This is a genomic window from Rubritalea tangerina, assembly GCF_042683245.1.
Lineage (GTDB): Bacteria > Verrucomicrobiota > Verrucomicrobiia > Verrucomicrobiales > Akkermansiaceae > Rubritalea > Rubritalea tangerina.
Genome location: NZ_JBHUJB010000009.1, coordinates 1 through 57,671, shown reverse-complemented (window position 1 = coordinate 57,671; position 57,671 = coordinate 1). Strand labels below are relative to the sequence as shown.

General features: G+C 50.5%; 46 protein-coding genes and 1 tRNA gene. 34 read left to right on the top strand and 13 right to left on the bottom strand.

Annotated elements, in window-relative coordinates:
* Positions 1-113 precede the first annotated feature (113 nt).
* Both fabF and ACFSW8_RS01560 read left to right on the top strand, forming a co-directional pair.
* On the top strand, positions 114-1,361 hold the full coding sequence (fabF, locus tag ACFSW8_RS01565; RefSeq protein ID WP_377089989.1) for a beta-ketoacyl-ACP synthase II: 1,248 nt from the start codon (positions 114-116) through the stop codon (positions 1,359-1,361).
* Positions 1,362-1,462: 101 nt separating this feature from the next.
* Complete coding sequence (locus ACFSW8_RS01560) at positions 1,463-1,849, top strand: acyl-CoA thioesterase (RefSeq protein ID WP_377177274.1); 387 nt, start codon at positions 1,463-1,465, stop codon at positions 1,847-1,849.
* A gap of 124 nt (positions 1,850-1,973) precedes the next feature.
* Here ACFSW8_RS01560 and ACFSW8_RS01555 read toward each other — a convergent pair whose 3' ends face one another.
* Both ACFSW8_RS01555 and ACFSW8_RS01550 read right to left on the bottom strand, forming a co-directional pair.
* On the bottom strand, positions 1,974-3,086 hold the full coding sequence (locus tag ACFSW8_RS01555) for a formylglycine-generating enzyme family protein (RefSeq protein WP_377089991.1): 1,113 nt from the start codon (positions 3,084-3,086) through the stop codon (positions 1,974-1,976).
* A 114-nt stretch (positions 3,087-3,200) separates the two neighbouring features.
* Positions 3,201-5,474, bottom strand: coding sequence for an FdhF/YdeP family oxidoreductase (locus ACFSW8_RS01550; protein WP_377089992.1), 2,274 nt, complete (start codon positions 5,472-5,474; stop codon positions 3,201-3,203).
* A gap of 149 nt (positions 5,475-5,623) precedes the next feature.
* Between ACFSW8_RS01550 and ACFSW8_RS01545 the strand changes: the two genes are divergently transcribed.
* From ACFSW8_RS01545 to ACFSW8_RS01525, 5 genes are all read left to right on the top strand, one after another.
* The gene (locus tag ACFSW8_RS01545; protein WP_377091543.1) at positions 5,624-7,294 is read left to right on the top strand and encodes a formate--tetrahydrofolate ligase; all 1,671 of its coding nucleotides are present in this window, start codon (positions 5,624-5,626) and stop codon (positions 7,292-7,294) included.
* 71 nt (positions 7,295-7,365) lie between these two features.
* Positions 7,366-8,229, top strand: coding sequence for a fumarylacetoacetate hydrolase family protein (locus ACFSW8_RS01540; protein WP_377089993.1), 864 nt, complete (start codon positions 7,366-7,368; stop codon positions 8,227-8,229).
* Between the two features lie 237 nt (positions 8,230-8,466).
* Entirely contained in the window at positions 8,467-11,964 is a 3,498-nt protein-coding gene (locus tag ACFSW8_RS01535) for a DEAD/DEAH box helicase (RefSeq protein WP_377089995.1), read from the top strand.
* Positions 11,965-12,176: 212 nt separating this feature from the next.
* On the top strand, positions 12,177-13,757 hold the full coding sequence (locus ACFSW8_RS01530; protein ID WP_377089996.1) for a c-type cytochrome domain-containing protein: 1,581 nt from the start codon (positions 12,177-12,179) through the stop codon (positions 13,755-13,757).
* Positions 13,758-13,805: 48 nt separating this feature from the next.
* The gene (locus tag ACFSW8_RS01525) at positions 13,806-14,006 is read left to right on the top strand and encodes a hypothetical protein (RefSeq protein WP_377177272.1); all 201 of its coding nucleotides are present in this window, start codon (positions 13,806-13,808) and stop codon (positions 14,004-14,006) included.
* A gap of 43 nt (positions 14,007-14,049) precedes the next feature.
* Here ACFSW8_RS01525 and ACFSW8_RS01520 read toward each other — a convergent pair whose 3' ends face one another.
* Both ACFSW8_RS01520 and ACFSW8_RS01515 read right to left on the bottom strand, forming a co-directional pair.
* Complete coding sequence (locus ACFSW8_RS01520; RefSeq protein WP_377089999.1) at positions 14,050-15,507, bottom strand: DUF1501 domain-containing protein; 1,458 nt, start codon at positions 15,505-15,507, stop codon at positions 14,050-14,052.
* Positions 15,508-15,510: 3 nt separating this feature from the next.
* On the bottom strand, positions 15,511-18,378 hold the full coding sequence (locus ACFSW8_RS01515) for a PSD1 and planctomycete cytochrome C domain-containing protein (protein ID WP_377090000.1): 2,868 nt from the start codon (positions 18,376-18,378) through the stop codon (positions 15,511-15,513).
* Positions 18,379-18,501: 123 nt separating this feature from the next.
* On the opposite strand from ACFSW8_RS01515, the gene ACFSW8_RS01510 reads away from it, so the two are divergent.
* From ACFSW8_RS01510 to ACFSW8_RS01475, 8 genes are all read left to right on the top strand, one after another.
* Entirely contained in the window at positions 18,502-19,341 is an 840-nt protein-coding gene (locus tag ACFSW8_RS01510) for a helix-turn-helix domain-containing protein (protein WP_377090001.1), read from the top strand.
* 27 nt (positions 19,342-19,368) lie between these two features.
* Positions 19,369-19,896: a GbsR/MarR family transcriptional regulator gene (locus ACFSW8_RS01505; protein ID WP_377090002.1), complete on the top strand. Its 528-nt coding sequence runs from the start codon at positions 19,369-19,371 to the stop codon at positions 19,894-19,896.
* 56 nt (positions 19,897-19,952) lie between these two features.
* Positions 19,953-20,333 carry a hypothetical protein gene (locus ACFSW8_RS01500; protein ID WP_377085422.1) on the top strand — a complete coding sequence of 127 codons (381 nt, stop codon included), beginning with the start codon at positions 19,953-19,955 and terminating at the stop codon, positions 20,331-20,333.
* 49 nt (positions 20,334-20,382) lie between these two features.
* Positions 20,383-20,817: a thiol-disulfide oxidoreductase DCC family protein gene (locus ACFSW8_RS01495; protein WP_377090003.1), complete on the top strand. Its 435-nt coding sequence runs from the start codon at positions 20,383-20,385 to the stop codon at positions 20,815-20,817.
* 6 nt (positions 20,818-20,823) lie between these two features.
* Positions 20,824-21,255: a hypothetical protein gene (locus ACFSW8_RS01490; protein WP_377090004.1), complete on the top strand. Its 432-nt coding sequence runs from the start codon at positions 20,824-20,826 to the stop codon at positions 21,253-21,255.
* Positions 21,256-21,299: 44 nt separating this feature from the next.
* On the top strand, positions 21,300-22,139 hold the full coding sequence (locus ACFSW8_RS01485; RefSeq protein ID WP_377177270.1) for an MBOAT family protein: 840 nt from the start codon (positions 21,300-21,302) through the stop codon (positions 22,137-22,139).
* 1 nt (position 22,140) lies between these two features.
* Positions 22,141-23,055 carry a TIGR01777 family oxidoreductase gene (locus ACFSW8_RS01480; protein WP_377090006.1) on the top strand — a complete coding sequence of 305 codons (915 nt, stop codon included), beginning with the start codon at positions 22,141-22,143 and terminating at the stop codon, positions 23,053-23,055.
* Positions 23,056-23,359: 304 nt separating this feature from the next.
* On the top strand, positions 23,360-23,812 hold the full coding sequence (locus tag ACFSW8_RS01475) for a PEP-CTERM sorting domain-containing protein (protein ID WP_377177268.1): 453 nt from the start codon (positions 23,360-23,362) through the stop codon (positions 23,810-23,812).
* Positions 23,813-23,881: 69 nt separating this feature from the next.
* Here ACFSW8_RS01475 and lysS read toward each other — a convergent pair whose 3' ends face one another.
* The 3 genes from lysS to ACFSW8_RS01460 all read right to left on the bottom strand — a co-directional run bounded on the left by lysS (position 23,882) and on the right by ACFSW8_RS01460 (position 27,709).
* Positions 23,882-25,354, bottom strand: coding sequence for a lysine--tRNA ligase (gene lysS / locus ACFSW8_RS01470; RefSeq protein WP_377177266.1), 1,473 nt, complete (start codon positions 25,352-25,354; stop codon positions 23,882-23,884).
* 138 nt (positions 25,355-25,492) lie between these two features.
* Entirely contained in the window at positions 25,493-27,163 is a 1,671-nt protein-coding gene (locus ACFSW8_RS01465; protein WP_377090011.1) for a LamG-like jellyroll fold domain-containing protein, read from the bottom strand.
* Between the two features lie 27 nt (positions 27,164-27,190).
* Positions 27,191-27,709 carry a sigma-70 family RNA polymerase sigma factor gene (locus tag ACFSW8_RS01460; protein WP_377090013.1) on the bottom strand — a complete coding sequence of 173 codons (519 nt, stop codon included), beginning with the start codon at positions 27,707-27,709 and terminating at the stop codon, positions 27,191-27,193.
* 678 nt (positions 27,710-28,387) lie between these two features.
* On the opposite strand from ACFSW8_RS01460, the gene ACFSW8_RS01455 reads away from it, so the two are divergent.
* From ACFSW8_RS01455 to ACFSW8_RS01445, 3 genes are all read left to right on the top strand, one after another.
* Positions 28,388-29,932 carry a sulfatase family protein gene (locus tag ACFSW8_RS01455; protein WP_377090015.1) on the top strand — a complete coding sequence of 515 codons (1,545 nt, stop codon included), beginning with the start codon at positions 28,388-28,390 and terminating at the stop codon, positions 29,930-29,932.
* 164 nt (positions 29,933-30,096) lie between these two features.
* A complete protein-coding gene (locus ACFSW8_RS01450) occupies positions 30,097-31,509 on the top strand; it encodes a sulfatase family protein (protein ID WP_377090016.1) in 1,413 nt (470 codons plus the stop codon).
* Positions 31,510-31,773: 264 nt separating this feature from the next.
* A complete protein-coding gene (locus tag ACFSW8_RS01445; RefSeq protein ID WP_377090020.1) occupies positions 31,774-32,943 on the top strand; it encodes a glycosyltransferase family 4 protein in 1,170 nt (389 codons plus the stop codon).
* On the opposite strand, the gene ACFSW8_RS01440 is transcribed toward ACFSW8_RS01445, so the two are convergent.
* Entirely contained in the window at positions 32,921-33,592 is a 672-nt protein-coding gene (locus ACFSW8_RS01440; RefSeq protein ID WP_377090022.1) for a c-type cytochrome, read from the bottom strand. The genes ACFSW8_RS01445 and ACFSW8_RS01440 overlap by 23 nt on opposite strands.
* Positions 33,593-33,946: 354 nt before the next feature.
* On the opposite strand from ACFSW8_RS01440, the gene ACFSW8_RS01435 reads away from it, so the two are divergent.
* The 4 genes from ACFSW8_RS01435 to ACFSW8_RS01420 all read left to right on the top strand — a co-directional run bounded on the left by ACFSW8_RS01435 (position 33,947) and on the right by ACFSW8_RS01420 (position 37,513).
* Positions 33,947-35,089, top strand: coding sequence for a hypothetical protein (locus ACFSW8_RS01435; RefSeq protein WP_377090024.1), 1,143 nt, complete (start codon positions 33,947-33,949; stop codon positions 35,087-35,089).
* 62 nt (positions 35,090-35,151) lie between these two features.
* Positions 35,152-35,709, top strand: a complete 558-nt coding sequence (locus ACFSW8_RS01430; protein ID WP_377090025.1) for an FMN-binding protein — start codon at positions 35,152-35,154, stop codon at positions 35,707-35,709.
* 5 nt (positions 35,710-35,714) lie between these two features.
* Positions 35,715-36,539, top strand: coding sequence for a PepSY domain-containing protein (locus ACFSW8_RS01425; RefSeq protein ID WP_377090027.1), 825 nt, complete (start codon positions 35,715-35,717; stop codon positions 36,537-36,539).
* The gene (locus ACFSW8_RS01420) at positions 36,536-37,513 is read left to right on the top strand and encodes an FAD:protein FMN transferase (protein WP_377090029.1); all 978 of its coding nucleotides are present in this window, start codon (positions 36,536-36,538) and stop codon (positions 37,511-37,513) included. Before ACFSW8_RS01425 ends, ACFSW8_RS01420 begins: the two co-directional genes overlap by 4 nt.
* Here ACFSW8_RS01420 and ligA read toward each other — a convergent pair.
* On the bottom strand, positions 37,497-39,707 hold the full coding sequence (gene ligA, locus ACFSW8_RS01415) for an NAD-dependent DNA ligase LigA (protein WP_377090031.1): 2,211 nt from the start codon (positions 39,705-39,707) through the stop codon (positions 37,497-37,499). The two genes, ACFSW8_RS01420 and ligA, sit on opposite strands and share 17 nt — an antisense overlap.
* Positions 39,708-40,079: 372 nt before the next feature.
* On the opposite strand from ligA, the gene ACFSW8_RS01410 reads away from it, so the two are divergent.
* Complete coding sequence (locus ACFSW8_RS01410) at positions 40,080-42,698, top strand: MFS transporter (protein ID WP_377177264.1); 2,619 nt, start codon at positions 40,080-40,082, stop codon at positions 42,696-42,698.
* On the opposite strand, the gene ACFSW8_RS01405 is transcribed toward ACFSW8_RS01410, so the two are convergent.
* Complete coding sequence (locus ACFSW8_RS01405; RefSeq protein WP_377177262.1) at positions 42,684-43,466, bottom strand: hypothetical protein; 783 nt, start codon at positions 43,464-43,466, stop codon at positions 42,684-42,686. The genes ACFSW8_RS01410 and ACFSW8_RS01405 overlap by 15 nt on opposite strands.
* A gap of 183 nt (positions 43,467-43,649) precedes the next feature.
* Here ACFSW8_RS01405 and ACFSW8_RS01400 point away from each other — a divergent pair, with 183 nt between their 5' ends.
* From ACFSW8_RS01400 to ACFSW8_RS01390, 3 genes are all read left to right on the top strand, one after another.
* Complete coding sequence (locus tag ACFSW8_RS01400; RefSeq protein WP_377177260.1) at positions 43,650-44,867, top strand: mechanosensitive ion channel family protein; 1,218 nt, start codon at positions 43,650-43,652, stop codon at positions 44,865-44,867.
* 239 nt (positions 44,868-45,106) lie between these two features.
* Positions 45,107-45,262, top strand: coding sequence for a hypothetical protein (locus ACFSW8_RS01395; protein WP_377177258.1), 156 nt, complete (start codon positions 45,107-45,109; stop codon positions 45,260-45,262).
* A 13-nt stretch (positions 45,263-45,275) separates the two neighbouring features.
* Positions 45,276-45,992: an SDR family oxidoreductase gene (locus tag ACFSW8_RS01390; RefSeq protein WP_377177256.1), complete on the top strand. Its 717-nt coding sequence runs from the start codon at positions 45,276-45,278 to the stop codon at positions 45,990-45,992.
* On the opposite strand, the gene ACFSW8_RS01385 is transcribed toward ACFSW8_RS01390, so the two are convergent.
* The 3 genes from ACFSW8_RS01385 to ACFSW8_RS01375 are packed head-to-tail and all read right to left on the bottom strand — an operon-like array spanning position 45,989 to position 48,862.
* Complete coding sequence (locus ACFSW8_RS01385; RefSeq protein ID WP_377177254.1) at positions 45,989-46,645, bottom strand: metallophosphoesterase family protein; 657 nt, start codon at positions 46,643-46,645, stop codon at positions 45,989-45,991. The genes ACFSW8_RS01390 and ACFSW8_RS01385 overlap by 4 nt on opposite strands.
* Before the next feature lie 16 nt (positions 46,646-46,661).
* Positions 46,662-48,044, bottom strand: coding sequence for an L-seryl-tRNA(Sec) selenium transferase (gene selA / locus ACFSW8_RS01380; RefSeq protein WP_377090040.1), 1,383 nt, complete (start codon positions 48,042-48,044; stop codon positions 46,662-46,664).
* Between the two features lie 17 nt (positions 48,045-48,061).
* Positions 48,062-48,862 (bottom strand): hypothetical protein, encoded by an 801-nt coding sequence (locus ACFSW8_RS01375; protein WP_377090041.1) that lies wholly within the window; start codon positions 48,860-48,862, stop codon positions 48,062-48,064.
* 202 nt (positions 48,863-49,064) lie between these two features.
* On the opposite strand from ACFSW8_RS01375, the gene gcvT reads away from it, so the two are divergent.
* The 8 genes from gcvT (at position 49,065) to ACFSW8_RS01335 (ending at position 57,625) form a co-directional block, all read left to right on the top strand.
* A complete protein-coding gene (gene gcvT, locus ACFSW8_RS01370; protein WP_377090043.1) occupies positions 49,065-50,150 on the top strand; it encodes a glycine cleavage system aminomethyltransferase GcvT in 1,086 nt (361 codons plus the stop codon).
* A 43-nt stretch (positions 50,151-50,193) separates the two neighbouring features.
* Positions 50,194-50,574, top strand: coding sequence for a glycine cleavage system protein GcvH (gene gcvH / locus ACFSW8_RS01365; protein WP_377090044.1), 381 nt, complete (start codon positions 50,194-50,196; stop codon positions 50,572-50,574).
* Positions 50,575-50,672: 98 nt separating this feature from the next.
* Positions 50,673-53,504 (top strand): aminomethyl-transferring glycine dehydrogenase, encoded by a 2,832-nt coding sequence (gene gcvP / locus ACFSW8_RS01360; RefSeq protein ID WP_377090046.1) that lies wholly within the window; start codon positions 50,673-50,675, stop codon positions 53,502-53,504.
* 735 nt (positions 53,505-54,239) lie between these two features.
* A complete protein-coding gene (locus ACFSW8_RS01355) occupies positions 54,240-54,665 on the top strand; it encodes a DUF5069 domain-containing protein (RefSeq protein WP_377177252.1) in 426 nt (141 codons plus the stop codon).
* A gap of 92 nt (positions 54,666-54,757) precedes the next feature.
* Complete coding sequence (gene pyrC, locus ACFSW8_RS01350) at positions 54,758-55,774, top strand: dihydroorotase (RefSeq protein WP_377090053.1); 1,017 nt, start codon at positions 54,758-54,760, stop codon at positions 55,772-55,774.
* 100 nt (positions 55,775-55,874) lie between these two features.
* On the top strand, positions 55,875-56,777 hold the full coding sequence (locus tag ACFSW8_RS01345) for a hypothetical protein (protein WP_377090054.1): 903 nt from the start codon (positions 55,875-55,877) through the stop codon (positions 56,775-56,777).
* 150 nt (positions 56,778-56,927) lie between these two features.
* A tRNA-Met gene (locus ACFSW8_RS01340) sits at positions 56,928-57,004 on the top strand.
* Between the two features lie 198 nt (positions 57,005-57,202).
* Positions 57,203-57,625: a GNAT family N-acetyltransferase gene (locus ACFSW8_RS01335; RefSeq protein ID WP_377090055.1), complete on the top strand. Its 423-nt coding sequence runs from the start codon at positions 57,203-57,205 to the stop codon at positions 57,623-57,625.
* The last annotated feature ends 46 nt before the right edge of the window (positions 57,626-57,671 follow it).

Sequence of the window (57,671 nt, the reverse complement as noted above, 5' to 3'; positions counted from 1 at the left end):
AATTGTAGAGTGTCCGCAGTGCGGGAGAGCGAATTTACGTGGGCGCGACAAGTCCTTAGGATGAGGCTTGCACATAAGCGAAACGAGTGAATAATCCCCGAAATCAAATTTTTATGAACGAACGCAGAGTAGTTATCACTGGCATCGGAACCGTTAGCCCATTGGGCAACGATCTCAACTCCACTTGGGAAGGCCTCAAGGCTGGTAAGAGTGGTATTGATTACATCACCCAGCTCGACACCACTGATTACCCAGTGAAAATCGGCGGAGAGGTGAAAGGGTTTGATCCTAAGCCATTTTTCAACGACCCAAAGGACGCACGACGTGCGGATCGTTACACTCAGCTCGCAATGGCAGCTTCCAAGATGGCAATGGATGATTCTGGGATGGATCCTGAGGCTGTCGACAAGACACGCGTTGGCGTGATGGTGGGATCTGGCATTGGTGGCTTGGGAACGCTTGAGCGTGAGCACGCGAAGTTGATTGCGCGCGGACCTGGACGCGTTTCACCATTTGTGATTCCGATGATGATTTCCAATATCGCTTCTGGAATGATTTCTATGGAGTATGGATTTGGTGGTCCTAACATGGTGATTGTGACTGCTTGTGCGACATCTAACCACAACATTGGTGAAGCCTGGCGTATGATTAAGTTTGGCGATGCTGATGCCTTTATTGCCGGTGGTGCAGAAGCGACTATGTTGCCTATGGGGCTTAGTGGATTCTCAAACATGAAGGCACTCTCGACACGCAATGATGATCCTCAGGGAGCATCTCGTCCCTTCGATACTGGCCGTGATGGTTTTGTAATGGGAGAAGGTGCTGGTGTGGTGATTCTTGAAGAGCTAGAGCATGCTAAGGCACGTGGCGCTAAGATTTATGGCGAGCTAATTGGTTATGGCGTGAGTGCGGATGCGTACCACCTTTCTGCTCCGTCACCAGATGGATCGGGTCCATGCCGTGCGATGCACATGGCTCTTAAGCATGGTGGTATCAACCCGGAAGATGTTGACTACGTGAATGCTCACGGGACATCGACTCCGTTAGGGGATATTTCTGAGACGACAGCTATCAAGTTAGCGTTTGGTGATCACGCCAAGGAAAAGCTTGTTGTAAGCTCTACGAAGTCCATGACTGGTCACTTACTTGGTGCCGCTGGTGGTGTGGAACTCACTGCTTGTTTGATGGCAATGAGAGATGGCGTAGTAGCTCCGACCATCAACCTTCAGGACCAAGACCCAGAGTGTGACCTTGATTACTGTGCGAATGAGGCACGCGAAATGGAGGTCAATGTGGCACTCTCTAACTCGTTTGGGTTTGGTGGTCACAACGCTACCATTTTGGTGAAGAAGTTTTCCTAGTTGAGAGATAATCTAACTAGTTAAAGATCTAATCCCACAAAGAGGTTTCTTTGTGGGATTTTTGTATGGATGCCAATACTTTGCATGGTACCTTGCGTGGCGTGAGAGCATTTTCAAATTTCGAGAGGCGAGTCAATTTTGCGGATACTGATCTCGCTGGGATTGTGCACTTTAGTAAGATCCTGGGCTATGTTGAAGAGGCTGAGCATGCTGCGATGTTGTCAATTGGGGTGGCGCCGGCGAGTGAGAGTGGTGGGTTTCCCAAGGTGCATGTAGAATGTGATTACCGCAGCCCGTTGAGGTTTGGTGATGTTGCGAGCATAGAAATGGTGATAGAGAAAGTGGGGGAGAGCTCGGTCACTTGGACGTTTTCTATTACTCTTGATGGCAAGTTGGTGGCTACCGGCAAAGTTATCACGGTGTATGTGACCAGTATGGGGGCAGGGAGTGTGATTCCCGATGTGTACAGAGAGGCGCTCAGCGCATGAAGGGCTGAGGAGGGGGAGTGTGTCGAAGGCTGAAGTATGCTAATGCTAGAGCAGATTCAGTCATGTCTATCAACTTTCTAGCAGCACCCTCAGGAGTCGTCAGGTCAGGTGAATTATTGAGAAGTTAGGGTGATAAGCTTTGAGCGTCTTCTCCATCATCGAGGGCTGTGTGTGAGTTCCAGTAATGGTACATCTCTTCTGGTGTCGGGATAGTTGTCGAGCGAACTACCCGAAATCCTAGGAAGGGAGCATCACTGAAGGCCCAGACACTTTTGGGCTCTTGTGGGTCGGTTTTTTTCCATTCGGCTTTTGATGGTATCCTAGAGCTTGCCTTGATTTCACGGAGTGGGCTTTTCCAGGTGCCGCCTTTTGTGACGTGTGGGTATGGTTGTGTTGCCTTCACCCAGGGATTATGGACATTGGCTTTTGCAAAATATTTTCTACGGTCTTGGACAAAGCCATCCAGAGTAAGCTCTAAGACATTACCATGCATATCGTAGAGACCGAAGGCATTCGGTTTTTTGAGTGCAGGTTTGTGGTAATGGGTGTTCTCGGCTTCTCCGAACCATGCGTATTGTTTGGCGTCTGTGTCATTGTCACCCCAGGCATTGCTGTTGTGTGAACCGGCGCGACAGGCGAACTCCCACTCAGCTTCTGTGGGCAAGCGGTAGAAGTGTCCAGTTTGGTAGCTGAGCCATTGGCAGAATTTATTGGCAGCATGGTGGGTGACTCCCACTGCGCTATGGCCTTCTTTGGGCATGTGGTTGGTAACAGGGTAGTACTGTGGTGTGGGGCGAGCGATGAGGTCATAGTCGTCTTTGATGCTCGGCCTCACAAACTGATCAACGCTTCCGTCTTTCTCTCGTTTGTAGGAGCTGGCGTAGAAGTCATCGTAGGCCGCCCACGTGGTTTCAGTACTGGCCATCCAAAAATCATCGAGTGTGACATTGAGGGTGTCTTGAGGGTTTACTCCTTGCCAAGTGAATGGCTGAGTTTTGATGGGTTGCATTTGAATTTCAATGCCTGAACGCAGTGTTGCGACAAATGGCGCAAATTGGGTGTTGCGTTGCTTTTCCTCAGCATGGGTTTGAGTAATTTTTTGATGAATTACTCTGGTGAGTCGCATTTGTTCCGCATTGATCGCTGCGTCAGGTACGGAATGAAGAGGAGGGTTAATATCATCAGCGAGGGTGAGAGAATTCAGACACAAGGGGATGGCACAATGGATGAGACGCATACCTTCATGATACTCACAAATGCTGCGTCTCTTTCACACGGTTTTTAGCCTGAGCTGTATAGACTCTCATCTCAGGATGAGAAGGTATGGTGAGAACATGCTTTCTAACAATACCTACGAAATTGCTTCTATGCTGATCTCAATAGCCTTTGAGGTAGGAGTGTTAGAGATGTCTGCGGTGCTGTCTACGGGGATGAGGACATTGGCTTCTGGGAAATAGGCTGCGGCGGATCCGCGAGGCATTTCATAGGGGATTGCGAGGAAGCCTTCGACATGACGTTTTTGGTCCTTCCAGTGACTGGTGACTTTGAGTTTTTGGACGGGTTTGATACCGCGGTCCTTCATGTCATCTGGGTTGAGGAAGATAACCATCCGTTCATTACCAATACCGCGGTATCGATCATCTAGACCATAGATGGTGGTGTTGTATTGGTCGTGTGAGCGTAGCGTTTGGAGGGTGAGGTTTTTGTGATTTTGTTTCTCAAAGATTGAGAGTGATGGAGCGTGGAAATTGGCTTTTTGGTTCGGCGTGTTCCACTCGCGTTCTTTCGCTGAATTGGGGAGATAGAAGCCACCGGGTTTTCTAACTCTGGAGTTAAAGGAGGTGAACCCTGGGATGGTAGCTTCGATAGCATCGCGGATGCGGTCATAGTTATCGGCGAATTCGAGCCAATTGATAGCTTCAGTGTTACCGACGACTTTGTCTGCGAGTCTGCACACGATAGCAGGCTCTGAGAGCAAGTGTTCGGAGATGGGGGTGAGGCGACCAGTGGACATATGGACGATTCCCATGGAGTTTTCACAGGTGATAAACTGGGGGCCTGCACTTTGGATGTCCTTTTCAGTTCTGCCGAGACAAGGTAGGATGAGGCCGGTTTTGCCAGTAACGAGAAGTGAACGGTTGAGTTTGGTAACCACATGCGCTGTGAGATTGCAGTTACGTAAAGCGTCGGCTGTGTAATCCGTGTCGGGGGCTGCTTGGAGGAAGTTGCCACCCATTGCCATGAAGAACTTCGCATCGCCTTTGTGCATGGCTTGGATGGCTTCGACGACGTCATAGCCATGTTTCCGTGGTGATTGGAATTGGAAGACGCGTTCAAGCGATTGGTGAAAGTCTTCAGGAAGTTTTTCATAGATGCCCATGGTGCGATCGCCTTGGACATTGGAGTGGCCGCGTACTGGGCAGAGTCCTGCACCCTCCCGGCCGATAGCCCCGAGGAGGAGGTGGACGTTGACAACTTCCCTAATCGTGTCGACGGCATTCTTATGCTGGGTGAGCCCCATAGCCCAGCAAGTGATGAGTTTTTTATCTTTTGCGATGATTGAGTCTGTGAGCGCTTCGATTTCTTCTCGGCTGATACCTGAATCACTGACGATTTGTGTCCAATCTGATGCAGCACATGCGGCTTTGTATTGATCGAAGCCAGCGGTATGTTGGTCAATGAAGGTGGAGTCGAGAATCTTGCCTGGAGATTCGAGCTCGCGTGCAAAGAGTGTTTTGGCAATGCCTCGGAAGATGGCCATGTCACCATTGACTTTGACTTGAAGGTATTGGTTAGCGAGTGGTGTCGCCATATTGAGCGCCCCTTTCGGGTGTTGGGGGTGGGCAAATCCGAGCAGGCCAGCTTCTTTGAGAGGATTGATTGCGACAATTTCACCTCCTTGTTGGACGCATTTTTCGAGGGATGCCAGCATGCGGGGGTGGTTGGTCCCTGGGTTTTGGCCGACGCAGATGATGGTGTCAGCGGTATGGAGGTCGTCGAGAGTGACGGTGCCTTTGCCAACGCCAACAGAGGGAGTGAGGGCTGAGCCGCTCGACTCGTGGCACATATTCGAACAGTCGGGTAGGTTGTTCGTGCCAAAGTGACGTGTTAAGAGTTGGTAGAGGAATGCGGCCTCGTTCGATGTGCGACCTGAGGTGTAGAAGATGGCTTGATCTGGATGGTCGAGAGCTCGGAGTTCGTCAGCCATAAGCTCAAAGGCATCCTCCCAAGAGATGGGTTGGTAGTGGGTGTCACCATCTCGCAGGACCATGGGACTCGTGAGGCGCCCTTGTTGGTCGTGCCAGTAATCACTTTTTTGCATCAAGTCGGCAACCGAATGCGTGGAGAAAAAGCGTTCATCGATACGGTGGCTCGTGGCCTCTGAGGCAATAGCTTTGGCACCATTTTCACAAAACTCTGTGATGGCTCTATGGTCATCAGGGTCTGGCCATGCACAGGAGGGGCAATCGAAACCATCCATTTGGTTGAGGTCGAGCAATGCTTTGGTGCCACGTACAGGTCCTGCGGTGGACATAACGTGCTTGAGTGAAGAGATGACAGCGGGTGCACCAGCCGCCCAAGTTTTGGGATCTTTTCTTTTCAGGGGAGCATCTTCGGATTGCATAATGTGAGTATAAGTGAACTTTGAATGATAAACAGCTCATAGATGGAAAGAGAGTGCGAGAACTTTTGGTTTAATTGTATAAATTCGTCTTCGATTTGTATCGAATCATCTGAGTGGACAATTATCAGTGGCTGTACAAGAATTCTAAAATGACAGATATCCAGATCGCGCAGCAGGCGAAGATGCAGAAGGTGATCCCTTTAGCTGAGGAGAAGTTAGGGATACCCAAGGATGCATTGGAGCCATACGGGCACTACAAGGCAAAAGTGGATTTGGATTATTTGGACAGTGTGGAGGGGGCAGCTGATGGGAAGTTGATATTGGTGACAGCGATATCACCGACTCCAGCGGGTGAGGGAAAGACGACAACGAGTGTGGGCTTGACGGACGGTCTGAATCGGATTGGCAAGAAGGCGATGGTGTGTTTACGCGAACCGTCATTGGGTCCGTGCTTTGGTATGAAAGGGGGAGCAGCTGGAGGTGGGTATGCGCAGGTGGTTCCGATGGAGGATATTAACCTTCATTTTACGGGGGATTTCCATGCGATTGGCTTAGCGCACAATCTGTTGTCTGCGATGATTGACAATCACATTCACCAGGGGAATGCGCTGGGGATTGATGTGCGCAAGGTGAGCTGGGGCAGGGTGGTGGATATGAATGACCGTGCATTACGGCAAGTCACTGTTGGTTTGGGAGGGGTGGGGAATGGCTACCCACGTTCGGATGGGTATGACATTGTGGTGGCGAGTGAAGTCATGGCTATTTTTTGTTTAGCCACGAGTTTGAGCGAGCTCAAAGAAAGGCTTGGCAAGATTGTGGTGGCGCACACGCGGGATAACCGGACTATTACTGCGAGTGATCTTGAAGCGCACGGGGCGATGACGGTTCTGCTTAAAGATGCATTCCGGCCAAATGTGGTGCAGACTCTTGAGGGGAATATTGCATTTATTCACGGGGGGCCTTTTGCCAACATTGCGCATGGATGCAATACGGTGGTAGCTACTAAGGCTGCTTTAAAGTTGGCAGATTATGTCGTGACTGAGGCTGGTTTTGGTGTGGACTTAGGAGCTGAGAAATTTGTTGATATCAAGTGCCGGAAGTCAGGCATTCGCCCTGATGCTGCGGTGGTGGTGGCGACGCTTAAGGCTCTCAAATTTCACGGTGGCGTGCCTGTGGGGGAGCTTGAGAATGAGAATTTGGAAGCGCTGGAGCGAGGATTAGCGAATTTGGAGCAACATGTACGCAATGTGCGTGAATGTTTTGGAATCAGCACTTTGGTGGCTATCAATGCCTTTGCTTTTGATACTGAGGCGGAGACTGCTTTGTTGAAACGCAAGTTAGCGCATTTGGATGTTCAAGTGATTGAGTCGAGCCATTGGGCTGATGGGGGAGCTGGGGCGGAGGAGCTAGCTAAGGCCGTGGTGTCGACCGTCGAGAGTAAGCCTTCAGATATGCATTTTTGCTACGATGATGAGGCGAGTTTGGTAGAGAAAATCGAGGCGGTCGCATTCAAGGTCTATGGGGCTGAGAAAGTGACCTACGATACCAAAGTCGGGAAAAAAATTGCACAATTACAGAAGGAATATGGGCACTATCCTATTTGTGTGGCAAAGACTCCTTACAGTTTCTCTACGGATCCTAAGAAGTTAGGAGCCCCTAAAGGGCATCTAGTCAAAGTACGTGAGGTGCGCCTCGCAGCGGGTGCGGAGTTCATTATTTTTGTGTGTGGTGATGTCATGACAATGCCTGGTTTACCGAAAGTACCTGCCGCGACGCGCATTGATCTAGATGAAAATGGGAAAATCGTTGGGTTGTTCTAGTGCATTGTTTTTAAGTGTGTCACAGGGGAAGTGATTGGAATTCTTGGTGATAAGATGATACAAATTAGGTTATGCGATTGATTCGATTTGGCGAGGCGGGCTACGAGGAGCCCGGTGTGTTGTTAGATGATGGTCGAGCTATTGATGCGAGCACGGAATTCCGAGATTACGACGAAGGATTTTTTGCATGTGGTGGCCTAGCTTCATTGGGCAAGTGGGTGGATGACGGATGTCTGGGGGGGATGTTGATTCCTGATGGGACGAGGATGGGACCACCGGTGGCGCGGCCGTCCAAGATTGTATGTGTGGGCAAGAACTATGCTGAGCATGCACGTGAATTCGACAGTGTGGTGCCTGAGGAACCGGTGCTTTTCATGAAGGCAACGAGTGCCTATGTGAGTGGCTCTGACGATGTGGTGATTCCCAAGGGGAGTGAGAAATTAGATTACGAGGTTGAGCTGGCGGTGGTGATGGGAAGGACAGCGAGCAATGTAGCTGAGGAGGATGCGGATGACTATGTTGCTGGTTATTCCGTGCTTTGTGATTATAGCGAGAGGGCGTTTCAAAAAGAGAGAAGTGGTCAATGGGTGAAAGGGAAGAGTGCTGATACCTTTGCTCCTATGGGACCATGTTTGGTTACAGCGGATGAGGTGAGTGACCCTCAGGCATTGCGTCTGTGGAGTAAGGTGAATGGAGAATTGAGGCAGAATGGCTGGACTGGGGATATGCTTTTTCCGGTCAATTATTTGGTGAGTTACATTTCGCAGTTCATGACCTTGTTACCTGGGGACATCATAGCGACAGGAACTCCGGCAGGGGTGGGCATGGGCTACAAACCGCCCAAGTTCCTAGAAGCGGGGGATTGTGTGGCATTTGGGATCGAGGGGGTGGGAGAAAATGTGCAACGAGTTGTCCCCTTTACTAACAGATCTTAATTAAATTAATGGCTCTTGATCAGATGATTAGGCGGGGGGATTGAACCAGCTGCTAGGACTGTGCACATTGTGCACATATTTAGAACGAGCTTTTTCTTGCACGAAGTAAGTTTTCGCTTATAAAGTCGCGTTCCACTGATCGAAGAACTTGCGGGCTGCACTGCGAGGTCTCGGTCTTTTTTGCGCCCAACATAATGGGACAGACCACTCAACAGATCCAAAACATCTCAGATCCAAATGAATCCGGATAGAGCAACACTGAACTTTCTCAATAGTTTCCCCGAAGAAGCTAGAAACCGCGGAGATGACCTTCAGCAAGAGGGTGCCGTCACGCAAATATTTGGTAACCATTTATTTATCCAAGGTCGCGTAGAGGACAAATCTGGCACATACAGGACGAGCTTACGTCTCCAGGGTAACCGTTGGTTTGGCAGTTGTACTGCTGAAGACGACACCATTGCAGGTGCGTGTCTATACGCCACAATGATGGAACGCATGCATCGTGGTGAGGACCTACCCGAGAGTCCTAACGAGTTTGACGACACACCGGTCATTGATTTGATCGAGGAGAAGTTAGACCGTGAGCTTGACGACAAAGAAGCGGACTTTGTGAGCAAAGTTGAAAAGCGCTATCGTCGTTACGTGATTGAGGGGGAGATCCACGATCACGACATGGTGCGTTTGAATCCGCGTTGGGAGATTGTTAGCTACGACCCACTGGAACTCTGGCCGATGCCACCTGGTGACATTTTAGAGTTTTGGAACTACTTAGCGTACGCCTTTTACAAGAAGAAGCTGCCATTCCCAGATTTCATGAATGCTGTCACCGACCTTGAGGCGGTACAGAAGAAGATGAAGGACTGGGAGAAGGAGCGTGAGATTGCAGAGTGGTACGACCGGATTGAGGACGTCAACGAGCGACCACCTCAGGAGAAGCCAATCAAGAGCGAGTTTCGCATTGTGAGTACAATGAACGAAGCGCGCGTGGAGATTCGTGAGAACGAAGGGGAGTGGTTTGCATTACGTGAGAAAAACGACATCGAACGTGTGGCTGGATTATTTTCCTCAGCAGCATTGCGTATGGATGCGCAGAGTCAGGTGATTTGGGAGCATTACCATGCTTTCTACAAGGAAGAGGGAGCTGCGACGATGGATCTGGATACTGAACCAGCCTGTCGTTTCATGAACCGTTTATTCCGTCAACCAGCCTTGAAAGGGTATATCGTCAACTTGGACGAGAAGTACTACAAGGTGGTGAAGGATAAGCTGAGTTGGGTGTGTGAGGATGATCCATACTACCCAGACAATTTTGCCCTCCAGCTAGTGACAAAGGAAGGGGTGAATGTATCTCACTCAGTTCGTTTGTTGCCAGGGCGCGAAGAATTATACCAGTCAGATGAGACTGTATTCCCTGGCCCTCCGCGTTGGTTAGAGGACACAGAGGTAATGCCTCGCTACATGATTCCCAAGCAAGTGATTGATTCGCTTGAAGGGGTTGAGTTCTTACGCAAAGTGGGAGCGAAGTTACCTGAATCGTTGAAGAAGCGTGTGCTTGATTTGGATCTCTACCCACGATTTGAGATGCGTATCGAGCAGGGGCTTACAGCTGCTGAGACCGAGCACTTGGTGATCAATGTGTTGGCGCACGAAAAGAAAGAGCGCCGCACTGAGAAGCTTGTTAAGGAAGGTTGGGAGCTCGTGGAGCAAAAGCCAGTTAAAGGGAAGCAACTCTTACGATTTGCTCGTGAAGACCTCTATCCGGTTCCAGGCCTTCTTCAGGAGATGGGGCTCACCTACGACGAGAAGCTCGAGGAGTTTAAGACACGAGTCACGAAGCAATTCCCTGAGAAGTTTGCTGAGTGGGCACAGAATTTACCGAAGGCCATGGATGTGGAAATGGACTTCAAGCTTAAGACCTTGCTTGCGGACCCAGTGACAGCAGCGATTCGCTTCGAGGTTGTGAATCAAGATATTGACTGGTTCGACCTCAAGATTGTGATCGATGTGGAGGGGGTCAACCTCTCGAAGGCGCAGATTCGCCAGTTGGTTGCAGCACGTGGTGGCTATGTCCGTATGGAAGACGGTGGTTGGATGCGTCTTGAAATCAAGCTAGACGATGACCAGCGTGAAGCTGTGACACGTTTGGGATTGGACCCATTCGATCTATCCGGCGAGACCCACCGCATGCATGCGCTTCAGCTTGCTGATCCGAAGGCTGCAGAGGTATTTGATCCTAAGGCGTGGAAGCGCATCAAGGATTCAGCGCAAGACATTCAGGTCAATGTGGAGACCGAGGTGCCAGATGGTCTCAATGCGACATTGCGTCCGTACCAGGTCGATGGATTCCGATTCCTCACTTATCTTGCGATCAACCGTTTCGGCGGCATTTTGGCGGATGACATGGGTCTTGGTAAGACGATTCAGTCGATTACCTATGTGCTTTGGTTGCGCCAGCAATCGATTGCCAATGGAGAGAAGCGTCCGGCCTTGGTTGTCTGTCCGAAGTCGGTCTTGGATGTCTGGGCGACGGAAGCTGAGAAATTTGCACCTGAATTGAAGGTAAAGGTATTGCGCACCCGTGATGACTTGGATGTGGATGAGGCTCAGAACAAGCTCGACCTTGTGGTTCTCAACTATGCTCAGTTACGTGTCTGTGGTGAGGACTTGAATACGATTAAGTGGCTCACAGTGATTCTTGATGAAGGTCAGCAGATTAAGAACCCAGATTCTAAAGCTGCGAAGTCGGCGCGTGAGCTGAACTCAGCGAACCGCTTGGTATTGACGGGTACACCGATTGAGAACCGTCTGATGGACATGTGGTCCTTGATGGCCTTTGCGATGCCGGGTGTGCTTGGTTCGAGAGCGTACTTCAAGAAGCGATTTGACAAGCGTAAGGATCCGTCTTCGCAGACTCGTTTGGCTGCAAGATTGCGTCCATTCCTGCTACGCCGTACGAAGTTGCAGGTAGCGAAGGATCTTCCGCCGCGTACTGAGGAGGAAGTCTTTGCTGTGATGGAAGGCTTGCAGGCTGATATGTATAAAGCTGAGCTTAAGCGCATTCAGAAGGCATTGCTTGGCTTAGATTCAGATGAGGCTGTGAAGAAGAATTCTTTTGCGATTCTGCAAGGATTGATGCGTTTGCGTCAGATTTGTTGTCACCCAGGATTGATTGATCCGAAGTATCTGAAGGAAGAATCTGCAAAGATGACGGCCTTGTTCTACTTGCTCGACCAGCTGCGTGATGAAGGTCACAAGGTGCTCGTGTTCTCTCAATTTGTATCGATGCTGGATATCATCAAGGCACGCCTTGAGACTGAAAGCCGACCGTACCACTACCTCACTGGCCAGACTAAGGACCGTAAGGGTGTGATTGAGAGCTTCCAGACAACTAAGGACCCATCGGTATTCATGCTTTCACTCAAAGCGGGTGGAGCGGGTCTTAACTTGACCTCAGCATCCTACGTCATTCTTTACGATCCATGGTGGAACCCAGCGGTAGAGAACCAAGCGATTGACCGTACACACCGTATTGGTCAGAAGAATAAGGTGATCGCATACCGCTTGTTGACTCGTGACACGGTGGAAGAGAAGATCCGCGTGCTTCAGCATCAGAAGACAGCTCTTGTTACCAACGTCCTTGGTGATGAAGGCTTCGCCAGCAGCCTAGGAGTGGAAGATCTTCAGTTCATCCTCAATCACGGTGGTGATATGATGGGTGATGAGGACGAGGCATAAACTTTCGTTGTTCTTAACAAACATTCAGCCCGGGCCGCTACTGCGGTCACGGGCTTTTTCTTTTTACGGCAAGCTATTTTGCATTTAGCGTCTAGGCTAGAAAGATGCTACGGAATTACTGGCAAGCGGGTGTGCATGTCGGTGATTTGTCCTATAGCTTGGCGCAAAGCGTGATAGAAGGAGGCTTAGCGCCAGTATAAATGAAGACTACTATGATGGATACCCACACAGACACATCCTTAGCTCAAAAGCTCTACAAACCGGCACTCCTATTCACGGGGGTGAGTTTTCTGATTGTTGCATGCATGCCATTATTTGGCGAAGTCGGCATGGCGAACAAGAACACGGCAGATACGATAGGGCTGTGGATCAATTTCATGGGGAAATTTCACCCCTTATTTTTGCATTTGCCGATTGGGGCATTGATGTTGGTTTTTTTGATGGAGGCGGCGTCATTGGTGACGCGAGGGAAGTATCAGCCTAATACGACGATTGGATTATTTTTTGCGGCATCTACTGGGGTGTTTGCAGCGGTATTTGGCTATTTTCTCTATTTAACTGGTAGTTATGAAGGTCAGTTGATTGAGGACCACAAGCGTGACGGGATTTTGTTTAGTTTGTTACTTCTTGTGGCATTTGCCCTGAAATACACGGCAGACTTGAAGGGTGGGGTGAAGATGGTGAAGCCATTGTATTTCGGCTCATTGGGCGCGACTGGGCTTGTGATGATGAGTGCTGGCCACCACGGTGGTGAAATCAGTCATGGAGATCCGATGAATTCCTTACCAAGCAAGGTACTAGCTGAGCGCAGTAAGAAGCAAAACACACCGGTTGCTACTGACCCTGTGGTTTATACTCAATTTATCCATCCGATCATGGAAGCTAAGTGTATTAGTTGCCATGGAGCGGATAAGCAGAAGGGGGCACTACGACTCGATTCCTTGGCTTTCATGTTAGAAGGGGGTGAAGAGACTGCATGTTTGGTGCCTGGGAATGTGAAAGAAAGCTCATTGGTCACCTACCTTCACTTACCGATGGAGGATGACTTGCACATGCCACCTGAAGGAAAGACTCAGATGACAACTGAGGAGATTGAGGTACTTGAGTGGTGGGTTGCGAGTGGTGCCCCGGAGCATGCTAAGCGTAGTGAAATGGAAGTGACGCCGGCCATTGAGAAAGCATTAGCGACATTGCTCACGCCTGAGCAGCGCGCAAAGATGGAAAAAGCCCAGAAGGAAGAACTCGCAGCAAAGAAGAAGCATGGTGAGATGAAACTCAAAACTTTGACTCCAAAAATGGCGGAAGTGAATGCCGAGTACCCAGGGTCATTGAGTTTTATTTCGCAAGAGAACACGCACTTGAGTTTCACGGCTGTGAGTTATCGCGCAAAGTTTGGAGACAAGGAGCTCGAGGTGCTCAGTGCAGTTGCGGAAGATGTGGTTGATCTCGACCTATCCTCCACTCAGGTGACGGATGCTGCAGCAAGTCAGTTGAAGAACTTTGTCCACTTAGAGAAGTTGAAACTCAATGGGACGCAGGTCACTGACGTCATGGTACAAGCATTGGCTAGCTTGCCGCATTTAGAAGTCATCAATCTTTATGGAACTGGGGTGACTGACGAGGGCATCAAGGCTTTAGCTGGGATGAAACATCTGCAGCGAGTCTATGTTTGGGATACAGAAGTCAGCTCAGAAGGTGCACAAAGCCTTCAGCAAGAGCTGCAAAAGCACCACGATGAAGAACAAGCCAAGTTGGTGCAAGTTATTCTCGGCCTAGATACAACGATGCACTAGTCCGCATTCGATAAACCATTTATTAAAGAAAACACCACCTTAGAAAGGGTGGTGTTTTTTTGTGCCTTGCGTGGTGACCATAGAGGGGCGATGTGGCTTACGCGTCAGTTCTTGACTGGGGTTGGTAGTCCACAAGCTGCTGTGGACGGTGTATTCAAGAGCGCTGAGCTCTTCCTCCTCGCCATAGAGGGGGGGGGAGACAAAAAATTGCCGCAAGGCTTTACGGCGATGCGGCAGATGGGGGGCTGAACTCAGCATTTCACATGAACGCTGAGCTCTATGGGGCTGAGGCTTAGCTGAAGATCTCGTGGACGACGCGTGCTGGCTCGGTGACACCGGGGAGGGTTTGGTCTAGCCCTTGGAAGGGGTAGGTGAGTTTGTTATGTTTGAGTCCGAGTGTGTGAAGGATCGTGGCTTGAAGGTCTTGGGTAGAGACACGGTCGGTCATAGCCTTGTAGCCGATTGGGTCAGACTCGCCGAAACTGAAGCCGGGCTTGATGCCGGCACCGGCAAGCCACATGGTGAAGGCGCCGGGGTTGTGGTCGCGTCCAATAAATTTCATGTCTTGGCCGCCACGGTTTTCTCGCATTGGGGTGCGCCCGAATTCACCTCCCCAAACGACGAGAGTGTCTTCAAGGAGTCCCCTTTGTTTGAGGTCTGTGAGCAGAGCGTACATGGGTTTGTCGACCTGTTGGCATTTGCGTTTGAAGCCGGTGTTGAGGGCTTCGTTTTCACCTGCACCGTGGGAGTCCCAGCCCCAGTCAAAGAGTTGGATGTAGCGAACTCCGCGCTCGGCAAGTCGGCGCGCTAGCAGACAGTTGTTAGCAAACGACTCTTTTCCAGGTTCTGTACCATAGAGTTCATGGATGTGCTGAGGCTCATCCTTGAGCTCGAAGGCTTCATTGGCGTGGATTTGCATGCGGAAAGCCATTTCGTACTGGGAAATGCGTGTGAGAGTCTCTGGATCATTTGTCTCAGCGTAGGCTTGTTGATTGATGTGGGTGATGGCATCGACTGCTTTTTTTCGCATGTCACGGGATATACCATCAGGGTTCGAGAGGTAGAGAACGGGGTCGCCTTTGGAGCGGCACTGCACCCCTTGGTATACGGAAGGCAGGAAGCCAGATCCCCAGACTGATTTCCCTGCGGAGGGGGCCTTACCTCCTGAAACGAGTGAGATGTAGCCGGGGAGGTTCTCGTTATCACTACCGAGGCCATAGGTCACCCAAGAACCAATCGACGGGTTGCCGAGGTTGGCATTGCCGGTGTGAAGGAGAAGCTGGGCGGGAGCGTGGTTGAATTGATTGGTATGCATTGATTTGATGAAGCAGACTTCATCGATAACCTTTTCAAACCACGGGAGGCGGTCGGAGATCCATTGGCCAGATTCTCCAGCTTGATGGAAGGGGTAAATAGAATTTAGCAATTTGGGAACCCCCTGAATGAAAGCGAAGCGTTGGCCCGCGAGGTATTCTTCTGGGGTGGATTTCCCATCGTATTTTGCGAGCTCTGGTTTGTAGTCGAAGAGTTCGAGCTGCGATGGAGCTCCTGCCATGTGGAGGAAAATAACGCGTTTGGCTTTTGGCGCGATATGCGAGAGATTACCAGGAAGTGAAGGGTTAGCACCGAAGGCATTGTTAGCCATGGAACTGAGCCAAGCTGAGCCAACACCAGCGACGCATTTGGAGAGGAACTGGCGACGCGATTGGTGGAGCAGGTAATCGTGTTGGAGTTGTTGGAAGAGGTTCATAATTTATTTAGTAAGGGCTACGTCGAGGTTCAGCAGAGCGTTGGCGAGGACGGTCATTGCCGCAGCCTCGGGTGTTTCAGCTAGTTTGTTAGAATCCGCTGGTTTTTGACTGAAGTCAGTGCGGAGTTGTTGGTGCAACTCGGTGAGGATCTTGAGTGTGTTAGGTGGGATCTCTTGCTGGCTCACTAATCGGTAACCATGAGTGAGTTGGGCTGGGAGTGTCTCACTTGATGTGAGCATGCGTTTGGCAAGTGCTTGTGAGCACTCGAGGTAGACGGGGTCATTGAGGGTCGTGAGCGCATGAAGGGGGGTGTTGGTGGCAATGCGCTGAGGGGCACAGACGTCTCTTGACGGGGCATCGAAGGTTAGCATTGAGGGGTAGGGGCTGGTGCGTTTCCAGTATGTGTAGAGTGCACGTCGGTACCTGTTAGGTCCCTCAGCTGTTTTCCATTTGGCGCCACTGTAGACACTCTGCCAGATACCATCTGGTTGTGGAGGCATGACTGATGTGCCACCTATTGTTCGAGTGAGCAAACCTGAACTTAATAAGGCGTTATCACGAATCATCTCAGCTGAGAGGCGCGTGCGTGGGCCACGGGCTAGGTAGAGGTTGTGCGGGTCACGCTGGGCGAGCTCAGGTGAGGCGTGGTTATCTTGGCGGTAGGTGGATGAGAGCACCATATTTCTCAGGGCTTTTTTGATAGACCAATTTTGTTCTGTTTGGAATGCGTGAGCTAAGTGGTCTAAGAGCGGTTGGTTGGTGGGTTCCGTTCCTGTGGAGCCGAAGTCTCCAAGAGTTTGAACGATGCCGCGGCCGAAGAGTTCTGAGAAGAGACGGTTGACCATCACGCGTGCGGTGAGTGGGTTGTTAGGGTGGCTAATCCAATGTGCCATCTCGAGTCTGTTAGTGACTGGTTTGCCGCCTGGGTTAAGTAAGTCGGGGACGCCTTCTGTCAGTACATCGCCTTTATTGAGCCAGAGGCCACCGATGAAGAGTCTGGTTTCGCGCTGGGCTTCTGGTGGTCTTTGTTTAACGACTGGGAGTGTGGTGCCCTTGATGTTTTGGTAACGTTTTTGGGTGGTGGTCAGTTTTTGTAGTGTGGTTTTATGGGAGTCACTTTGGACGAGTTCTTGCCAGATCGGGCTGGTGGTCGCATCGATTTGGAATCGTCTCAGGGTGCAGGCTTGGTTGCCGGTGGTACTTGCTTTATTTTGGATGGTGAGGGCGAGGGATTCACCCTCAGCGAAGGTCACGGGGTGTGTGGGGACGACAACGGCTTGGCGTTTGCGAAACAGTTTTGGGTAACCACCAAATCCATTAGCATTGGGTTTGTTTGTATCGAGAGCATCATAGGGGCCGACGACAGAATCGGCGTAGATGTGGGCAATATTGATTTTTTCTTTTGAGCCATCTGGCTTCAGTTTGTGGAGCTGAAGGTGTGAGAGAACCGAGCCTCGCTCTGGGAGTTCCGCAGGGTTTTCGGTTTCAGGTTTGATAGTGACTCGAAGGGCTGTGAATGGAGTAGGTTGGGCTTTGAGGTCAAATCTGGTTTGAACAGCGAGGGTGCCGGAGGTGCGAAGTTCTCCGTTTGGGTAGGATTTGAGCTTGCCGTGGGTAGTTTTGAGCTCAGAGAAGTTGAGTGGTGAGAAGCCGGTGTCCTGGGAGATCCATTTTTGACCTACTTGGTTAAGTTTTTGGCGAAGCTGAGGGATGGTATTGAAACAATGGGCCGCGTCGTTGCGTTCTTCAGGTTTATTGGCAAGTTTGAAGAGTGGGTAGTCGCTGTCGAGGTCGGCATCTTCGGTAGAGTTAAAGAAGGCTGAGAAGCGGAAATAGTCCTCGTGCGGAATTGGTTCGTAGGGGTGGGCGTGGCATTGAATGCAGCCAAATGTGAGACCTTGGATGGCAGTCCAGGTGGTGTTTACGCGGTCAATGGTCGACATGACGCGGTATTCTTCGTCATCGGTGCCACCCTCGGTGTTGGTTTGGGTGTTACGGTGAAATGCGGTGGCGACCCATTGTTCCGCATTGGGGTTTTCGACGAGATCTCCGGCGAGTTGTTCTTGGATAAACTTGTCGTATGGTTTGTCTTTATTGAAGGCCTCAATGAGGTAATCGCGGTATTGCCAGATATTGCGATGGGGGTCTTTCTCATAGCCCTTGGTGTCGGAGTAGCGGGCTAGGTCCATCCAAATGGAAGCCCAGCGTTCTCCAAAATGTGGTGAGTCGAGGAGGCGGTCGACTTGGTTTTCATAGGCGTTAGGAGAAGTGTCCTTGAGGAATGTTTCAAGTTCTTTGGGGGTGGGAGGGAGTCCGGTAAGATCCAGGCTAGCGCGACGGAGCCATTGTTGTTTTGAGGCTGCCTTGCTGGGTTTGAGTCCCTCTTTTTCCATTTTATTGAGGACCCATTGGTCCATCGTGCTGGAGGGCCAGTCCGAGTGTTTGAGTGCCGGAGGAGTTTGATTTTTTGGTGGGATATAGGCCCAGTGTTCTTCCCATTGGGCGCCCTGAGCGATCCACTTTCTGATGATTTCAGATTGGGCTTTGCTGAGTGGCTCATCAGCGTGGTCGCCTACCTGGAGAGGCATTTTGTCATCGATATCGTCGGTGATAATGCGTCGGTAGAGTTCTGACTTTTCAGGATGTCCGGGAACGATGATGGTTTTGCCCGACTTGCCCTTACCGAGGACTTCCTCACGGTAGATGAGTGAGAGGTCGCCATCAGCCTTTGCTCCACCGTGGCACTTCGTGCATTTATTAATAAAAATTGGGCGCACGTCTCGGTTGAATGAGATGGTATCGGCGTGAGTGAGCGTGAGGCTTGAGAGGATGAGTGTGCTGGATAAAATGGTTCTTCCTACGACTGGCATATCGATTGTTTTAAGGTGGGTAGTATCTTATACTCAGCAATAGGAGTAGTCTATCTCGTTGGGGGGGATTCTAGTGGTGAAAATTGATGGACAAAATGGTATTGGTGGGGCGATCTTGTCGGTATGCAGTCATTCCATAAGCGTTATGAGCTACCCAATGAGGGGAATAAGGTCTTAGGAGAAGTGATGATGGCGGGGCATATTCGCCGTTATGGGGGGCGGATGCGTGACTATCGCTATTTGGGGGCGCATGCCTTAGTGTTGATACTTGATGGATCAGGGACCTACGAGGACGAGCATGGACGTTTTGCGGTGTTGCAGCCTGGGGATGTGATCTGCATTAACCCAGAGGTCGGGCACCTCTATGGGACGGAGGGTGGTGGTTTGTGGGAGGAGTTTTACTTGGTGTTTAATGGGCCAGTGTTTGATCTGTTGCGGGAAAAGAACTTATGGGGAGAGATGGTTTGGCTGTTGCATGTGGAAAGTGCGAAGGATTGCAAAAAGAGCTTTGAGTCTATGATTGAGAGCTATAGGGAAGTTCCTTTGTTGATGGTGACTGAGCTTCAGCGTTTGCTTTTGAAGATGTTATTTGAGCAGCAGGATATGTCACGGGCTCTCAACTCTCCTCCAGCCCTTAGGAAGTCGTTGGCATTATTAGCAAACACGCATCGGACAGTGACGCAGATCGCACGCGACTCAGGGATGGGATATGAGAACTTTCGTAAGAGGTTTAAGCAGGAATATGGTATTAGCCCGCATCAGTATCGGCAAAAGCAGCTTTATATTAAGGCGATGCATATGCTCCTTGGGGCGCGTGAAACCGTGCAGGAGATCGCTCATCAACTAGGATTTGAAGATGAGTATTACTTTTCTCGATTCTTTAAAAAAGCCAGCGGCAAGAGTCCGAGTCACTATCGTCGAGCGCATGAGAGCGTAACTGGCAAAAAACGATCTTGCAAATAAAGTGAATTTTCAGTAATTACTGAAAGTATGAGCGCGGCAGGTAATTTTAAAGAAACGAAGGAAGCATTTATAGCGCAATGGGGGGCATTGGGGAGCAGCTGGGGGATAAGTCGTACGATGGCGCAGGTGCATGCTCTGTTGATGGTAAGTCCGGAGCCGATGAGTACGGATGAGGTGATGGATGAGTTGGTGATCAGTCGAGGGAACGCGCACACGAATTTGAAGGAATTGGTCGGCTGGGGCTTGATTAGGATTGTAGTGAAAAAGGGGGAGCGTAAGGAGTTTTTTGAAGCTGAGAAGGATGTGTGGAAGATGTTCACGATGGTGTTGAAGGAGCGGCAAAGGCGTGAGATTGATCCCGCGTTGAGCTTACTTCAGGACTGTGCAGAGAATACGGAGGGTGAGACCAGTGCTGAGGGAATGGCATTTCATCAGCAGATGAAGGAGCTTGAGGAGTTTGCGCAGCTCGCCAGCAATGCGGGCGATAAGATTAGCCGCTTAAAGTATGGGCCTGCACTGAAGATGGCTGCCAAGCTGTTAGGTGTGAGTAAGTAAGAGATTTTGTAGTCTAACAAAGGTTACAAACATAAAACAAAAATAGAATAGAAAGTATGACTGAACAAGTAATCGTGTACGTGGTATATACCTTGGTGAGCATAGGTCTCACTATATGGGTAGCCAATACCTTACACAAGAATGGCAGGGTGTTTCTACTGGAAGCATTTCGTGGTGACGAGGAGCGTGCTGACGCTGTGAATCATCTGCTCAAGGTTGGGTTTTATCTCATCAATGTGGGCTTTGTGCTTTTGTTTCTGAAATATGGTCAGAAGCCAGAGGGATTTGTTGGAGCTATTGAGTTTTGCGCGACAAAGCTTGGATTTGTGACTTTAGTCCTAGGAGGAATGCACTTCTTCAACATGTATAACTTTGATAAAATGCGTAAGAAGGGAAGAATACCACAGCAGACGGACTATGCACTAGCGGGCAAGTAGAGCTTTTTATTTGTTCCAAACTTTCAAAATTAACTGAAAGTTCGATATAATGAAGATTGATCAGGAAATGCGTTTTTTAGAGGTATACTACGATGGGAGCTGTGCCTTGTGTTGTCGTTACAAGGGGTGGTTTGAGCAGCAGCGAGCAGAGGTAGAGGTGCAGTTTATTGACTATGCATCTGATGCCGCTAGGAAGCGCTTTCCTGAACTTCTGGAGTATGAGCCTGCAAGGGCGATGGTGGTACGTAGTGATAGTGGCATGGTGTACCAGGGTGAGGAAGCGACGCTTATGACTTTGTGGGCATGTCCGCGCTATCGGTATCTTGCAAAGATTCTTAGCAAGCCAATGTTTTTGCCTCTGGCGCGATGGGTCTATCCGTTGATAGCAAATCATAGGTACAAGCTTTCCAAACTTTTGTTAGGTGAAGGCAAACAGGGTAGCGGCAAGGATACTGACTGTGGCGGTGGTGGGTGTAAGTTCTAATGCGCTTTGAGTGAGATGATAAGATTGGAGAATTTGTTGATGGCGGCGGGGTTTGCGCAGTTAGGTTTAGTGCTTATGAGTGCGTGGATTCCCAAGTGTTTGAACTGGAAGGGCGACTTATTGAGCGAGAATGGTCTGATGCGTCAATTATTTTGGACCTATGCATCCTATGTGTTGGGTATGCATTTATTCTTTTCATTGCTTTGCATTTTTGCGGCAGAGGCCTTGATGGCTGGAGGTGTGTTAGGAAATGCTTTATTGGGATTGATGGCTGTGTGGTGGAGTGTGCGGATTATTCTTCAGCTTTGTTGTTTCGATAGGAATTGGATTCCTCAGACTCGCTTCAACAAGATCGCTGAGGTTTTGCTCATGTTGTTATTTATATACTTAGCCGTCCTGAATGGATATTTGTTAGGGAGGAACCTTCTATGTGGGTGATTGTTTGTATTGGGGTGGTGGTGTTCGCTAAATGCATCTTTGATATGTGGGACTTACCGCGATGGGCTGTATGGGGTTTAGTCATCGCAATATACATGGCAGTGCATGTGTTAGTGATAGATGAGAATCCGTTCTTACGGATGGTGGCTCTTTGCAGTGTATTGATGGCGGGAATGAAAGCTGTGGTTTACAGCGAATGGAGGCGCGGTGGTGGTGGGTGGCTCAGATGGCGGCCCTACTTGTATTTTGTAGCGGCGTGGTTTGGGATGGATCCTAGGCCGTGGGAGAAGTTGGGGAGGGTGCGCAGTGAGTGGAAGAAAGATATGATAGTTGGGCTGGGTTGTTTGATCTGTGGTGTGAGCCTTTTGTTTCTTTTTGAGTTTATGGAAATTGCGCATGTAATCGCAGTTTTCATAGCCCTGAGTATGGCGTTTCACTTCGGGGTGTTGCGTGTGCTGACTGGGTATTGGCGCAGCCGAGGTGTGGGGGTGCGTGCTTTATTTCGCAATCCACTTGAGGCGCGAGGCTTTGGTGACTTTTGGGGGAAGCGGTGGAACCTAGCCTATTCTCAGATGATGGCGATCGCGGTTCAGAGGCCACTAGAAGAACGTTTTGGGCGAGCTTGGGCGGTATTCACTGTGTTTGTCATTTCTGGTTTGTTTCACGAATTAGCGATCACGGTTCCTGTCGGCGCAGGTTATGGGTTACCGACACTCTTTTTTACGCTACAGGGAGGTTTTGTGGCCTTGGAAAGGACTTTTGGTGTTGGAGGAAAATGGCTGTGTCTTGGGAGTCTAGTGTTAGGGATTCCGGTGCTCTTCCCACCAGCATTTGTCGACGCTGTAATTTTACCAGTAAGTAAATTTTTAACCCAATGGATTTAGTATGAAAACGATTGTGATTGTAGGAGCGAATGGATTTCTAGGGCGTGTCTTGTCTAGGTATTTTTTAGAGAACGGATGGAATGTCGTGGGGATTGCTCGGGACCCAGATGGGATTGTAGATGGAGTCGAGTTTGTCTATTGGGATGGTAAGAAGTTGGGAGCTTGGCAGGAGGCCTTAGAGTGGGTTGATGTCTTAGTTAATCTTGCTGGACGCTCGGTGAATTGCCGCTACGGGAGGCGAAACAGAGCGTCGATATTTGATAGTCGCGTCAGGACTACTGAGTTGTTAGGTAAAGCGGTGCAAGGGTGTCAGAATCCACCGAAGGTGTGGCTCAATGCGAGTACGGCAACCATTTACCGTCATGCCGAAGACAGAGCTCAAGGGGAAGCGAGTGGGGAATTCGGGAGTGGTTTTTCTGTGGAGGTAGCGAGGGCATGGGAACGGGCTTTCAGGGCTGTTGACTGTGGAAAGACTCGGAAGCTGACATTGCGCACAGCTATGGTTTTTGGTGAAGAAGCAGGGACGGTATGGACGGTGCTTCAAGGGTTAGCAAGGCGTGGACTTGGAGGAAAAATGGGAGGAGGAAGGCAAATGGTGAGTTGGATATCTGATAGAGATTTTGCAAGAGCAGTGGATTGGTTGATAGGTAATGAGGCGGCTGAGGGGGTGTACAATGTCTGCTCACCACAGCCACTTACCAATAAGGAGTTGATGAAGGAAGTGCGTGCGAGTGTGGCAATGCAGTTTGGCATGCCAGCAAACAGGTGGATGTTAGAGATTGGAGCCTTTGTCCTCAGGACGGAAACCGAGTTGGTGCTTAAAAGTCGTTGGGTGGTACCTGATCGTTTAATAAGCGAAGGGTTTAAGTTTTCCCATGAGGGCATAGATAGCTTCAAGGAGGGATTGGCTGGATGAAGAGTGGGTATTCTGTGGGATTTAGCTATTGGTTGGTAAGTTTACCGGTGGTGGTGCTTCCTCCCGCTGTAGTTATGGCTCTGGTAGTTGAGTGCCTGGTGGGGGCCTATGGCGGGTATGCTTTTGTGGTGTCGAGTGTCGTGCATGTATTCATGTATGGGGCTGTTAGTATGCCAATGTTTCTATTAAAATCTCCAGAGAAGGCATGGAGAACTGTGTCGGCTGGATGCCATTGGGGGGCAGGCATTGGTGGGCTGCTGTGTTTCAGCATGGCGCTGGCGGTGTTTAGCGACTTTCAATTCGCATGCCTCGTGGGAGTGGCGACAGGTATGTATGGGGCTTGGAGTGGAGGCATAGCGGTTTATGTGAGACGTGGGCAGTTCTAGGTTATACATTAGTGGCTTACCTTGCGAGTGACCCAGCTAACGGAGGTGGGGACACTCAGTTAGGTGAATACTGGGTACAAGATCAACAAGCAGATGCTGGAGCCACGATCTTATCGAATGGAGGTTCTAAGACGACGCCAATCTTGCTAGGGAATTCGTATACGGGATCGTATGTGGAAGCTGTAGGTTCGACTGCTGGTAATTATTTGGTGTACAGTGGATTGACAGCTTCTGACGTGACGATCAGGGCGAATAAGCAAGGTGGTCGTTCTAGCATTGCAGGTTTTCAGATCGTGACGGTCCCTGAGCCTAGCAGCATGAGTTTATTAGCCTTAGGTGCCATCAGCTTAGTGCTCAAGCGCCGCAGGTAGTGTCGAGAGTCATAAAAAAATGCCTTCACCGCTCAGGCGGTGAAGGCATTTAATTTTGAGAGAGCTTGCTTACTTCTTCTTCAGCTGTGGGAAGAGGACGACGTCACGGATGGTCGGGGCACCCGTGAGCATCATAATGAGGCGGTCGATACCGATGCCGATGCCGCCAGCTGGGGGCATTCCTGACTCCATCGTTTCTACGAAGTCGTGGTCAATATTTTGCGTCTCACCGCCAGCTTGTTCCTCGAAGCGTTGCTTTTGGAGGATGGGGTCGTTGAGCTCTGAGTAACCTGGAGAGATTTCTTGGCCATTGATGATGAGTTCGTAGACATCGATGACCTCTGGGTTCTCAGGGTTGAGTTTGGCAAGCGGGATGAGTTCTTTGGAGACATGAGTAACAAAGCATGGGTCGAAGCTGTGTTCTTCGACGAGCTTTTCGAATACCTGCTGGGTGATTTCGTAGTCTTCCATGTTATCGGAGATTTCGACGCCGAGTTCCTTACATTTTGTGCGGTGTTGTTCCTCGGTGAGGTCGAACCAATCGTCGCCAGCGACTTCCTTGATGAGATCGTGGTAGGGAGCGCGTTTCCATGGGCGTTCGAGGTTGATGGTGCGCACGACTTCACCTTCATCGTTTTTGTGTTCGATTTTGAGTCCGCCACAGAACTTTTCAGCGAGGTGGCAGGTCATTTCTTCGACGAGGTCGGCCATTTGTTCGAAGTCTGAGAATGCCCAGTAGGCTTCGAGCATGGTGAACTCTGGGTTGTGACGGCGGGAGATCCCCTCGTTACGGAAGTTACGGTTGAGTTCAAAAATCTTAGTGAAACCACCTACGAGCAAACGCTTGAGGTGGAGTTCGGGAGCGATGCGCATTGTCAGTGGCATATCGAGAGCATTGTGGTGTGTCTCGAATGGGCGCGCTGCTGCGCCACCGGCAACATCGTGGAGCATTGGAGTCTCAACCTCGAGGAAACCGCGATCATGAAGGAAGCTGCGGATTTCAGCGATCATCTGTGAGCGTTTTACAAAGAGTTCAGCGCTTTGTTGGTTCGACATGAGGTCGAGGTGGCGCTTACGGTATTTGGTTTCGCGGTCACTGACTCCGTGCCACTTGTCAGGCATGGGGCGAAGGGCCTTGGAGAGGACAGTGAGTTTGGAGACATTGACAGATGGCTCGCCTTTACCGGTGGTGAAGGTTTCGCCATCGACACCGATCCAGTCACCCATATCCATGAGTTTCCAGGCGGCCCACTCAGTTTCGTTAAGGCCTTTTTTGTTGAGGTAGATTTGGATGCGGCCGTGGACGTCACCGATGGAGGCGAAGACCGACTTACCCATATCACGGATAGCGAGGAGACGGCCAGCGATGGTGACCTGTTTACCGTCCTCGAAATTGGCTTTGAGTTCACCGGGAGTGATGGTGACATCAAATTTAGCGCCAAATGGATCGATGCCCAATTCGCGTAATTTTTCGAGTTTTTCGGTGCGAACTGCAATGAGTTCGGCTTCGGTCGATTGTGGCTGCGTGTTCTGCTCGCTCATAGAGCGCGGAGATTAAGGGGGAAATGCTGATTTGCAACTCGCATTTGTTATAAAATGCAGAACGGCCACACCGGGGAGTGTGGCCGCATGGGAGCTGATTATGAACGCGCAAGAGGGGCGAGTGTAGGACGTGGGTACTTACTGGGGGACCGTATTGTTTTTGTAGAGTTGGCGGATCTCTTCGGGGGTGAGGGCGTCGTTAAAAATGTAGAGTTCATCGATGAGGCCCTTGAAGGTTGGAAGCTCTTGGCCTTTATTTTCAGAGGCTTTGACGAGCGACTGAATGCTCTTAGGGAAGGGGACTTCTGGGCTGAGGCCGATGGTAAGGGGGAAGAACTTGCCTTCTTCGGCGGTCGTTTCAACGAGACGCGACATAATGTTGGTGCGTTTTTCCAGCGAGCCATCGACGTAGTGGAGGACGTTGGAGCCAGCATCGGCATTGGGTCCACCAGTGAAGACACTGACGACGTGGTGCCATTGGCCGTCGTTAAGTGGGGTTGATCCACCCGTGTTTCCCCAACCGGCTTCGGTGCGCACAGTGACTGCATTTTTGATGCTAGGAGTGGGGCGCAATGCCATTTTCCAGAGTTTGCCACGTTCAGGTTCCCCCCAGGCAGCAATGGCTCCGTAGGATTTTTTGGTGCCAGAGGTGCGTGGTCGATCGTATTTTACCCAGCAGGCGATGGTACGAGCTTGGTTGCCACCGATGCCTTTGAATGAGGTTTCGAGGAAGCGGTTTGCGGCATTAAGTTCGAGCGCTTGGCCAATTTTACCGTTGGAGGTCCACCGGTTGGTGCTTTTTTCTTTGCTGAACTCGCGGATTTCGGCTGGGAAGTGTTGACCTGAGAACCCGGTACCGGTTTCTGGGAAGCGAGTGCCGTCAAAGTTTTCGAATCCATAGTGAAGGTATTTGAGCGGGGTGTCGCGGACGTGTTTGCGCTGTGGGGCCCAGTCGAACTGGGACATATCGGCCTCGAAGTTGGTGTAAGTAGCGGGGCTTTCGAGCCCTTGAGCAATCTCGATGGCATCACCAGCGTAGAGGGTACGCCATTGGGGGGCATCGGCACCTGAGGACTGAGCACGGACGCGGCCTTTGAGCACATGGATGGATGTGCTGTTATCGTTGGAAGCTGTGACTCCGTAGGTTGTGCCGTAATCGAGTAATTTAGTGTTGGGTGTTTCGATGGTGAAACGCGCGACATTGCCGGGAGTAGTGGCGCGCAGGGTGCCGCTTTCAAGGAATCCGCGGTTATTTTCTTCAATGTAATAGACCGATGGGCCTTTGAGGATGACGCTGGTGCCAGAGTCATAGGTGATTTCGATCAAGCCGTCTTTGATATCGAGCTTACCAGCGGCGAGCCAGGTCCCATAGCTGAGGTTGCCTGTGGACTCTGACCAATTGACACCATCGATGCCGGTGATGCGGGCGATGGGCATAGGGTTTGGTGTGGCCTTGAATTGTGAATACTGGGGTAGATTGGAGCTGGGGGCGGGTTCCTTGGGTACCATCATCATGAAGGCCACCGCTGCGGCGATGCCGGCAGCAAGCGAACCAGCAGCGATACTGATGATTTTACGACGGTTCTTATCTGGATCATGTCTACCGACGAGGACCAGTGGCTGCACCGTTGTGTGGTAGTCGCGAAGGTGAGAATCGATGCGCATTTGGTCGATGTAGAACGCGCGAAGAAGCGGGTTGTTTCGCAGTAATTCGTTTAGCTTGGAAGCCTCGCTTGGATCAATGCTGCCATCAATCAGAGATTGGATGAGGATACGTTCTTCGGGAGTGATAGAGGAAAAGTCGTCCATGGGAAAAGGAGGATTGGGGTGGGGAGATTAGGCTTCGATTTCGCGTTCGATGCAAATTTTGAGTGTGCCCCGGATGCGGATGAGTGCGTGCTTGAGCCTTCCGATGGAACATTTGATAGTTTCTGCGTATTCTTTGAGCCCCCCATGTTTTTCATAGTGCATGGTGATGAGTTCGCGGTCGGCGGCTTCGAGTTTGGCGAGGCAATGGGTGAGGGCTTCGCTTTCGATTTTCTCTTCACTGCGGTATTCGTACTCGGTTGCGATTTGGTCGAGCACATCGGGTTCGAGAAAGACGGTGCCGCCTTTTTTCTTCTTTTGGATATAGGTACAGGTACGGAAGTAGGCGATTTTGTATGCCCAGGCTCGGAAGGAACTGATTTCGCGGAGTTGGTGGCGTTTTTTCCACATGATGATGTTGGTTTCTTGCATCACATCTTGAACGCCATCCATTTTAGGAATGAGGGAACGGATGTAGCCGGTGAGCTCTGCTTGGTGCTCAGTAATGAGGCTAATAAATTTTTGATCGAGTTCTTCAGATTCAGACATGATGCGGCTCTAATGGGTGCTGTATCCTAGGCTCTAATGGGTGCTGTATCCTATAGTCTGTCTGGTTCAGGGATATGATCGAACTTTTTTTAAGTTTTTTTGTGCGAGGGGGGAAGGGGAACTCTTGTGCTCATTTTATGCCGATTCTTCACGATTTTTGTCAAATTTGGTGATTCTTAAATATTCTCTTGTAATCTCGACTGGGAAGAGGCATCCAAGAGGTAGACCAAGTCGTTGGTTTGACAATTTTTGCATGGTGAATTTAAAAATTGCCATGATGATTTCATAGTGTGGTAGCTGTGATACTTGGGCCGCATCCCGTTCTTTGAGCAGGTGCGGCCCATTTTTTTTGGGGGGGAGTCTGCTTGTGCTTGAAAGCGACAGGTCGGGATGCGTTGTCTGTGTGGAGGGCAAAGGGGGGGATGGGGACGTCGATGATGAGGGTAGGGAACAATCTTGGCTAAGTGACTCAGCTACTAGATTTAGGAGGACGCTGAGATCGCGCTCAAAAAGAGCGAAAAAATCGGATCAGCTCGGTGGGGGTGGGTGTCTTATGTGTGTGAGGCGGACGTTTGGGGCCGTTTTGCATACACAGATTGGCATTGCAGGGCCTTATGAATTTCTCATGATATAGGAGCTAACCACAGACTGGTGCTGTCGCAGCCAACTAAGAATACTATGAAACATTTAACATCTACAGCAATCGCACTCGCTCTGACTGGGGCGGCTCTGGCGCAGGAGCGCCCTAACATTGTTTTCATCTTTTCTGATGACCATGCCTTGAATGCCATCTCAGCCTATGGAGGTCGCTTCAAAGACATTGCGCCGACACCTCACATTGACCGTTTGGCAAAAGAGGGTGCGATTTTCCACAATTCTTTTTGTGCCAATTCAATTTGTGGCCCATCGAGAGCGTGTATTCTCACCGGGAAGCACTCCCATCTCAATGGCTTCATGCGCAATGGCGATAAGTTTGATGGTAGTCAGATGACATTTCCTAAGCTGATGCAGAAGGCGGATTACCAGACGGCATTGGTTGGTAAGTGGCATTTGCACACGGCACCTACTGGATTTGATTTCTGGGAAGTTCTTCCAGGCCAAGGCCATTATTACAATCCTGACTTCCGCCAGATGAACGGGAAGATGAAACGCTACGATGGTTACGTGACTGACATCATTACTGATAATTCTATCAATTGGTTAGAAGGCAGGGATAAGACGAAGCCATTCATTCTGATGACCCAGCACAAGGCGCCTCACCGCAACTGGGCGCCAGCGAAACGCCATCTCACACTCTTTGATGATGTGACGATGCCCGAGCCTGAGACATTGCGCGACGATTATTCAGGTCGCTCTGAGTGGCTCAAAAAAAATGAAATGTCTCTCGATAAGCATTTCCACTGGAAGCATGATTTGAAGTTTCACGGGCGCACTCCCTTTCCAGACAAGTTTGTCGATCGAGTGGGGAATGGTGAATACACGCGGATGAGTGAGCGTCAGCAACGTGATTGGGATGAAGCGTATGGACCAAAAAATTATTCCTTCCTAGGGAAGGTCGCTGATGGAAAGCTCAGTGACGATGAAATCTTGCAGTTCAAATACCAACGCTATGTAAAAGATTACCTTCGTACCATCAAAGCTGTGGATGAAAATGTTGGGCGCTTGTTAGATTATCTCGATAAAGAGGGATTGAGTGAGAATACCATTGTGATTTATTCCTCTGACCAGGGTTTTTACCTTGGTGAGCATGGTTGGTATGACAAGCGGTGGATGTTTGAACAATCGATGAAGATGCCATTTTTGGTGCGTTGGCCGAAAGTCATCAAGGCTGGAACTGTGGAGCAGTCGATGATTCAGAACATCGACTACGGTCCAACATTTTTGGATCTTGCGGGGGCTGAAGTTCCTTCAGAGATGCAGGGGCAAAGTTTGGTTCCTGTATTTAAAGGGGAGCAGAAAGCAGAGGATGCACGTGAGAGTGTGTACTATGCGTACTATGAGAATCCGGGCATTCACAATGTGCCACGTCATGATGGTGTGCGTACGAAGCGCTACAAAATTTTCTTCATTCCACAAGCAAACGAGTGGCAGTTGTTTGATCTGGAGCGCGATCCAAAGGAAATGAAGAGCGTGCATGATGACCCAGAGTACGCGGAAGTATTTGCGAATATGCAAAAGATCTACACTGAGCGTAAGAAGCATTACGGCTCACAACATAAGTAAAACGCTACACACCACCGAATATTCGGTGGTGTTTTTCTTTGAGATAGAGAGAAGCTTAAGGTGGGAGGTTCTATCAATTGTTGGTCTCGTGTCCAAATGGATAGGTTGAGCCAGTATGCTAGCTTACCCCTGCTGCTGAAGAACCATTACAGATAGAAGAAAAAATGATGAAAGTATTATTCGGAAGCGCCATAGCCATGGCGGTTGTCAGCAATTTTGCGGTGGCCGCCCCAAACATCTTACTGATCACCGCGGATGATTTAAATTGTGACTCAGTGGGAGTGTATGGGTGTGGTATCGATGGGATCACGCCTCATATCGATTCGATTGCAAGGCAAGGGGCAAAGTTTGAGCATGGGCATGTGACGATAGCGGTGTGTCAGCCAAGCCGTTCGGTATGGATGACTGGGCGTTACCCAATCAATAGTGGTGGGGAGGGTTTTCACAAGTTGAAGAAGAAGGATGTTCCAATACTTCCGCAGTTGCTGCGTGATGCTGGGTATTCTGTAGGAATATTAGGGAAGTTTGGCCACAGCACACCGCACAAGGAGTTCAGTTGGGATATGCAATTCGACATGAAGGATTTGGGGATGGGGCGTTCACCTGAATCCTTTTCCTTACGTGCAAAGAAGTTCATTTCTGAGGCGAAGGAAGCGAAGAAGCCATTTTTTTTGATGGCGAACTCGCATGACCCGCATCGTGCATTCTACGGCAATGATAATTCGAAGTGGTACAGCTCTGATGACGTGCACAAGCGGGCAGCAGTTCCATCTCGGGTGTATCAAGCAGAAGAGGTTCCTGTGCCAAAGTTCTTACCTGACTTACCTGAGGTGCGGCGTGAAGTGGCGGAATATTTTTCTTCTGTGAAGCGATGTGACGACACGGTTGGTGCGATACTTAAAGTGTTAGATGATGCGGGGGAACGTGACAATACCTTGGTGCTTTTCATGGCGGACAATGGGATGGCATTTCCGTTTTCTAAGACGAACTGTTTTTACCACAGCACGCACACTCCCTATTTGATGCGCTGGCCTGGAAAGATTGAGTCCGGAACGGTAGTGAGCGATGCGATGGTGTCAGGCATAGATGTGACACCGACATTGCTTGAGGCCGCTGGGGTGAAGTCCCCAGAAGGGGTGGATGGACAATCGGTTCTTCCATTGTTAGCAGGTGAAAAGCAGAAGGGCAGAGACCGAGTATTCACGCAGTTCCACCAGACTTCTTCGCGAAAGGCCTTTGAGATGCGTGGTGTCCAGTCTAAGCAATTTGGATACATTTATAACGGTTGGTCAGACGGCGAGAAGAGGTTTCGCAATGAATCGATGATTGGGCGCACCTTCAAAGCGATGCGAGAAGCTGCGGAGTCGCACCCGGAGATCGCTAAGCGGGTGGATCACTTTACTCGCCGTCAGCCTGAGGAATTTTATGATTACTCGAAGGATCCAGATGGATTGAACAACCTGATTGATCACCCAGAGTACAAAGTGCAGATTGAGCAATTTCGTGCTGAGTTGAAGGAATGGATGATCCAGCACCAGGATCCCGAGTTATCTCAGTTCCAAACTCAGCTTCAATAAGCAGGTTGTATTATCAGCTAGAGCCCTGTGAAGTGAGCATGTTTGAGCATTGTGGTTTGTGTGTACCTTGATGCAAGGGGTATAGGCAATAAGTGGGGTATAGGGTGAGATGCGCCGACTCTACTCATAGTAAGTCACAGACTTAGAAGGCAAAGGCTGACTAAGGTTGTTTAGACAAGCACTCTGAATGAGTCCCAGTTGGGGCTCATTTTTTTTGATTCTTGAGATTGCCTCAGCTGAGGAAGTGGGCATAGTGCCCGGACTTTGGCATTTGATAAACAGCATGGTTTCGCACTGCATCTCTCCTGGGAGTCAGGGGTAAGTATTCAGGGGGGGCTTGGGGTTGCAGTGAGCCAACTCACTGAAGCTCTGGAGGATCTCTGCGAGACGCGTTTGTTATGTCCCGATCAAATGCCTTGTAAGGGCATCTATGAAGCTCCCTCATCCTATGAATCACTAGAGGCGTTTCACATTGATGCAGAGCGTCTGTATTCTCAGCTGAAGCAGGGTGAGCGCATCATTGGAGGCGGGCCGTATTTTGAGGCGGTAATGCGCTATACCCAGTGGGTTGTGAGTGTGTGTCAGTCGAGACCTAGGGTCGTACATGCACACGATTGGCATACATTTATAGCGGCAGTGTGGCTCAAGCAAAAGTGGGGCTGTCCACTCGTGTTGCATTATCATTCCACCCAATATGAACGCGTAGGCCAGCACGTGTCCGATACCGTTTCAGGCATCGAGCGTTGGGGGGCACAACGGGCTGATCATGTGATCGCTGTCTCTGAACTCAGCCGCCAGCACCTGATCGAGACCATCGGTGTGGAGGGGGAACGTGTGTCTATTTTGCACAATACAATTCCGGTGGTGCACAGAGAAGAGGAGGTATCTGCTGAGCGGGTGCTGTTGTATGTAGGGAGGCTGTGTTCTCAGAAAGCTCCGTTTATGATGCTTGAGATTTTCAGAAAGGTGTTAGTGGAGTTTCCTGACGCGCGGCTGATCATGGTTGGTACAGGGGTGGAAGCTGGGGTTTTGCGTCAAGTGGTAGATTTTTGTCAACTCAGCGAGCGTGTAGAATTGTTAGGTAAGGTGCCGTATCCAACGATGTCAGAGATTTACAAGCGTGGGGGGATTTTTTGTATGCCATCGATGGCTGAGCCTTTTGGAATAGCGGCCTTGGAAGCCGCGTCATACGGTATGCCGGTGGTGCTCTCTGAAGTGTGTGGAGCTAGCGAGGTGCTAAAGAGTGCAAAGCGAGTTCCTGTCGGGGATGCCCGAGTGTGGGCTGATGCGGTATGCTCTTTGTTAGAGAATGATGCAGAGCTGAGAGCGACGGGGCTTCGATGCCAAAAAGAAGCAGCGTCTCACACATGGCAAGACGCTGCGACAAAGTTAGATGCTCTCTACCGAGAGATTACTTGCGGCCGATACCTGTAACAACAGGGATAAGGCTGAGAAGTGTCCAAGCTGCGAAACCACCGAACGCGAAAGTTTCGCTGCTGCGAGAGAGGTGCTCAGACTTTTTTACAGTACCTGAAGCTGTTGTTTCACCTGCCTTAAGTGCGACAGCTGGAGCTTCTTGTTTTGGCTCAGCTTGGGCATTGCCTTCAGCTGCTGGCTTTTCAGCACCTTCTGCTGGTGCTTCTTCCTTCTTCTCTTCAGCTTTGTTAGGGTCGATAAGTTCTTCAGCCTTGAGCATTGGCTTACCGACTTCAGAACGAAGTGCTTTTACTTGGTCTGCAGTCACAGCAGATGCTTTGTTACCAAAGTTGCTACGCACGTATGTGAGTACTGCTGCGATGTCTTCGTCTGACATGGCTGCGTTTGGCGGCATGACGCTGTTATACTGCTTACCTTTGACTGTGATTGGTCCCATGAGACCGCGGAGCTGGATGCGGATAAGGTTTTCAGCTGGTCCGTTCACCCACTCAGATTCAGCGAGTGGAGGGAAGGCTCCTGGGAGGCCTTGGCCGTTAGCTTGGTGACAAGCTGCGCATGTTGCGTAGATTTTTGCGCCATCAGCTTCAGCGTGCGCTGCTCCGAGCCCAACGACTGTGGATGCGAGAATGAGTGCTAATTTCTTCATAAGTGTTTCAAGTAACTTCTGTCTTTGTACGGCTCAATCTAGCTAGGAGCAAGGAAAATGACCAAGCCGAGTGACATATTCCTGACATGTTCCTCTTGTTGAGACATGTGCGGGCTCAGTGGTCGATTCTCAACAGTGGAAGTCTTTTTATTTTATTTTTTAATGTGGTCTAACTCGCTGATGGTGAGTTGTGTTGCAATGACTGAATTGTCACAAAATGGAAGAATGGTGGAGAAAAGTATTGCTATTGAGATTCAGTCTCGATAAACCTTCGCCAGCAACCGATCAGAGGTTTGAACATGTTGAACGTGTTTAAGGGTCTGGTATGGCAGAACACTGAATAAACTACAGGATATGACTAAGACATTTCTATCAACTGCGGCACTTGGTGCGGCGATGATGACAAGCTCCTTCGGTGGAGAGGTTGACGCGCTTGACGCCTCATTGATCAACGAGAAGAAGAGCTTTTGGGATCGTTTCACATTTGGTTCTTACGGTGAGATTCACGCTCGTTTCATTGAGAAGGGTGACTTCAACGGGACTGACATTGACCCGCACCGCATTGTTCTTTTTGCGGATTTCCAGATTACAGACAACTTGAAGCTTGTTACTGAGACTGAGCTTGAGCACGCGCTTCGTAAGAATGCGGGTAGTTCTTCTTTCACGAGCACAGGTGTTGAGTTGAAGCTTGAGCAAGCTTACCTCGAGTATGCAGCGAGTGAGACATTCACTGCTAAAGGTGGTCTTATTCTTACCCCTGTAGGTATCATCAACGAAGTGCACGAGCCGACAACATTCTACGGTGTTGAGCGTCCTAACGTTGAGAAGAACGTCATTCCAACAACATGGACTGTGCTTGGTCTTGGATTCACTAACAATGTTGGATCTGACTGGCAGTTTGACGCACTTTTCCACGGTGGTAACGACACTAAGGGTGGAACTATCCGTGGTGGTCGTTCCAGCTACGGTATTGATCTTTTCAAGGTGAATTCTGAAGGCAACCGTTTCAACCAGAACAACAGCAGCTTTGCTGTAACAGGTCGTGCGAAGTACTCAGGCATCAAGAATCTTAACCTTGGTGGTTCCCTTCAGTATCAATCAGACATGGACAGCACAACGACTGGTTCACAGGCTGGTACACTTGGTGAAGCGCACGCTATTTACACATGTGGTGGTTTCCAGTTCATCGCACTTGGTACAGCTTGGAACATCAGCGACGTGAGAAGCGAAGCGGATAGCCAGTGGGGTTACTACCTTGAGCCGTCATACGCATGGGATACACCGATTGGTAAAGTGGGTGTATTTGGTCGTTTCTCACAGCTTAAGTACGCGAAACTTTCTGGTAGCTCCAGTGCAACTGAGTCCACTGAGTACAACTTAGGTGGCAACTACTGGATCAATGAGAACTTGGTCGTTAAGGCTGATTATCTCAACGAAGATTTCAAAAATAAGGACACTCAGAAGTCACTTAACTTCGGATTCGGTTGGTACTACTAAGCCAATCGTATAGGAAGATAAACTAGCTGGTCGAGTAAGTGTCGGCCAGCGAACCATACAATATGGGGAAATTATCTAATTTGTTATTCATACACGCCGTTCGGTCAATTATTGGCCGAGCGGTCTTTGTGTTTTTGTTGGTGGTTTCATTGGGGGCGCCCTTGTCTGCGGCGACGAAGGTGTATGAGAAGCCATCGGTTTTCTTGAAGCGCACGTTGGGAGCTGTACCTAAGACCCAAGTGTTAGAGCTGAATCGAACTCAGCAGGCTCAGCTGAAGAGAATTTTTGGGCATTCCTACAAGGAGCAAAAGGTTCGTTATTGGAAGAGTGGTGGTAAGACAGCCTTTATTCTCAATGAGATTGGCAAGAGTAAGCCGATTACGACGGGTTTGATTGTGCAGGGTGGAAAGCTGGTAGAAGTTAAAGTCTTGGTGTATCGCGAAAGCCACGGCTGGGAGGTATCGAAGCCCTTCTTCACTCAGCAGTTTGTCGGCAGCAGTCTGAAGGGGCATAAGTTGGATAGGCGTATTGATGGCATTGTGGGAGCGACGCTTTCTGTCAATGCGATGAAAAAATTAGGAGCTGCAGCCTTGTATTTATCTCAGCAAACTGGGAAATAGCCTGCATGCCAGAAACTTCTCAGGACAGTCAGGTGCCATTCACCGCAGGTTGCTCACCCGTGTGTGATGTAGTGCGCCGTCCAAAGAGGAGGAAGAGGAGGTCGAGACCGTGGCACCGGATGCTGGGTTTGTTAGCGACTTTGCCCTTGGTTTGGGTGTTAGTGACTGGTTTTTTCTTAAATCATTCAGAGGATTTTGGTTTAGACCAAAAGCATACGACATCACCATGGTTGATGAAGGCGTATGGCATGATGCCTGAGGGGGAGCCCCGCAGCATCGCTTTGGATTCGCAGCAGCTCGTTGAGTGGGATGGTTTGGTGTTTCTTGACGGAGCGATTGTAGAGCAGGCTGGTCGTTTTGTGGGTGGGGCAAGTGGTAGGGAGGCTACGGTGGTAGTTTTCGAAGAGAGCGTGGTGTTGTTTGATCTCGATGGACGTGTGATAGAGACTTTGGATGAACTATCACTGCCAGGCTTACCACTGACAGGTGTCGGGCAGGTGGGTGAACAGGTGGTGGTCAGGAATGCTGATGGATGGCATTCTGCAGATGCTGATTGGATAGAGTGGACCTCGGTAGAGGGCGGTAGTGAAGTCAAGGAGAGGACGATGGGGTTATTAGACGATGCCGAGTCACGGCAAGACATGATAGGTCTGTGGAATGGTGGAGGAGTCTCTTATTATCGCTTAGTGTTAGATCTACATGCTGGAAACTTTTTAGGTGATTTTGCGAAATATTTTTATGACCTAGTGATTCTGTGCACGCTGTGGCTTATCGGCACTGGGTTGGTGCTGCAGTATCGAGCAAGTAAGCGAAGCAAAGTGAAGCCATGAACTTGCTAGGCATAGTGGGTAAGCTTGGCCTTGGTTGCTGTGTTTTTTTGTTATTGGCTTGTCAGGGTGAGAAGCCAGAGGTGGCACGAAGCAATGAGGAAGTAGTGATTTCTGATAGTGTGTGGTCGGGAATTGGCTTTGGTATTCCGATGAGCATGGAGCTCTATGGGGTGACGGAGGCGCAATACGATCATCTTAGTCGCTATGTGGAGAATGAGGTGCAAATCTTAGAGAGTGTTGCCTCCCTCTACTCGCACACTTCAGAGTTGAGTCGGCTGAATGATCAGCGCGAGTTGTTAGGACCCTCTAAAGAATTTTTGGAAGTTTTGATGGTGGCGAGGGAACTAGAGGGCCGCACTCAAGGGTATTTTCAGCCAGCCATTCATGCGGCATGGGTGGCGCTTGAGGAGGGGCGGCCTGAAGCGGATGTGAAGGCCTTGTTAGTAGGCGCAAGTATGGATGCATTGGAGGTTGGAGAGCAGCGAGTGTCTTTGAAGAAGCATAAGACATCACTTAGCTTCAACGCCTTCATCCAGGGCTATTTGACTGATAGAGTTGCTCAGGAGGCTAGAAAGCAAGGGGTGCAGTCAGCTTTACTGCACCTTGGAGAGACCTATGCCTTGGGAAAGCATCCCGAGGGGCGAGCTTGGACGCTGGCTATTATGGGGACGGTTATGGAGGGTGGCGAAACAGACCTCGTTGGAACAGTGGATATCGAAGACGCAGGTTTGGCGGTTTCTGCGCACGAAGCGAGTCGTAAGCTGCTAAGTCCCAAAGAAGGTGTTCTCCAGCAAGATTGTGTAGTGGCTGTGGTTAGTCGAGAAGGGGCAGCGACAGCGGATGCTTTTGCAACCGCTTTTGCGGTTGCTCCTGAGGAGCGATGGGCTGCTTTGTTTGAGAGCCTTGTGGAAGAGGCGGGGGGACAGGTAGTGATTTGGGTTGAAAACAAAGAGGTGTTTAGAGCATCGCGTTGAATGCAGCCTCGTCTAGGATGGTGACACCTAGCTTTTCGGCTTTCTCGGCTTTTGATCCGGCTTTTTCGCCTGCCAGCAAGTAGTTGGTATTTTTAGAAATCGAGCCGGAGACTTTCCCGCCGAGTGCTTCAATTTGTTTTTTGAAGGATGGACGTGGCTGGGAGAGCGTGCCTGTGATGACAAAGGTGAGGCCAACGAATGGGAGGTCGGAGGTGTCGCGCTCAGCAGGTTTAGGGGCGTAGTTTTCTGACTCTGGGTTAATGCCCAGTGAAGCTAATTTATCGATGACGTGGACGCCTGCTTCTGAAAGGAAAAAGGAACGGATGCTCGCGGCTGCAACGGGGCCGAGGTTGTCATCAATTTCGTATTCCTTGAGGAGTGGGTGGTTTTCCTTTTTTCGCTTTGAGACGCTGAGTTCAGAATAGTTAGGGAGCTCAGCTAGTGCTTCCATGATAGGGCTGTTAGGAATATCTGTGAGAAGCTTGTGTAATCTCGCAATTTCTTGAGCAGCGGACTCACCGATATTGCGAATCCCCATGGCATAGATCCAGAGGTGGAGGGGTTTAGTCTTGGCTTGGTTGAGTGATTCGATGAGTTTGGTGGCGCGTTTTTCACCGAAGAGGCGGGGTTCGAAGCGGGTGCCCAGGTTGAGTTCGCTGAGGGTGACGAGGTCGACATCGAAGAGGTCGAGTGGGGTTTTGACCAAGCCATCTCTGACAACGGCTTCGGCGACTGAGCTGCCGAGTCCGTCGATATCGAGTGCTTTGCGCGAGGCGAACTGGGTGATGCGGGTAATGGCTTGGGCGGGGCAGGTGAAGTTGGTGCATCGCCAAGCCACCATTCCTTCTTCACGGGAGATGGGGCTGGAGCAGGATGGGCATTTTCCGTGGACAGCATCGAAGAGGTTGTAGAGTTGGGAACCGGCAGGGCGATTTTCTTTGTGCAGGACTTTGACGACTGCGGGGATGATTTCGCCGGCTTTTTCGATCACCACGGTGTCGCCAATATGGATATCTTTGCGCTCGATTTCTTCCTGGTTGTGGAGAGTTGCGCGCGAGACGGTTGTACCTGAGACGAGGACAGGGGTGAGTTCAGCGACTGGTGTGAGGACACCAGTGCGACCGACTTGGATTGTCACTGCATTGAGGGTGGTTTCAGCTTGTTCGGGAAGGAATTTGTAGGCGGCGGCCCAGCGTGGGGCGCGGGAGGTAAAGCCGAGTTGTTCTCTATCAGCTCTGGCGATGACTTTAACCACGGCACCATCTGTGGCGTAGTCTAAGTCGTGACGGTCTTGGTCAAGTTGTTTGACGGCTGCGACGAGGGACTCGAGGTCAGCAGCCACTTGGATGGGGGTATTTCTGGGGATGCTGAGTTTATCTAGCAGCTTGTGGAAGTCGTGTTCACTTGGCAGCTCTGGTCCTTCGTAGGCTCCAAGGCCGTGGGCGAGGAAGTCGAGGGGACGTTTGGCGACTTCTCGTGAGTCGAGTTGTTTAAGGGTGCCTGCGGTGGCATTTCGTGGGTTAGCAAAGGTGGGGAGGCCAGCTTCATCGCGTTCCTCGTTCATCTTGGCGAACCCGCTGTTAGGCATGAAGATTTCGCCACGGATTTCGAGCAAGGTGGGGGCATCTTTGCTGAGTCTGAGGGGGACGGATTTGATTGTCCTCACATTTTCAGTGATGAGGTCACCGCGTTTGCCGTCGCCGCGGGTGGCGGCGTATTCGAGTTGTCCATTACGGTAGACGAGGCTGACGGCGACACCATCGAGTTTTGGTTCGATAGTCACTGGGACGGAGGTTTGGTTGAGGTTTTTCTGGAGTCGTCCGTAGAAGGTGATGAGTTCTTCCTCGCGTTTTGTTCCTGGATGCTTTTCCAGATAATCGTCTGAGAGTTCAAAGACATCATCGATGGAGAGCATGGGGACGAGATGCGCGACGTTTTCGAAGGCTTCAAGTGGGGCTCCGCCAACACGTTGGGTTGGGGAATTGGGGTCGGCAAATTCTGGGTGTGCCTTTTCTAGTTCCTCGAGTTCCCGGTAGAGCGCGTCGTATTCTGCGTCTGAGATAATAGGTTGAGCTTCCTGATAGTAATATGTGTTGTGCGCGTCTATTTGACGAACCAGCTGCCATATCCGGGCTTCAATGTTTTTTTTGTCATCTGGTTGTTGGTTGCTAGCAAAGTCAAACAGGTCATCCATGCCGCATTAGTGGCTGTTTTGGGGCTAAGATGCAATAGGGAAGCGCAGGAAAAGTGTGAGGGAATGGGGTGGCTTAAGCGGGAGTGGGGGGGAGTCCATGGAAGGAGCTAAGCATGGCACCACAGAGCACGAGAGAGTGTGACTCTCTCTCTGAGTGCAACAAGTGGTAAGCGATCGGAAAGCGAGGAGTAATGAGACAACACTGATTGAGGTGAACCAGTACCTTGTGATGGCTGTCTCGGAGATTGGCTAAAATGTGCATACTGGTCGAGTTTTTATGGGTGTGCAATTTCGTTCATTACCATCAGTAAGAAGCGAGTTTGATAGGGTGGGAATGGATGAGGGAGGGGCCTTGGGGGATCATTGGTGAAAATGATAGAAACTATCGTTTTATCGATTTCCAAGTGGTTAGGAATATGCGATAGCTTGCGCGGCGTCATGGAAGATCACCGCGAAAGAGAAGAACATCACAGGGCAAGTAAAGAGGATGAGCGTTCATTTTGGACGATGGTGGGATTGGCGGCGCAGAACGCATTCAACGACAAGGCCGCGCAATTTTTTTTAATTCCATTGGCGGCTTGGCTGGCGTTGCAGAGTGCAGATGGGGGCAATGGGGGAGACATGAAGTATATTTTAGGGGGGCTCATCGTAGCGCCCTTTATCTTTTTATCACCCATTGCGGGGTGGTTATCGGATCGGTTTAGTAAGACCTTGGTGATGCGAGCGGGGATGATGTTGCAGCTAGGGGTCTTGGTGATGATTTCTTTTTCGATCTACCTGAAGAGTTTGCCATTGGGGATTTTTGGTTTTTTCCTGTTAGCGGTTCAATCTACCTTGCTGAGTCCTGCTAAGAAGGGGCTAGTGAAGGAAATGGTGGGGAGTGAGCGTTTAGGCTTTGCCAGTGGTGTGTTAGAGATGGCTTCCGTGCTGGCTATTTGTGTGGGGCAGATTGTGAGTGGTTTTTGGTTTGATAGTCGCCTAGGCGAGACCCATGACGGCTGGACTGCGGCTTATTCTCCATTGGTGATACTGACTGTGTTTGCGGTGCCGGCGGTGCTATTGTCATGGACCTTAAAGTATTATCCATCGCCATCGCGGCGTCCATTTGAGACGAAGATTCTATGGGAGCACGTGGGACAACTCGGTGAGTTATTTGGGGAACGACGCCTGAAATGGTCGGGTATGGGAGTGGCGTTCTTTTGGTTTCTTGGGGGATTTATTAACTTAGCCGCAGTCCAGCTGGCTGAATTACTCACTGGGGGGGATGAAGGCTTTGGTTCAGAGATGGCGTGGTTTCTAGCAGCGGCGAGTGGTGGCATTGTTCTAGGTGGGTTGTTGGGCTCCTTGGCATGCCGACGCAATATTGAGTTAGGTTTGGTGCCGATTGGTAGTTTGGTGGCGGTTCTTGGCTGTGTGATGATGGCATTATCGCCACTCGATTCTATCTGGATGAAGGTTTGGTTGGTTGTCACTGGAGCAGGTGGGGCATTGTTCCTAGTGCCACTCAATGCTTATGTGCAGGATGTGTGTGACCCCTCGAAGCGCGGGCAGATTTTGGCTGGACTGAATCTGTTAGATTGTTTGGCGGGAGCAGGGGCGGTGGCTTTTCAGCTGTTTCTCAGCAAGGTGGGTGTGGGGATGAGCGGGCAGTTTTTGTGTATGGCAGCGTTGACTTTGGTAGTCACAGGTTTTTCAACGAAGCTGATGCCGCAGCACTTTGTTCGCTTCACTTTGTTGAGTGTGTTTCGGATATTTTATCGTCAGAAGGTTTTGCATGCGGAGCGGATGCCTGAGGAGGGGGGCGTTTTGATTGTGCCGAACCATGTGACTTACATCGACGCGTTTATTTTGACTGCGGCAAGTCCGAGACCGATTCGTTTTTTGATGCACGATAGTTATTTTGAGAAAGATGGTATCTTGCGTCATTTTGTGAAGTTGTTTGATACGGTTCCGATTTCGGCGACGAAGGCGAAGGAAGCGATTCAGACTGCGGCGGATGCTGTGGCTGAGGGTGCGGTAGTGTGTATTTTTCCTGAGGGACAACTAACGCGCAGTGGAGCGATGAATGAGCTCAAGCGTGGCTTTGAAATGATTGCGAGGAAGGCTAAATGTCCGGTGATGCCTGTCTATATGGATGGGCTCTGGGGCTCGATCTTTTCATTCGAACGTGGGGTGCTCTTCAAGAAGGTACCTTATCGGATTCCCTACGGCGTGACTGTGGCATGGGGGAAGCCGATTCCTTGCCGGATGTCGAGCTCGATTTCAGTGCGCAAGTCACTGCACGCAATGTCATCTGAGGCATTGGAGATGCGTGAAATTTTGGCGCATCCTGGGAAGTTGCTCGACCGGAAGATCGACTTGTTAGATGGTGATCGTGCAATCTTTGAGAAGATGCTCGATGAGGTGCGTGGTTTACCTGAAGAGGAACAACGGGCATTGATAGCGAATGCTCTGCAAGTGGCGGAGAGCCCGGCGTTTAGTAAAAAGGGGGTGATTGTAGTAGATAGCAGCTCGGCTGCGGCAGCTGTATTTGCTATTGGTTTGCCAATTGTACATCAAGTGCGCGTCTTGTTAGCGGACGAGTACACAGCGGTGAGTCACATTGAAGAATGGAATTTAAGTTTCTCTGTAGAGGCATTTGTGGGTGGGGAGAGTTTGCGTCATAAGGTGACTCAAGCCCATCCTCCACGTGCGGTGTTTTACCACACTGGTGGCGAATTAGACCACGAAGCTCAAGTTCCGTGTTACCCAGTTGGGGTGGTGGAAGGAAAGGTGTTATCGATGTCTACTGAGCACCCGAATGCGGTGACGACGACCAACCAATTTCAAGCGGGTTGGAAGGATGGGAGTGTCGGCAGGCTGTTGCCGGGCTTTGCGTATCAGGATGGTGACTACGAGCACCTGATCATCTCAGGCGTAGCCTATGGTGTGGATGTTAAGCACGCGCTAAAAGCGACGATGGATGTGGAAGGCTTCCTATTCCTCGTCTGATGTTAGTGAGCGGTCAGATTGGCGCCGTATGCGTCGGCGTCTCCACCAGAAGGTGAGTCCGATGAGGGCGAGGCAGAAGCCAGTCAGGAGTGTCCACAGGAGGGTGAAGAGATGGCGGGCGTGTTGGGTTTTTAGCTGAAAAGGTTTGTTGTAGTATTCACGCAGAGGGATGCGCCAGGTCAGAGTTTTGCCCTGATTGGTGACAGCGCTAGCATTATGGCTGTCAGCAGCAAGGGGGGTGGTAAGAATGTAGCGAAACTCTGCATTGCCAAGGACTTTGCCATTGGTGATTTTCCCTTTGAAGAGTGGGCTGAGGTTGACGGTTCGGTCGTAGCGGATGGCGTCGGCATGGACACCGGCCTCGATGTTGCCTAACAATGCTTCTACCATGGTGATACTTTTGTTCTCGTCACCGCTTTGGGAGGCCAGTGATTGGAAGTGGGCATGTTCTTCGAGTATGATTCTTTCGATTTCAAGAACTGAGGAAAATGCGATATTGAGTTTAAGTTCTTGGCAATACTTTCCGTGAGGCAACGAGGTATTCTCGGTGAGGCTGAGTTCAGGATGGCGGTTGGCGATCTCGGTTAGGAGCGAGTGAACTTGTTGGGCGTCATTTTTGGAGAATGCTTTGTAGGGGAGGATATAGTGGACACGCACTTGAGCAGAGCCATCGTCGCGGATGGTAATTTCTTCTTCACCATCAATCTTGCAGGCGGTGAGGGCGCAGAGGCAGATGATGGAGAGTAAGCTATGGAGCCAGAGTTTCATGTGGTGCAAGGCAAGCTGCTTCACATTTGGATGGAATGCAAGGGGATCTGGGTGACATTCGACCTTGCACATCTAGCAGCTCATGGCTAATGGATTTGCATGACTCCTCACGATTGGCATCACCGCATTTTCAATTTTATTTATTCGGAAGCCACGATCCCTGGTTTGAAAGAGCAACTGGTTGTGAACTTGATCCTCTTTTCGATGGTCCTAGTGGTTGCGGCAGTGGCGTATTTTGTCACGCGCAAGATTATCTACAGGATCGTTGAGAAGATTGTCAAAGCGACGCCGAACGATTGGGATGACGAGCTGCTCAATAGCCGGTTATTCACGTGGATCTCACTTTTGGTTCCTGTGGCGATTGTGTGGAAGACGGCGCTTGAGGTATTTGATCCAGACGCTTTTGGCGCGGACAAGGTTGACTCGATTGTCGTAGGCAGCGGTCAGATCCTGTTAGTGGTTTCACAAGTTACCGCGATCATTCTTATTTTGTTCTCGCTGATGTCGATGCTCAACATTGTGGAGAGGATCTACAACCGTTATGATGTTTCTAAGAAATTACCGCTCAAGAGCTTCATTCAGGTGATCAAGGTGGTGCTCTTCATTGTGGGATTAATCTTTGTGATTTCGAGTGTGATGGGTAAGTCGCCGATCTTGATTTTCTCAGGTTTGGGTGCAGCGACAGCGATCTTGATGTTGATTTTCAAGGATGCGATTTTGGGGCTAGTCGCGGGTGTGCAATTATCAGCCAACCAGATGGTGTCGGTTGGGGATTGGATTGAGATGCCGAAGTTTGGAGCGGACGGTGAGGTCGCTGAAGTGGCGCTCACTACTGTGAAGGTCATCAACTGGGACAAGACCATAACAACGGTCCCGACCTATGCTTTGATTTCTGACAGCTTCAAGAACTGGCGTGGGATGAGTGAGAGTGGCGTACGCCGCATCAAGCGTGCGATGCATTTTGATATGCAATCGGTGCGTCCGCTGACATCTACTGAGATCGAGCGTTGTCGGAAGATTCGTTTGCTCAAGGACTATGTGGCGGCGAAGGAAGAGGAGATTTCGCAATGGAACTCTGAGAAGGGCGTGAGCACGGAAGATTTGGTCAACGCGCGTGTGATGACAAATGTGGGAACCTACCGGGCATACATTGTGCAATACCTTAAGCATCATCCCAAGATTGCCCAGGATCAAACGATTTTGGTGCGCCACTTATCCCCGGGGGATAATGGGCTTCCAATTGAGGTGTATTGTTTCTCCACGGACAATGCTTGGGTCAACTTTGAGGGGATTCAGAGTGATATTTTTGACCATTTGATGGCGATCACTCCTGAGTTTGGATTGCGTTTATTCCAGCGCCCAAGCGGCATGGATTTGAGTGCAAATCGCTACGCTGAGTAGGGGGTGAGCGCGCTATTTGGATCGGACTAGCTAGGCAATGGGCTAGCCCGACCCATGTTCCCGAATGAGACCCCAAATTCCCCCGTGCATGGAGTCCCAATCGAGGTGGGAAGGTAGCCCAAGTTTGGTAGATCGCTGTGCAGCTATTGCCAGATCGATGACAAAATATGCGGGATGCTGCAGCGCAATCTGCGTGAGTTAGGTTTGACAGCATGGGCGCGATCACTAGGGTCATTGCCATGCAAAAATTCCTTAAGCTGAGCGTGGCTGCGTTAATTCTCTCAATGCTTAATTCCTGTAATGCTCCCTTGGTAAAGAACACCTTGTCTTTACCTGGGCGGACAGTGCGTGGTGCTGCACATGCTGTGGGCATGGGTGGTGTGGCTGGAATGTAAGAAAGCTTCGGTGATGGCTCAGCTAGAAGGTAAGACGGTTGTTATTACGGGGGCGTCTTCAGGGATTGGTGCGGCAATTTCAGCGCAATGTTTGGATGCTGGGGCTCAGGTGATTGGCCTCTGTCGACGCAGTGACACACTCGACTCTCGGGTGAGGGGGATTAGCTGTGATCTGAGAGATCAAGCCTCCATCGATGACGCTATGGCGCAGATTGAGAGTGCGTCTGCGAGAGTGGATGTGTGGGTCAACAATGCAGGAGTCGCGAAGCTTTCAAAAATCACGGATGGCGCACTCGAGGATTGGGATACGATGTGGTCGGTCAATGTCCGAGCTCTGGCCTATTGCAGTCAGGCTGCTTTGAAATTTCTCAGCCCAGAATCTGGGCAGATCATTAATGTGTCGAGCATGAGTGGGCACCGAGTACCGCCGACCGGTGGGTTTTATGCGCCCACGAAATTTGCGGTGCGTGGCATCACCGACGCGCTGAGGTCGGAACTTCGCGCTGCGGGGAGTCGCATCCGCGTTGCTTCGGTCTCGCCAGGCTTTGTTGATACACCATTGTTAGATGAATATTTTCAAGGCCGCGAAGAGCAACTTGCCGAGGCAAAAGCGTCGATGCAGATGCTGGGCGCAGAGGATGTCGCCAATTGTGTATTGCACATTATAAATTCACCGATGCATGTGGACATTGGGGATATTCAGTTACGTTCAAGCGACCAGAAGGCTTAGCTGATAGAGAACGGGAATTGTTGGCACTGGCTGTTCTCATCTACCTGATAGATGATATGTTGTTGGGTATCGAATGCGGTGAGGTAGCCGCCACCGAAGACATTGGTATCGATGCAGAGGGTATTACGGCGGAGTTTAGGTTTGCCATCGATTTGGCGGGTGTGTCCGCAGATAATGGTTTTACCTGAGCAATGTTTTTTAGCGTGTTGGAAGCGGAGGTTGAGGAGAACTTCTGGGGATTGTTGGGCGAGTGGGACTTTGGGATCGAGTCCACCGTGGACGCAGATGAAATCGTCGAGTTCGTGATAGAGTTTGGCGGAGGCGAGGAATTGCCAATGGGCGTCTGGGACATTGTCGAGGTGGCCGCCGTAGGCATCGAGGGTTTCCTGTCCGCCGACCATGGGTTGGAGCCAGAAGTCGTACATTGCGCTGTCGGTGCGCGCTTGTTCCATGAAGACATCGTGGTTGCCTTTGAGATGGATGAGCTGAGGGCCGAGGGCGATGAGGGTATCGATGACGCCTTTGGTGTCGGGGCCTCGGTCGATGTAATCTCCGAGGGTGATGATGGGGGTATTGGAACTGGGCGAGAGCAGGGCGAGAAGGTCGTTGAGCTGTCGATGGCAGCCGTGGATATCTCCGATAACAAGAGGCATGAGGAAATGAGAGAGGTTATCCTTTAAGAATGTTTTTGAGGCGGTCGGCGACAAGTGTGTCTTGCCAGTCGAATAGGGTGCGCAGGTCGATCAGGAGGTGTTTTTCCTGAGTGTAGCCGACGATGGCGGGGGTGCCGACACGCAGGAGCTTGGACAATTTATTGAGGCTGATGCCAGTGGGGGTGATTTGGAGTCCAATTGAGGGGATTTGCGATTTTGGCATGGTGCCGCCACCGGTGGTAGCCATGGTATCGACGATTGAGATCTCAGCTTTATCGACGGGGCCAATGGCGTCGAGCATGGACTGGGCGCGGCTTTTGAGGGCTTCTGGAGGCAAGGCGAGGGCTTTGAGGTTTGGGACATCGGTCTCGCTTGGCTTGGCCTGGGTGCGGAGGTATTCATCGATGCTTTCCTGCAGGACAGTGAGGATGAGTTTGTCGCAGCGGACGGCGCGGAAGAAGGGTTCCTTTTTAATGCCGGCTATGAGATCCGAACGTCCAGCGATGATACCGGATTGGGGGCCGCCGAGTAATTTGTCGCCGGAGAAGCAGATGAGGTCTACTCCCTTGGTGAGGGCTTCTTGTGGAGTTGGCTCGTGGTCAATGGGGGCGAGCTCATCGGTATTCATCATGGCGCCGGAGCCAATGTCTTCGACCAAGGGGAAGCTGTGAGCGCGGCTGAGCTCCGAGAGTTCTGTGATGTCAGGTTCTGCGGTGAAGCCTTCGATGTAAAAATTCGAGCGATGAACCTTGAGTATCAGAGCGGTATTGGGGGTGATGGCTTTGGCGTAATCGTCGATGTGGGTTTTGTTCGTAGCGCCGACTTCGACGAGTTTGGCACCCGAGGTCTCGAGGATTTCAGGGACGCGAAACCCGCCGCCAATCTCTACTAACTCGGAGCGCGAGACGATGACTTCATTTTTCTCGCCATCGCAGAGGTGGCGCAAAATGAGGACGAGTGCAGCAGCGCAGTTGTTGACTGCAGTTGCTGCCTCAGCATTAACGAGGCAGGCAAGGGCGGTTTCTAGGTAGCCGGCTCGCTTGCCGCGGGTGCCTTCGGGGAGGTTGAATTCTAAATTGGAGTAGCCGGTGGCGATTTTTTCGAGGGCGGCGGCGGCCGTTTTGCCAAGTGGCGAGCGGCCGAGGTTGGTGTGGATGAGCACGCCAGTGCCATTGATGACGGGTTGCAAGCGAGAGCTCGCAAAGGCTTCTAGGTTTTCGGTGATGGCAGCCTCGATGGTATCTCGGTCGCTGGTGGTGCCTGCGAGCAATTGCTTGCGCCAGCTGGCGACTTCTTTGCGGACGAAGGAGACAACGAGGGGTTTTGGGAGGGAGACTGAATTGGCGAGCGCATTGGCTAATGGCTCGACTGGAGGTAGGATTTTGAGAGCGGAAGACATGGGATCAGGAATGGGTGTTATTCGGGAAGGTGGTCGGAGCAGTAGTCGTGGCCATCTTTCCCAACGCGGAATTCTTTGTCTGGGTGGGTGATGTCATTGGCACCACAGGCGTGGCAGGTATGAAAGGCTTCTTGTTTGTTGCTGAACTGTCGGGTGAAGCGCTTGCGACGTTGGTGGTTACCGGTTTTGCGCACCGAGGAAGTGAGCAACATGGGGATGGCGATGATGAGGTAGTTAGAAATGCAGAGCGCTACGAACATGCCGTGGAAGGGATACATGATGGCGTTGTAGAGCATTGGGAGCGCCGCGAGTGCTGCGATGACCCAGATCGGGCAGGGGATGACGAGCATCAACATCAAGGGGAATCGCGGATTGTAGGTGGCGAAGGCAAAGAGGATGGACACCCCGAGATAGATGCCACTCATCGGGAAGTGGGTCTCAAAGGCGATGGCGTAGATGAGATTGGCGGCGAGGGTGCTGGCGATGCCCCAATAGACAAAGAGGTTAGTTCTAAATACCCCCCATTGTTGTTCTAGGCCGTCACTGAAAGCAAACATCAGCATGGTGCCAAAAATTAAGAAGATTACAGCGAAAGCCGTCGAGAAGCTGCCGATCTGCGGTGCAAAAATAAAGGTGAGTAATCTCCAGTACTCGCCGTCTTGGATTTTGGCGTAGTTGAAGTCAAGAGTCGCCGCAAATTCTGGTTTTACAGCGGTGAGTAAAAACACACCGACAAAAAGAATGGCCAAGTAGCGAATCAATCCTGGGATTGTCCATTGAATGAATTGTCTCTCTAATTTATCTAACAACGATGCCATAGCCACGATCTAATTGCTTGATACGTTGAGCGAGGATTGTGTGGGTGCAAGCTAGAAATCTGAGAAAATGTGGGTGCTTGGCGAGCGGATTTGTGCAAATTGCCCATTGAAATTGAGCGGAAATGTAGAAAGTAAAAAAAAGCCATAGGATAGGTGCTGACTAGGGTTGACAGAGTATGACACACTTTGCATCTTGCGCCCGATGAGTGAAACGACAATTCAGCAGACACCCTTGGCGGATCTCCATGTGGAGTTAGGCGCTAAAATGATTCCCTTTGCTGGCTGGAATATGCCTGTCCAGTACACCAGCATTATGGACGAGCATACAGCGGTTCGTGAGGCTGTTGGTATTTTTGATATCTCGCACATGGGGCAATTTTTCCTCAGTGGGGCTGGAGCCGAAGAATGGCTCAATGGCATGTTAGCCAATGATGTGAAGAAGCTCAGCATTGGTGAGGCTCAGTACACATTCATGCTCAACGAAGAAGGTGGTGTCATTGACGACCTCATCATTTACCGTTTCGGCGACGACCAGATTTTCCTCGTCGTCAATGCGTCTATGATCGACGAAGATTATGCGTGGCTCAGCAAGCATTTGGCTGAGGGGCTTACGCTGACCAACGAGTCAGATGCATGGGCGGGTATGGCAGTGCAGGGGCCAGAGGCGGCTGCAAGCTACAGCAAATTATTCCCGGGTCGCGAGTTGCCTAAGCGCAATGGTATAGACACGTGGGAAGAGGATGGCGAGAAGTGCATTGTTTGTCGCACTGGATACACAGGTGAGGATGGGTTTGAATTTTTCAGTTCAGCTGACACTGGGGCTGCTTGGTTCCAGAAGTTTGTCGATGCAGGTGCCAAGCCATGTGGTTTGGGGGCACGTGACACGCTGCGATTGGAAGTGTGTTACCCACTGAATGGCTCTGACCTCTCACCAGCGCGCACACCATTGCAGGCTGGTCTTGGTTTCTTCTGCGCACTCGATACTGACTTTGTCGGTGTGGATGTCTTGCGTAAGCAAAAAGAAGAAGGGCTGGGTGAGCGTCTCGTGGCAATTAAGTACACAGGCAAGGGGGCTCCTCCGCGTGCACATTACGGCGTCTATTCTAAAGATGGTGAGCAGCTCGGTGAACTCAGCAGCGGTGCCATGTCACCAAGTTTGAAAGAAGGTATCGCTATGGCGTATCTCCCAGTTGATTTTGCCAAGATTGGCACCATAATTGACATCGACGTTCGTGGTCGCCGCTACGAAGCCAAGGTGGTGAAAAAACCTTTTTACAAAAAAGACTAAATCCTGTCCTATCTAACCATAACTAATCAACACAACTAATATTATGAGCGTTCCAGAAAATTTCCGTTACACAAACGACCACGAATGGGTCCTTCTCGAAGGAGATGTTGCCACTGTAGGCATCACTGACCACGCGCAGGAAGAACTCACAGACATCGTTTTTGTAGAGCTTCCAGAAGTAGGTCGCGAATGTGACGCTGAAGAAGCAATCGCTGTGGTTGAGTCTGTGAAGGCGGCTTCTGACATCTACTCACCGGTTGCTGGTGAAGTAGTAGAGGCGAACGAAGCTCTCGAAGCTGAGCCAGCACTCGTCAACACCAACCCACACGACAATGGTTGGATTTTCAAAATCAAAGTGAGCGACGTCTCCGCAGTCGAAGAGCTCATGGACGCAGCTGCATATGCTGAGTTCATCGGTGCTTAAGCAAGAGAGCTACTTTTTTACAATATATACTCAAGGGCGTGCTGGTTATTCGGTACGCCCTTCGTTTCTTCCCAACAATCTAACAACACCAATTACTTATGTCAGTTTACGCCGACTTTTGTAGCCGTCACGTAGGGGTGCACGGTGAGACCCGCCAAGAGATGATTGAGTCTCTTGGGTACGAGCGCATTGTCGATTTGATCGCCGATGCGGTTCCTGCGGAGATCCGCGAGGAAAAGGAAATGAATTTACCAGCACCACTCAGCGAGACGGACGCACTTGACTTGCTCAAGATGATCATGTCTCAGAACGAGGTAGCGAAGTCTTTCATTGGTCAGGGATACTATGGCACGAAGGTGCCGGCAGTGATTCAGCGCAATGTGCTTGAGAATCCGGGTTGGTATACGGCCTACACACCTTACCAGGCAGAGATCGCCCAAGGGCGTCTCGAGGCATTATTGAATTTCCAGACCTTGATCACTGATCTCACTGGTCTTGATGTGGCAAATTCCTCATTGCTTGATGAAGCGACAGCTGCAGCGGAAGCCGTGGCGCTTGCGCGTTCTACAAAGCCAAAGGGGACTAAGGTCTTTATTTCTGATAAGGTCTTCCCACAAACAATCGATGTGGTGAAGAACCGCTGTGAACCACTTGAGCTCGAAGTGATTGTTGGCGATTGGAAGAGTTTTGATCCAGCAAGTTGTGAGGGTCTTTTCGCGACTATCGTTCAGTACCCTGATGCAGATGGTTCTATCGAAGATTACACAGCATTCCACGAGAGTGTGCATGCGGCAAAAGCCACTACTATTGTTGCAGCAGACATTCTTTCTCTGACAGTGCTTACGCCTCCAGGTGAATTTGGTACAGATATCGCGGTTGGCAGCAGCCAGCGATTCGGTGTGCCTCTCGGCTTTGGTGGTCCACACGCGGGTTATATTGCCTGTGTTGATAAGCTCAAGCGCAAGCTTCCAGGCCGAATCATCGGTGTTTCTATCGACCCACAGGGCAACAAAGGATACCGTCTCGCACTTCAGACACGTGAGCAGCACATTCGCCGCGACAAGGCCACCTCTAACATCTGTACTGCACAGGTGCTCTTGGCGGTGATGGCGTCGATGTATGCGGTCTACCACGGTCCTGATGGGTTGCGCAATATTGCCTACAACGTGCACTACATGGCACAGGCATTTGCAACTTCTATCAGCACGAAGGGCTATGAATTGGTAAACGAGTCATTCTTTGACACTCTGACCATCAAAACACCTGGGCAAGCAAGCGACATCCACGAGCAAGCACTCGCAGCTGGTTTCAACTTGCGTCACATTGACAACGACCACGTAGGGATTTCATTCGATGAGGCAAGCACTACAGATGATGTGGTGACATTGCTTGGTATCTTCGGTGTCGATGAGCCGGTACTTCCTGAAGAAGACGAAGTGGCTTGGGATGAAGTGAACGAGCGTACTTCCGACTTCTGTACTGCGAAAGTATTCCACAGCTACCGTTCTGAAACGGAAATGCTGCGTTACTTGGCGCGCCTTGAGAAGCGTGACCTTGCATTGAATGAATCCATGATTGCTCTTGGATCCTGCACTATGAAGCTCAATGCGACTTCTGAGATGATTCCATTGAGCTGGCCAGAGGTGGGGAACATGCACCCATTTGCACCTGAGGACCAGACCCACGGGTACCTCGACATGCTCGATAGCCTTTCTGAGTGGCTTGCAGAGATCACTGGATTTGCAGCAGTATCGCTTCAGCCGAATGCGGGCTCTCAGGGTGAGTATGCAGGGCTTCTTGCTATCCGCCGCTATCACTTAGCCAATGGTGACAAGCAACGTGTTAACTGTCTCATTCCGACATCCGCACACGGTACCAACCCAGCATCTGCTGTGATGGCTGGATTCAAGGTGGTTCCTGTGAAGTGTGACGACGAGGGCAACATTGATGTGGCTGACCTCAAGGCCAAGGCTGAGAAGTCAGGTGAAAACCTTGGTTGTTTGATGGTGACTTATCCATCAACCCACGGGGTGTACGAATCCACCATTAAAGAAATCTGTGAGACGATCCACGCGAACGGTGGCCAGGTCTACATGGATGGCGCGAACATGAATGCGCAGGTCGGTCTCACCAGCCCGGGAGCAATCGGTGCTGACGTTTGCCACCTCAACCTTCACAAGACATTCTGTATCCCACACGGTGGGGGGGGGCCTGGTGTTGGTCCAATCGGGGTTGCGAAGCAATTGGTGCCTTACCTTCCTGGTCACATCAATGAAGAGAACCAAGAGGGGGCCGTTTGTGCGGCACCTTACGGTTCGGCATCGATCAATGTGATTTCTTGGATGTACATCGCGATGATGGGCTCTGAGGGACTCACAGAAGCAACCAAGATTGCGATCCTCAATGCGAACTATGTGGCTTCCCGTCTCAAGGATTACTACCCAGTGCTCTACACAGGGAACAAGGGGCTGGTTGCACACGAATGCATCATCGACTTGCGCCAACTCTCTGCTGAGTCTGGTGTCACTGTGGAAGACGTGGCCAAGCGCCTCATGGACTACGGATACCACTCACCGACCATGTCTTGGCCTGTGACAGGTACGCTCATGATCGAGCCTACTGAGTCCGAGTCCAAGCCTGAGCTCGACCGCTTCTGTGACGCACTTATCAGTATCCACGGTGAAATCCAGGAGATCATCGATGGGAAAGCTGATAAGGAAAATAACGTCCTGAAGCACGCTCCGCACACCGCACAAGTGGTGATCAGCGACAGCTGGGATCGTCCATACACGCGTGAAAAGGCCGCATACCCGATGGCAGTGCTGCGCGAGCACAAGTTCTGGCCATACGTGGGACGTATCGACAACGTCCACGGCGACCGCAACCTCGTATGTTCTTGCGCAGGCATGGAAGAATACGGCGACGCCTAAGCGCCTCTCATTTTCAGCCCGCACAGGCTTCGGCTTGTGCGGGCTTTTTTTTTGCAGAACCTGCGTGCAGGTAGAGTCATGGTTGGCTACCGAGCGTGTTCAGTGGTTGCGCGTGATGACGTGAGTCTCGATACTGATACCATCTCTCGACTCGGAATAGACGAATGGAGTGTGGTTGAGTCTTGTGAAGTTTGCGCTTCGCGATTTTAGAGTAAATCGGATTATCATGCAGAATGTCATCGTTGTCATCCAGTTGTGATGGTGGTAGCTGTTTATCAAAGAGTTAAGGTGTTTCTGGTGAGTGATTTTGATTCGGTCTCATTGCTAGCTAGTGTGTTGTCATAGGAGACCTGAACATCCTTGTTTGATATGAGATTGAGGAAATGGCTCCTGCTAGTCGCTTCTTTCATGAGGCTCGGGTTGTTTTCTGATCCGCTTTCTTCATCGGCAGTTCGGGATGTCTCTTCAGAACTCCCTCTAGCCTTATTGATCAGGCAAATTACTTCCCGCAATGAGGTCCATTACTTCTCTGACACCCCACTAGTCAATTCGATGGAGTCTGTGTGTGCTCACGTCTCTAGCCGCGAAGGATGGTGAGGGGAATGATGGGACGTGCGGGTGCGATGGGATGGCTGGAGCAGAGAGGGGGGAGTGTTTGAAATGAGCGTGATTCATGCTTGCTTGTTGGCCTCAAATCCAGCTTGACGCCTTGGTTTTCTGGCCGATGATGCGCCCATGCCAGAGACTCTTACCATTCCTAGAAGCAGCAAAGATGAAATCGACGGCTTGCCGTATTTTCTTCGTATGTGTCACAAGGTGCGGCTCCATGCTGCTGGGGAACTGCACGAAGATTATCACAGTAACCTCGGCCGTGGACTCGACCTCTGGACGTGCCAGTTGTTGCAAGTTGCCTATGAGGACCTTGCGGCGTACCTTGTGGAATCAGGTGCGGATGATCGTGCTGCCCTCGATTGGTGCTATGAAAATGGGACGAAACCTGAATCACCTGTTAAAGATTGGTGGTGCAGCTATGTGCGCAATCGTGGTTTCAAAGACGACCTCTCAGAGAAGCTCGAAATGCGTAAACAAGAGGCGGGCCTCGCACACCGCGACGACATTGTTTCCTTCCTCGATTTTATGGATGCCGAAGAAGGTTGGTAATCACAGACACGGAACACATATTTTTGAATATTCTTGCTCTTTTGGCGTGACAGCCTGAGAGCCACTTGTAGAACATCTACTTAGATTTTTTTATGGCGAAACAACTCACACTCCAGTCACCACTCGACATGCACTTGCATCTTCGCGATGGGGACATGCTCAAACTCGTGACCCCACTGACCGCAGAAGGATTTGCTGGTGCAGTGATCATGCCAAACCTGGTCCCGCCAGTGGACAACCTGGACAAGCTTCTTGAATATAAAGAGCGTATCTTGGGAGCCTGTGAAGGGCACAAGTTTGACCCATTCATGACGCTCTTCTTCCGCCAATACACCGAGCAAGAGCTGGCTAATGCCAAGGACCACATGATCGGGATCAAGCTTTACCCAGCAGGGGCGACCACGAATAGTGAGGCAGGTGTCAAAGCGATTGATGCCGTGGAGCCAGTCTTCAAGATGATGGAAGAGATGGAAATTCCACTTCTGGTACACGGCGAGACGCATGGTTTCGTGATGGACCGCGAAAAGGAATTCCTCGCCAGCTACGATTATTTGGCAAGTAAATTTCCGAAGCTCAAGATCACCATGGAGCATATCACGACAGCTGATGCCGTGGCCATGCTCGACCGTCACGAAAACCTTCGTGCTACCGTGACACTGCAGCACTTGATCATCACACTCGATGACGTGGCAGGTGGCTTGCTTAACCCACACCTTTTCTGCAAGCCCATTGCCAAGCGACCTGAAGATCGTGAGGCCTTGCTTCAGGCGGCACTTGAGGCTCATCCCAAACTCATGTTCGGCAGCGATTCCGCCCCGCACCCACTCGAAAAGAAAGAAAGCTGCGGCTGTGCTGCAGGGGTCTTTACGGCTCCATTGGCAATCGCTCGTTTAGCGCAACTTTTTGACAAGCATGAGAAGTTAGATAATTTGCAAGCGTTCCTGAGTGGCAATGCCCAGACTCAATACGGGGTCACACCCCCGAAGAAGCTGGTCACGGTGACCAAGGAACCTTTCACAGTGCCAGAGGCCTACACTGGTTTCCAGCAACATGTAGTGCCCATGCATGCCGGCGAGGAATTAGAGTGGAGAATCAGCCAGATTGACTGATCTCGATTCTGACTATCAAGCATACAGATGCAGTGAATAAACTTGTTTATTCCTGCTAGATAACCCAGAATAAAGATTCCCCCCAACATGTTAGTTTACAATGAGCGACGACGTTCTAAGAAATAAAGTACAAGACCTCCTCGAGAAGATGGAGCGCGTCTTCCACACGGAATGGCGTAAGACGAAGCTGAACCTCGACCACGAGATGATCGAGCACTTCATTGACCCAAAGGGCACATTTTTCGAGCCAGATGGCCCCAACACCATCATTCCTTGGACTAGCCGAGACGAGCTTCTTATCAGCTACAAGAGTCTGCTAGAGGAATTTGGTGGAACGGTCGAAGGGGCGGGTATTGTTTCTGAGGAAGTTGCCGACAAAAATTACGCAGATGTCATTAGTGCTGCCGACCACGAGGCGGAAGAGGAAGACGAAAAAGAGCAACAAACGCATGCTCCGAGTCGTGACACACAGTCTGTTCCCAAGCCCGTGAAGGAAGACATTCCAGCTCCGATCACCAGCTCACACGCCATTCCGAAACCGCAGACTGGCACTCAGGCAATTCCTGGTCCAGGCAATGTCCAATGGCCGGGGCCCATGACTGCACCTGTTTCTATTGGTCCAGCCGCTGGCGGACCTGGCTTCCCGAATCCATTTGCCGCAGCCGTCAATAAGAAGGAACCCAAGCCGCCTGCAGCCATGCAAGGCCCTGAGACTGGCAAACCGAAGGTTAAGCAAGACCCGTCGGCTATCCGTGCCATCGCAGCGCAAAAGAAATTCGCTCATCTGCTCAAAGATGTGAAACAAGAAGTCATCCGTGACTTCATTCTCGCCGAGGGAACCAACTCTGGAACTGGCAAACCAACCGTCATTATCTACACACTTGAAAATATTTGGCTCGAGTTTGCCTTCCCATTTGAAGAAGGGCAGCGGATTCTCAACAAATATCCACAGCGTGACCCAGAACTCATCGAATTCATGAAGTCCGCTGGGCACAACGAGTAATGAAGATTGGCAATTCTGTTTCCTAAAAAAGTTTATCTTTAGATGCAGAAAATGCTTGCGGGAAACCTGTAATCGTACTAGCTTGCGCCCGCACCCGAAAGGGATTCGCCACACGAGTTAACCACTCAGGCGACTGGCAAAGTTTTCAATCGCGGGATGGAGCAGCCAGGTAGCTCGTCAGGCTCATAACCTGAAGGTCGCAGGTTCAAATCCTGCTCCCGTAACCAATCTAAAAAGCCGTTCTCAACTGAGAGCGGCTTTTTTGTGTCTTAGCGGGGAGGTGTGATAAATGGCCACAACAGGTCTATTTGGGCCCTAAATGGTGCATTTATTGCAGGACTGATGCTGGAAACATTTTTGTGCTACTAAAGACCTTGTTTTGTTCAGCAATTACTCATCAGTATGTGTGATCTTTTGAATATGCTATGAGCATACAGCTAGAAATCATCGATAATGAGCCACACTTTCAAATACATGCATCCTTAGATGGGATTTATGCAGGCTATGCTTATTTTGAATTAAAGGGTGCAGACATGTTTCTATCTGACATCTGTGTTAGAGAGCATGAAGTAGTGCCTTCTCGTAAATGGTGGCAGCTTCCTAAGCTCAGTCAGCCCCGTAAATTGCGTGAACAGGGAATAGGGACTGCTATGATAAGCAAAGTCATTGAAGAAGCTCAAATACGGCAATGTGAGAGGATTTATGGGTATATCACTATTGATTCTATTCGCGACAACCCACATCTAGATCGATGGTACGAGAAGAGGGGATTCCTAGTACAGCCTTCGGATGGGAATACTTGGCTTAATACCGAAATAATGGTGGAATACCCATGCGCGTTCACTTAAGCATAACTGATTGAAAATAAGTAAATAAAAAGCTTGCAAAGGTGAG

What these genes read in the sequence shown, in the direction of transcription:
- fabF (WP_377089989.1), top strand. Translation starts at nt 114, where the DNA reads ATGAACGAACGCAGAGTAGTTATCACTGGCATCGGAACCGTTAGCCCA.
- ACFSW8_RS01555 (WP_377089991.1), bottom strand. Translation starts at nt 3,086, where the DNA reads ATGCGTCTCATCCATTGTGCCATCCCCTTGTGTCTGAATTCTCTCACC.
- ACFSW8_RS01550 (WP_377089992.1), bottom strand. Translation starts at nt 5,474, where the DNA reads ATGCAATCCGAAGATGCTCCCCTGAAAAGAAAAGATCCCAAAACTTGG.
- ACFSW8_RS01545 (WP_377091543.1), top strand. Translation starts at nt 5,624, where the DNA reads ATGACAGATATCCAGATCGCGCAGCAGGCGAAGATGCAGAAGGTGATC.
- ACFSW8_RS01540 (WP_377089993.1), top strand. Translation starts at nt 7,366, where the DNA reads ATGCGATTGATTCGATTTGGCGAGGCGGGCTACGAGGAGCCCGGTGTG.
- ACFSW8_RS01535 (WP_377089995.1), top strand. Translation starts at nt 8,467, where the DNA reads ATGAATCCGGATAGAGCAACACTGAACTTTCTCAATAGTTTCCCCGAA.
- ACFSW8_RS01530 (WP_377089996.1), top strand. Translation starts at nt 12,177, where the DNA reads ATGATGGATACCCACACAGACACATCCTTAGCTCAAAAGCTCTACAAA.
- ACFSW8_RS01520 (WP_377089999.1), bottom strand. Translation starts at nt 15,507, where the DNA reads ATGAACCTCTTCCAACAACTCCAACACGATTACCTGCTCCACCAATCG.
- ACFSW8_RS01515 (WP_377090000.1), bottom strand. Translation starts at nt 18,378, where the DNA reads ATGCCAGTCGTAGGAAGAACCATTTTATCCAGCACACTCATCCTCTCA.
- ACFSW8_RS01510 (WP_377090001.1), top strand. Translation starts at nt 18,502, where the DNA reads ATGCAGTCATTCCATAAGCGTTATGAGCTACCCAATGAGGGGAATAAG.
- ACFSW8_RS01505 (WP_377090002.1), top strand. Translation starts at nt 19,369, where the DNA reads ATGAGCGCGGCAGGTAATTTTAAAGAAACGAAGGAAGCATTTATAGCG.
- ACFSW8_RS01500 (WP_377085422.1), top strand. Translation starts at nt 19,953, where the DNA reads ATGACTGAACAAGTAATCGTGTACGTGGTATATACCTTGGTGAGCATA.
- ACFSW8_RS01495 (WP_377090003.1), top strand. Translation starts at nt 20,383, where the DNA reads ATGAAGATTGATCAGGAAATGCGTTTTTTAGAGGTATACTACGATGGG.
- ACFSW8_RS01485 (WP_377177270.1), top strand. Translation starts at nt 21,300, where the DNA reads ATGTGGGACTTACCGCGATGGGCTGTATGGGGTTTAGTCATCGCAATA.
- ACFSW8_RS01480 (WP_377090006.1), top strand. Translation starts at nt 22,141, where the DNA reads ATGAAAACGATTGTGATTGTAGGAGCGAATGGATTTCTAGGGCGTGTC.
- ACFSW8_RS01475 (WP_377177268.1), top strand. Translation starts at nt 23,360, where the DNA reads ATGCCTCGTGGGAGTGGCGACAGGTATGTATGGGGCTTGGAGTGGAGG.
- lysS (WP_377177266.1), bottom strand. Translation starts at nt 25,354, where the DNA reads ATGAGCGAGCAGAACACGCAGCCACAATCGACCGAAGCCGAACTCATT.
- ACFSW8_RS01465 (WP_377090011.1), bottom strand. Translation starts at nt 27,163, where the DNA reads ATGGACGACTTTTCCTCTATCACTCCCGAAGAACGTATCCTCATCCAA.
- ACFSW8_RS01460 (WP_377090013.1), bottom strand. Translation starts at nt 27,709, where the DNA reads ATGTCTGAATCTGAAGAACTCGATCAAAAATTTATTAGCCTCATTACT.
- ACFSW8_RS01455 (WP_377090015.1), top strand. Translation starts at nt 28,388, where the DNA reads ATGAAACATTTAACATCTACAGCAATCGCACTCGCTCTGACTGGGGCG.
- ACFSW8_RS01450 (WP_377090016.1), top strand. Translation starts at nt 30,097, where the DNA reads ATGATGAAAGTATTATTCGGAAGCGCCATAGCCATGGCGGTTGTCAGC.
- ACFSW8_RS01440 (WP_377090022.1), bottom strand. Translation starts at nt 33,592, where the DNA reads ATGAAGAAATTAGCACTCATTCTCGCATCCACAGTCGTTGGGCTCGGA.
- ACFSW8_RS01435 (WP_377090024.1), top strand. Translation starts at nt 33,947, where the DNA reads ATGACTAAGACATTTCTATCAACTGCGGCACTTGGTGCGGCGATGATG.
- ACFSW8_RS01430 (WP_377090025.1), top strand. Translation starts at nt 35,152, where the DNA reads ATGGGGAAATTATCTAATTTGTTATTCATACACGCCGTTCGGTCAATT.
- ACFSW8_RS01425 (WP_377090027.1), top strand. Translation starts at nt 35,715, where the DNA reads ATGCCAGAAACTTCTCAGGACAGTCAGGTGCCATTCACCGCAGGTTGC.
- ACFSW8_RS01420 (WP_377090029.1), top strand. Translation starts at nt 36,536, where the DNA reads ATGAACTTGCTAGGCATAGTGGGTAAGCTTGGCCTTGGTTGCTGTGTT.
- ligA (WP_377090031.1), bottom strand. Translation starts at nt 39,707, where the DNA reads ATGGATGACCTGTTTGACTTTGCTAGCAACCAACAACCAGATGACAAA.
- ACFSW8_RS01410 (WP_377177264.1), top strand. Translation starts at nt 40,080, where the DNA reads ATGATAGAAACTATCGTTTTATCGATTTCCAAGTGGTTAGGAATATGC.
- ACFSW8_RS01405 (WP_377177262.1), bottom strand. Translation starts at nt 43,466, where the DNA reads ATGAAACTCTGGCTCCATAGCTTACTCTCCATCATCTGCCTCTGCGCC.
- ACFSW8_RS01395 (WP_377177258.1), top strand. Translation starts at nt 45,107, where the DNA reads ATGCAAAAATTCCTTAAGCTGAGCGTGGCTGCGTTAATTCTCTCAATG.
- ACFSW8_RS01390 (WP_377177256.1), top strand. Translation starts at nt 45,276, where the DNA reads ATGGCTCAGCTAGAAGGTAAGACGGTTGTTATTACGGGGGCGTCTTCA.
- ACFSW8_RS01385 (WP_377177254.1), bottom strand. Translation starts at nt 46,645, where the DNA reads ATGCCTCTTGTTATCGGAGATATCCACGGCTGCCATCGACAGCTCAAC.
- selA (WP_377090040.1), bottom strand. Translation starts at nt 48,044, where the DNA reads ATGTCTTCCGCTCTCAAAATCCTACCTCCAGTCGAGCCATTAGCCAAT.
- ACFSW8_RS01375 (WP_377090041.1), bottom strand. Translation starts at nt 48,862, where the DNA reads ATGGCATCGTTGTTAGATAAATTAGAGAGACAATTCATTCAATGGACA.
- gcvT (WP_377090043.1), top strand. Translation starts at nt 49,065, where the DNA reads ATGAGTGAAACGACAATTCAGCAGACACCCTTGGCGGATCTCCATGTG.
- gcvH (WP_377090044.1), top strand. Translation starts at nt 50,194, where the DNA reads ATGAGCGTTCCAGAAAATTTCCGTTACACAAACGACCACGAATGGGTC.
- gcvP (WP_377090046.1), top strand. Translation starts at nt 50,673, where the DNA reads ATGTCAGTTTACGCCGACTTTTGTAGCCGTCACGTAGGGGTGCACGGT.
- ACFSW8_RS01355 (WP_377177252.1), top strand. Translation starts at nt 54,240, where the DNA reads ATGCCAGAGACTCTTACCATTCCTAGAAGCAGCAAAGATGAAATCGAC.
- pyrC (WP_377090053.1), top strand. Translation starts at nt 54,758, where the DNA reads ATGGCGAAACAACTCACACTCCAGTCACCACTCGACATGCACTTGCAT.
- ACFSW8_RS01345 (WP_377090054.1), top strand. Translation starts at nt 55,875, where the DNA reads ATGAGCGACGACGTTCTAAGAAATAAAGTACAAGACCTCCTCGAGAAG.
- ACFSW8_RS01335 (WP_377090055.1), top strand. Translation starts at nt 57,203, where the DNA reads ATGAGCATACAGCTAGAAATCATCGATAATGAGCCACACTTTCAAATA.